The sequence below is a fragment of the Dactylosporangium maewongense genome (genome assembly GCF_039531485.1).
Classification (GTDB): Bacteria; Actinomycetota; Actinomycetes; order Mycobacteriales; family Micromonosporaceae; genus Dactylosporangium; species Dactylosporangium maewongense.
This window is the reverse complement of the sequence record NZ_BAAAQD010000004.1, coordinates 324,677-380,659: the sequence shown is the minus strand read 5'-3', so window position 1 is coordinate 380,659 and position 55,983 is coordinate 324,677. Positions and strand designations below refer to the sequence as shown.

The 55,983-nt window shown below is 72.0% G+C and carries 53 protein-coding genes, 12 tRNA genes and 1 pseudogene (1 of these 66 running past the window's edge); 20 read left to right on the top strand and 46 right to left on the bottom strand.

From position 1 onward, the window contains the following. Both glgB and ABD332_RS13785 read left to right on the top strand, forming a co-directional pair. Positions 1–48, top strand: partial view of a 1,4-alpha-glucan branching protein GlgB gene (gene glgB, locus ABD332_RS13790; RefSeq protein ID WP_344502343.1) — the 3' portion only. 2,085 nt of this gene lie to the left of the window's left edge; only the last 48 of its 2,133 coding nucleotides appear in the window; its start codon lies beyond the left edge, outside the window; its stop codon occupies positions 46–48. A gap of 85 nt (positions 49–133) precedes the next feature. Continuing rightward, positions 134–967 (top strand): hypothetical protein, encoded by an 834-nt coding sequence (locus ABD332_RS13785; RefSeq protein WP_344502231.1) that lies wholly within the window; start codon positions 134–136, stop codon positions 965–967. Here ABD332_RS13785 and ABD332_RS13780 read toward each other — a convergent pair. The 6 genes and pseudogenes from ABD332_RS13780 to ABD332_RS13760 all read right to left on the bottom strand — a co-directional run bounded on the left by ABD332_RS13780 (position 945) and on the right by ABD332_RS13760 (position 7,187). Continuing rightward, positions 945–1,781: a hypothetical protein gene (locus ABD332_RS13780; protein ID WP_344502230.1), complete on the bottom strand. Its 837-nt coding sequence runs from the start codon at positions 1,779–1,781 to the stop codon at positions 945–947. The two genes, ABD332_RS13785 and ABD332_RS13780, sit on opposite strands and share 23 nt — an antisense overlap. 10 nt (positions 1,782–1,791) lie before the next feature. Next, positions 1,792–2,376 (bottom strand): DinB family protein, encoded by a 585-nt coding sequence (locus tag ABD332_RS13775; protein ID WP_344502229.1) that lies wholly within the window; start codon positions 2,374–2,376, stop codon positions 1,792–1,794. A gap of 88 nt (positions 2,377–2,464) precedes the next feature. Continuing rightward, positions 2,465–3,052, bottom strand: coding sequence for a pyridoxamine 5'-phosphate oxidase family protein (locus ABD332_RS13770; protein ID WP_344502228.1), 588 nt, complete (start codon positions 3,050–3,052; stop codon positions 2,465–2,467). 92 nt (positions 3,053–3,144) lie between these two features. Then, positions 3,145–4,149, bottom strand: a complete 1,005-nt coding sequence (locus tag ABD332_RS60060) for a LacI family DNA-binding transcriptional regulator (protein ID WP_425552193.1) — start codon at positions 4,147–4,149, stop codon at positions 3,145–3,147. 321 nt (positions 4,150–4,470) lie between these two features. Continuing rightward, positions 4,471–5,209: pseudogene (locus tag ABD332_RS60055) on the bottom strand (IS701 family transposase); the annotation flags it as partial. Positions 5,210–5,423: 214 nt separating this feature from the next. Beyond that, positions 5,424–7,187 (bottom strand): hypothetical protein, encoded by a 1,764-nt coding sequence (locus ABD332_RS13760; RefSeq protein ID WP_344502226.1) that lies wholly within the window; start codon positions 7,185–7,187, stop codon positions 5,424–5,426. Between the two features lie 185 nt (positions 7,188–7,372). Between ABD332_RS13760 and ABD332_RS13755 the strand changes: the two genes are divergently transcribed. The 4 genes from ABD332_RS13755 (at position 7,373) to ABD332_RS13740 (ending at position 10,435) form a co-directional block, all read left to right on the top strand. After that, positions 7,373–8,422 carry a WD40 repeat domain-containing protein gene (locus tag ABD332_RS13755; protein ID WP_344502225.1) on the top strand — a complete coding sequence of 350 codons (1,050 nt, stop codon included), beginning with the start codon at positions 7,373–7,375 and terminating at the stop codon, positions 8,420–8,422. A gap of 164 nt (positions 8,423–8,586) precedes the next feature. After that, positions 8,587–9,144 (top strand): SET domain-containing protein, encoded by a 558-nt coding sequence (locus ABD332_RS13750; protein WP_344502224.1) that lies wholly within the window; start codon positions 8,587–8,589, stop codon positions 9,142–9,144. Between the two features lie 3 nt (positions 9,145–9,147). Continuing rightward, the gene (locus ABD332_RS13745; RefSeq protein WP_344502223.1) at positions 9,148–9,900 is read left to right on the top strand and encodes a class I SAM-dependent methyltransferase; all 753 of its coding nucleotides are present in this window, start codon (positions 9,148–9,150) and stop codon (positions 9,898–9,900) included. A 19-nt stretch (positions 9,901–9,919) separates the two neighbouring features. Next, positions 9,920–10,435, top strand: a complete 516-nt coding sequence (locus ABD332_RS13740) for an LURP-one-related/scramblase family protein (RefSeq protein WP_344502222.1) — start codon at positions 9,920–9,922, stop codon at positions 10,433–10,435. Between the two features lie 62 nt (positions 10,436–10,497). On the opposite strand, the gene ABD332_RS13735 is transcribed toward ABD332_RS13740, so the two are convergent. The 3 genes from ABD332_RS13735 to ABD332_RS13725 form a co-directional block, all read right to left on the bottom strand. Continuing rightward, positions 10,498–11,412: an NHL repeat-containing protein gene (locus tag ABD332_RS13735; RefSeq protein ID WP_344502221.1), complete on the bottom strand. Its 915-nt coding sequence runs from the start codon at positions 11,410–11,412 to the stop codon at positions 10,498–10,500. A gap of 19 nt (positions 11,413–11,431) precedes the next feature. After that, a complete protein-coding gene (locus ABD332_RS13730; RefSeq protein ID WP_344502220.1) occupies positions 11,432–13,459 on the bottom strand; it encodes a methyl-accepting chemotaxis protein in 2,028 nt (675 codons plus the stop codon). 81 nt (positions 13,460–13,540) lie between these two features. Then, positions 13,541–14,074: a C40 family peptidase gene (locus ABD332_RS13725; protein ID WP_344502218.1), complete on the bottom strand. Its 534-nt coding sequence runs from the start codon at positions 14,072–14,074 to the stop codon at positions 13,541–13,543. A 473-nt stretch (positions 14,075–14,547) separates the two neighbouring features. Here ABD332_RS13725 and ABD332_RS13720 point away from each other — a divergent pair, with 473 nt between their 5' ends. Beyond that, on the top strand, positions 14,548–15,888 hold the full coding sequence (locus tag ABD332_RS13720) for an ABC transporter substrate-binding protein (protein ID WP_344502217.1): 1,341 nt from the start codon (positions 14,548–14,550) through the stop codon (positions 15,886–15,888). Between the two features lie 30 nt (positions 15,889–15,918). Continuing rightward, a complete protein-coding gene (locus ABD332_RS13715; protein WP_344502216.1) occupies positions 15,919–17,274 on the top strand; it encodes a diguanylate cyclase domain-containing protein in 1,356 nt (451 codons plus the stop codon). Here ABD332_RS13715 and ABD332_RS13710 read toward each other — a convergent pair. Further along, positions 17,244–18,266, bottom strand: coding sequence for a nuclear transport factor 2 family protein (locus ABD332_RS13710; RefSeq protein WP_344502215.1), 1,023 nt, complete (start codon positions 18,264–18,266; stop codon positions 17,244–17,246). The two genes, ABD332_RS13715 and ABD332_RS13710, sit on opposite strands and share 31 nt — an antisense overlap. A gap of 107 nt (positions 18,267–18,373) precedes the next feature. Between ABD332_RS13710 and ABD332_RS13705 the strand changes: the two genes are divergently transcribed. Further along, complete coding sequence (locus tag ABD332_RS13705) at positions 18,374–19,381, top strand: serine hydrolase (protein WP_344502214.1); 1,008 nt, start codon at positions 18,374–18,376, stop codon at positions 19,379–19,381. Here the strand turns inward: ABD332_RS13705 and ABD332_RS13700 are convergent. After that, a complete protein-coding gene (locus tag ABD332_RS13700; protein ID WP_344502213.1) occupies positions 19,359–20,162 on the bottom strand; it encodes an alpha/beta fold hydrolase in 804 nt (267 codons plus the stop codon). The two genes, ABD332_RS13705 and ABD332_RS13700, sit on opposite strands and share 23 nt — an antisense overlap. Before the next feature lie 23 nt (positions 20,163–20,185). Here ABD332_RS13700 and ABD332_RS13695 point away from each other — a divergent pair, with 23 nt between their 5' ends. Further along, a complete protein-coding gene (locus ABD332_RS13695; protein ID WP_344502212.1) occupies positions 20,186–21,013 on the top strand; it encodes a transglutaminase-like domain-containing protein in 828 nt (275 codons plus the stop codon). A gap of 43 nt (positions 21,014–21,056) precedes the next feature. Here the strand turns inward: ABD332_RS13695 and ABD332_RS13690 are convergent, their stop codons facing one another. From ABD332_RS13690 to ABD332_RS13605, 18 genes are all read right to left on the bottom strand, one after another. Then, on the bottom strand, positions 21,057–22,547 hold the full coding sequence (locus ABD332_RS13690; protein ID WP_344502210.1) for an LLM class flavin-dependent oxidoreductase: 1,491 nt from the start codon (positions 22,545–22,547) through the stop codon (positions 21,057–21,059). Positions 22,548–22,870: 323 nt separating this feature from the next. Beyond that, positions 22,871–24,487, bottom strand: coding sequence for a M4 family metallopeptidase (locus tag ABD332_RS13685; protein ID WP_344502209.1), 1,617 nt, complete (start codon positions 24,485–24,487; stop codon positions 22,871–22,873). Positions 24,488–24,572: 85 nt separating this feature from the next. Further along, positions 24,573–24,980, bottom strand: a complete 408-nt coding sequence (locus ABD332_RS13680) for a DUF1801 domain-containing protein (RefSeq protein WP_344502208.1) — start codon at positions 24,978–24,980, stop codon at positions 24,573–24,575. A 9-nt stretch (positions 24,981–24,989) separates the two neighbouring features. After that, complete coding sequence (locus ABD332_RS13675; protein ID WP_344502207.1) at positions 24,990–26,201, bottom strand: RNA polymerase sigma factor; 1,212 nt, start codon at positions 26,199–26,201, stop codon at positions 24,990–24,992. Positions 26,202–26,205: 4 nt separating this feature from the next. Beyond that, entirely contained in the window at positions 26,206–26,622 is a 417-nt protein-coding gene (locus ABD332_RS13670) for a YciI family protein (RefSeq protein ID WP_344502206.1), read from the bottom strand. A gap of 134 nt (positions 26,623–26,756) precedes the next feature. Beyond that, positions 26,757–26,832, bottom strand: a tRNA-Cys gene (locus tag ABD332_RS13665). An 11-nt stretch (positions 26,833–26,843) separates the two neighbouring features. After that, positions 26,844–26,917, bottom strand: a tRNA-Arg gene (locus tag ABD332_RS13660). Between the two features lie 12 nt (positions 26,918–26,929). After that, a tRNA-Tyr gene (locus ABD332_RS13655) sits at positions 26,930–27,012 on the bottom strand. A gap of 14 nt (positions 27,013–27,026) precedes the next feature. Continuing rightward, positions 27,027–27,099, bottom strand: a tRNA-Asn gene (locus ABD332_RS13650). Positions 27,100–27,120: 21 nt separating this feature from the next. Further along, a tRNA-Glu gene (locus ABD332_RS13645) sits at positions 27,121–27,196 on the bottom strand. 28 nt (positions 27,197–27,224) lie between these two features. Continuing rightward, positions 27,225–27,301, bottom strand: a tRNA-Met gene (locus ABD332_RS13640). A 1-nt stretch (position 27,302) separates the two neighbouring features. Beyond that, positions 27,303–27,375 (bottom strand) — tRNA-Lys (locus ABD332_RS13635). Between the two features lie 11 nt (positions 27,376–27,386). After that, positions 27,387–27,460: transfer RNA gene (locus ABD332_RS13630), tRNA-Arg, on the bottom strand. Positions 27,461–27,474: 14 nt separating this feature from the next. Next, a tRNA-Leu gene (locus ABD332_RS13625) sits at positions 27,475–27,547 on the bottom strand. A gap of 43 nt (positions 27,548–27,590) precedes the next feature. Further along, positions 27,591–27,663: transfer RNA gene (locus tag ABD332_RS13620), tRNA-Gln, on the bottom strand. A gap of 42 nt (positions 27,664–27,705) precedes the next feature. Further along, positions 27,706–27,778 (bottom strand) — tRNA-Gly (locus ABD332_RS13615). Between the two features lie 133 nt (positions 27,779–27,911). Continuing rightward, positions 27,912–27,985 (bottom strand) — tRNA-Glu (locus ABD332_RS13610). Between the two features lie 365 nt (positions 27,986–28,350). Continuing rightward, positions 28,351–28,920, bottom strand: a complete 570-nt coding sequence (locus ABD332_RS13605) for a histidine phosphatase family protein (RefSeq protein ID WP_344502205.1) — start codon at positions 28,918–28,920, stop codon at positions 28,351–28,353. Between ABD332_RS13605 and ABD332_RS13600 the strand changes: the two genes are divergently transcribed. After that, a complete protein-coding gene (locus ABD332_RS13600; protein ID WP_344502204.1) occupies positions 28,910–29,653 on the top strand; it encodes an HAD family hydrolase in 744 nt (247 codons plus the stop codon). The genes ABD332_RS13605 and ABD332_RS13600 overlap by 11 nt on opposite strands. Here the strand turns inward: ABD332_RS13600 and ABD332_RS13595 are convergent. The 3 genes from ABD332_RS13595 to ABD332_RS13585 are packed head-to-tail and all read right to left on the bottom strand — an operon-like array spanning position 29,650 to position 32,352. Next, entirely contained in the window at positions 29,650–30,090 is a 441-nt protein-coding gene (locus ABD332_RS13595) for an Lrp/AsnC family transcriptional regulator (protein ID WP_344502203.1), read from the bottom strand. The two genes, ABD332_RS13600 and ABD332_RS13595, sit on opposite strands and share 4 nt — an antisense overlap. A 46-nt stretch (positions 30,091–30,136) precedes the next feature. Then, positions 30,137–31,264 (bottom strand): acyl-CoA dehydrogenase family protein, encoded by a 1,128-nt coding sequence (locus ABD332_RS13590; protein WP_344502202.1) that lies wholly within the window; start codon positions 31,262–31,264, stop codon positions 30,137–30,139. After that, positions 31,261–32,352: a M24 family metallopeptidase gene (locus ABD332_RS13585; RefSeq protein WP_344502201.1), complete on the bottom strand. Its 1,092-nt coding sequence runs from the start codon at positions 32,350–32,352 to the stop codon at positions 31,261–31,263. Before ABD332_RS13585 ends, ABD332_RS13590 begins: the two co-directional genes overlap by 4 nt. 166 nt (positions 32,353–32,518) lie before the next feature. On the opposite strand from ABD332_RS13585, the gene ABD332_RS13580 reads away from it, so the two are divergent. Next, positions 32,519–33,469, top strand: coding sequence for an anti-sigma factor RsbA family regulatory protein (locus ABD332_RS13580; protein ID WP_344502199.1), 951 nt, complete (start codon positions 32,519–32,521; stop codon positions 33,467–33,469). Positions 33,470–33,491: 22 nt separating this feature from the next. Next, positions 33,492–34,400, top strand: coding sequence for a 5'-3' exonuclease (locus tag ABD332_RS13575; protein ID WP_344502198.1), 909 nt, complete (start codon positions 33,492–33,494; stop codon positions 34,398–34,400). Between the two features lie 18 nt (positions 34,401–34,418). Here ABD332_RS13575 and ABD332_RS13570 read toward each other — a convergent pair whose 3' ends face one another. From ABD332_RS13570 to ABD332_RS13560, 3 genes are all read right to left on the bottom strand, one after another. Next, on the bottom strand, positions 34,419–36,899 hold the full coding sequence (locus tag ABD332_RS13570) for a glycogen/starch/alpha-glucan phosphorylase (protein ID WP_344502197.1): 2,481 nt from the start codon (positions 36,897–36,899) through the stop codon (positions 34,419–34,421). A 557-nt stretch (positions 36,900–37,456) separates the two neighbouring features. Beyond that, complete coding sequence (locus ABD332_RS13565) at positions 37,457–38,371, bottom strand: MHYT domain-containing protein (protein WP_344502196.1); 915 nt, start codon at positions 38,369–38,371, stop codon at positions 37,457–37,459. A gap of 100 nt (positions 38,372–38,471) precedes the next feature. After that, complete coding sequence (locus tag ABD332_RS13560) at positions 38,472–41,192, bottom strand: DEAD/DEAH box helicase (RefSeq protein WP_344502195.1); 2,721 nt, start codon at positions 41,190–41,192, stop codon at positions 38,472–38,474. A 21-nt stretch (positions 41,193–41,213) separates the two neighbouring features. Between ABD332_RS13560 and ABD332_RS13555 the strand changes: the two genes are divergently transcribed. Next, positions 41,214–41,954, top strand: coding sequence for an HAD family hydrolase (locus tag ABD332_RS13555; protein ID WP_344502194.1), 741 nt, complete (start codon positions 41,214–41,216; stop codon positions 41,952–41,954). A 114-nt stretch (positions 41,955–42,068) separates the two neighbouring features. After that, positions 42,069–42,443: an Hsp20 family protein gene (locus tag ABD332_RS13550; RefSeq protein ID WP_344502193.1), complete on the top strand. Its 375-nt coding sequence runs from the start codon at positions 42,069–42,071 to the stop codon at positions 42,441–42,443. Here the strand turns inward: ABD332_RS13550 and ABD332_RS13545 are convergent. From ABD332_RS13545 to ABD332_RS13520, 6 genes are all read right to left on the bottom strand, one after another. After that, positions 42,440–43,318: a diacylglycerol kinase gene (locus ABD332_RS13545; RefSeq protein ID WP_344502192.1), complete on the bottom strand. Its 879-nt coding sequence runs from the start codon at positions 43,316–43,318 to the stop codon at positions 42,440–42,442. The genes ABD332_RS13550 and ABD332_RS13545 overlap by 4 nt on opposite strands. A 636-nt stretch (positions 43,319–43,954) precedes the next feature. Then, positions 43,955–44,857 carry a twin-arginine translocase subunit TatC gene (gene tatC, locus ABD332_RS13540; protein WP_344502191.1) on the bottom strand — a complete coding sequence of 301 codons (903 nt, stop codon included), beginning with the start codon at positions 44,855–44,857 and terminating at the stop codon, positions 43,955–43,957. Positions 44,858–44,940: 83 nt separating this feature from the next. Then, complete coding sequence (gene tatA / locus ABD332_RS13535) at positions 44,941–45,207, bottom strand: Sec-independent protein translocase subunit TatA (RefSeq protein ID WP_344502190.1); 267 nt, start codon at positions 45,205–45,207, stop codon at positions 44,941–44,943. Between the two features lie 196 nt (positions 45,208–45,403). Next, on the bottom strand, positions 45,404–45,688 hold the full coding sequence (locus ABD332_RS13530; RefSeq protein ID WP_344502189.1) for a hypothetical protein: 285 nt from the start codon (positions 45,686–45,688) through the stop codon (positions 45,404–45,406). A gap of 21 nt (positions 45,689–45,709) precedes the next feature. Next, on the bottom strand, positions 45,710–46,675 hold the full coding sequence (locus tag ABD332_RS13525) for a helix-turn-helix transcriptional regulator (RefSeq protein ID WP_344502188.1): 966 nt from the start codon (positions 46,673–46,675) through the stop codon (positions 45,710–45,712). Next, complete coding sequence (locus ABD332_RS13520; RefSeq protein WP_344502187.1) at positions 46,672–47,667, bottom strand: helix-turn-helix transcriptional regulator; 996 nt, start codon at positions 47,665–47,667, stop codon at positions 46,672–46,674. Before ABD332_RS13520 ends, ABD332_RS13525 begins: the two co-directional genes overlap by 4 nt. Before the next feature lie 105 nt (positions 47,668–47,772). On the opposite strand from ABD332_RS13520, the gene ABD332_RS13515 reads away from it, so the two are divergent. Beyond that, positions 47,773–48,888 carry a DUF3866 family protein gene (locus ABD332_RS13515; RefSeq protein ID WP_344502186.1) on the top strand — a complete coding sequence of 372 codons (1,116 nt, stop codon included), beginning with the start codon at positions 47,773–47,775 and terminating at the stop codon, positions 48,886–48,888. Here the strand turns inward: ABD332_RS13515 and ABD332_RS13510 are convergent. From ABD332_RS13510 to rfbA, 5 genes are all read right to left on the bottom strand, one after another. Then, a complete protein-coding gene (locus ABD332_RS13510) occupies positions 48,856–49,521 on the bottom strand; it encodes a hypothetical protein (RefSeq protein ID WP_344502185.1) in 666 nt (221 codons plus the stop codon). The genes ABD332_RS13515 and ABD332_RS13510 overlap by 33 nt on opposite strands. Next, positions 49,518–49,745, bottom strand: a complete 228-nt coding sequence (locus ABD332_RS13505) for a hypothetical protein (RefSeq protein ID WP_344502184.1) — start codon at positions 49,743–49,745, stop codon at positions 49,518–49,520. The genes ABD332_RS13510 and ABD332_RS13505 overlap by 4 nt, the downstream gene beginning before the upstream one ends. Before the next feature lie 25 nt (positions 49,746–49,770). Then, entirely contained in the window at positions 49,771–51,129 is a 1,359-nt protein-coding gene (gene pafA, locus ABD332_RS13500; protein ID WP_344502183.1) for a Pup--protein ligase, read from the bottom strand. A gap of 35 nt (positions 51,130–51,164) precedes the next feature. Further along, positions 51,165–51,764 carry a dTDP-4-dehydrorhamnose 3,5-epimerase family protein gene (locus tag ABD332_RS13495; RefSeq protein ID WP_344502182.1) on the bottom strand — a complete coding sequence of 200 codons (600 nt, stop codon included), beginning with the start codon at positions 51,762–51,764 and terminating at the stop codon, positions 51,165–51,167. Between the two features lie 64 nt (positions 51,765–51,828). Continuing rightward, positions 51,829–52,698 (bottom strand): glucose-1-phosphate thymidylyltransferase RfbA, encoded by an 870-nt coding sequence (gene rfbA, locus ABD332_RS13490; RefSeq protein WP_344502181.1) that lies wholly within the window; start codon positions 52,696–52,698, stop codon positions 51,829–51,831. A gap of 73 nt (positions 52,699–52,771) precedes the next feature. On the opposite strand from rfbA, the gene rfbB reads away from it, so the two are divergent. The 4 genes from rfbB to ABD332_RS13470 are packed head-to-tail and all read left to right on the top strand — an operon-like array spanning position 52,772 to position 55,725. Beyond that, the gene (gene rfbB, locus ABD332_RS13485) at positions 52,772–53,749 is read left to right on the top strand and encodes a dTDP-glucose 4,6-dehydratase (protein ID WP_344502180.1); all 978 of its coding nucleotides are present in this window, start codon (positions 52,772–52,774) and stop codon (positions 53,747–53,749) included. Further along, positions 53,746–54,630: a dTDP-4-dehydrorhamnose reductase gene (gene rfbD / locus ABD332_RS13480; RefSeq protein WP_344502179.1), complete on the top strand. Its 885-nt coding sequence runs from the start codon at positions 53,746–53,748 to the stop codon at positions 54,628–54,630. The genes rfbB and rfbD overlap by 4 nt, the downstream gene beginning before the upstream one ends. Continuing rightward, positions 54,627–55,037, top strand: a complete 411-nt coding sequence (locus ABD332_RS13475; protein WP_344502178.1) for a DUF2304 domain-containing protein — start codon at positions 54,627–54,629, stop codon at positions 55,035–55,037. Before rfbD ends, ABD332_RS13475 begins: the two co-directional genes overlap by 4 nt. After that, positions 55,024–55,725 carry a glycosyltransferase family 2 protein gene (locus tag ABD332_RS13470; RefSeq protein WP_344502177.1) on the top strand — a complete coding sequence of 234 codons (702 nt, stop codon included), beginning with the start codon at positions 55,024–55,026 and terminating at the stop codon, positions 55,723–55,725. The genes ABD332_RS13475 and ABD332_RS13470 overlap by 14 nt, the downstream gene beginning before the upstream one ends. Positions 55,726–55,983 lie beyond the last annotated feature (258 nt).

The window sequence follows — 55,983 nt, the reverse complement described above, 5'->3', positions numbered from 1 at the left end:
GAGCTCCGCATCCCGCCCCTCGGCGCCCTGTGGCTCAAGCTCGGCTGACCCGCACTCACCCCGTGAGGCCCGCGGCGTCGGACGCCGCGGGCCTCCCGGCGAGATGACGGCGCGGAGGGCAGCGGTCGCCGTGGTGGTGGCGGTCCTTGTGCTGCTCGCCGGCTGTGCGGGGCCGGACTTCCGGCGGGGTGGCCCACCGCCCTTCGTCGTCGGCACGGCCGGTCCCGACCGCGCCGCGCTCGCCCGCTGGTCGGACTTCCCGGCCGGGCGGCATCCGCGGCCGGTCGTGCTGCTCGGCGACCCTGCGTCGGCCGGTGCGGGGTTCACCGACGGCGCCGCGAAGCAGGCCTTCGCGGCGAAGCGGTTCAGTGTGACCGCCGCGCTGCCCGCCGGGCCGGCGACCGCGACCGTCGCGCTGCCGGACGGGCCGGCCGAGCTCGGTGTCATCGGCGCCGCCGCGGCCGTCGCGGCGCTGGCCCGCCCCCTCGCCGGCTCGGCCGACCCCGTGCTCGTGCTGGACCAGGTCCGGTACGCGCCGGCGACGTTCCCCACCGACCGGGGGCCGCTGGCCCTGCCCGCGTGGCAGTTCTCCGGGCCGGGCGTGCTCGGCGCGATCGCGTGGCCCGCCGTCGACCCGGCGGCGCTGTGGCGGCCCGGCGAGAACCCGGACGCCGGCACGACCGCCGTGATCGCCGACGACGACCGTACGCTGACCGTCGCGCTGCTCACACCCGCCGGCGGGGCCTGCCCGGGCAGCCCCGTGGTCACCGTCACCGCCGAGGCGGTGGCCTCCCCGGCGGCGGTCGCCGTCGGGCTGCGCGCCGCGGGCACCGGGTCGACGCGCGACAACTGCGCTTCCGATGACGTGCTCCGCTACGCCCAGCACACGCTCGTCCTGGACGCCCCGCTGGGCGGCCGGGTCGTCCTCGGCCCGGACGGTGCGGTCATCGCCGTGCGGAGGGCGTGACGCCGGGCTGGGCGCTGAAGAGGGCGTCGAAGACCGGTAGTGGGTTCATCGCCGTGTACGACCTGGCCCGGTCCCCCGCGATCAGCGCCGAGCAGGTGGGGTCGACGACGACCGCGAGCGGCTGCTGCTCGCGGAACGTGAAGACCAGGCTGACCTGGACCGGCAGGGTGATCGGCAGGCAGGCCTGGTCGGCGGGGACGGCCGGGAGCGCGTTGAGGATCGCGGCGAGGCGGTCGACGTCGGTGGTGAGGACCTTCGGCGGGGTCAGGCCGGTGACCGCGGGGGCCGTGCTGGCCAGCGGCGTCTCGCAGCGGGTCACGGTGGTCGCGCCGAACGGCACGAGCGGGCCGCCGGCGTCGGTCGGCGGGCCGCCGGCGAAGCGGATGCGGACCTCGGCGCAGTTCACGGCGCCCCAGGCGGCACCGGAGGCGAACGGCGACGCCCCGGGCGACGGCGGCTCCATCGACGGCGACGGCGACGGCGACGCGGGCCCGGTCACGGCGCCGGCGAACGGCCCCGTCGCCAGCCCGGACGGCGACACCGAACCGCCCGGCGACCCGTCCAACGGGCCAGGCGGCGACCCGTACACCTGACCCGGCAACGACCCGTCCAGCGGACCTTGCGGCGACCCGTCGGGCGGGCCGGATCCGGGGCCGGACGGTCCTGGCGGCGGTGGGGCCGGCGCGACCTGGGCGACGAGGGACGGGCCGGCCGGCTCGCCACGACCCGAGCCTGCCAGCATCGCGGCCCCGCTCGCGGCGACGGCGGCGACCACTGCCCCGGCCACCGCCGGGGCGCGTCGGAGGACGGCCATGAACCCCAGGCTAGACGGGCTGCGCGGTCCCGGTGGCGGGTTGCCAGGGCTGCACCCAGGGCGTCGCCGGCCAGCCCTCCGCGGCGGCCATCAGCGGCCAGCAGGTGGCGCCGTCGACGGCCTCGCGGACGATGTCGGCGTGGCCGGCGTGGCGGGCGGTCTCCTCGATGAGGTGCAGCAGCACCCAGCGGACCGACCAGGCGTCCACGTCGTCCGGGAACCACGGCACGCCCTTCGGCACCGGCACCGGCTGCCCCATGTCGGCGATCCCGGCGACCGCCGCGTCGGTCTCCTCGCCGGCCTTCACGTAGTCGGCCAGGACGTCCGCGAGGGTCTCGTCGGCGCGCAGCACGAACCCGTCCTCGTAGTCGACGGCGGGCGAGGGCCGCTGCAGCATCGTCGCGACCCAGCTGCGCTCCATCTGGGCCAGGTGCTTGACGAGCCCGCCGACGCTCAGCGTGCTCGCGGCCGGCGCGAGCCGGGCCTGCTCGTCGGTGAGCCCGAACGCGGCGATGCGCACGCCCTGGCGCTGCTGGTCGAGGAAGGCGAGCAGACCTGAACGCTCGTCGGCGACCGGAGGCACGTTATCCGGCATGACAGGACCCCTTGTTTCGCTTGTTTCGCTTGTTTCGCTTGTCAGGGTCCATCCTGCCCACCATTGCGGACAGGTTCCGTCCTTTACCTCAAACGGGGGTCGGCGGCAGTGGCAGCGGCAGGCCCGGCAGCCCGTCGATGCTGACCCCCACGTGCTCCTTGCTCTCGAAGTACGCGCCGAGCGAGGCGTCGTCCTCCCGCGCGAAGCGCTTGCCGTGCAGGTCGCGGTCGGCGTCGTACGTCATGAACGGCACCGCGTAGCCGCACGTGTCGCGGATCAGCTCGGCGTGCACGACGATGATCGCGCGCAGGCCGTGCTGGGTCGTGTCGATGCCGGGGAAGTGTGCCACGAGCCCGGACCAGCGCGGGTCGTCGCGGAACACCGGCTCGCCCCGGCCGTGCACGCGCACGATGTTGGGCGGGCCGTCGAAGGCGCACCACATGAGCGTGATCCGCCCGTTCTCCCGCAGGTGGGCGACGGTCTCGGCGTTGCTGCCGGCGAAGTCGAGGTAGGCGACGGTCAGCTCGTCGATGACGGCGAACGAGCCGGTGAGCCCCTTCGGGGACAGGTTGATGGTGCCGTCGCCGGACAGCGGCGCGGTCGCGGTGAAGAAGATGTGCTGCGCCTCGATGAAGGCCCGCAGCCGGCCGTCGATCCGTTCGTAGACCTTGCCCATACCCGCCATCGTCCGCCGCCCGCGACGCCCCGTCAGCCCCCTGTCCCGTATACCGAGCGTGACGGTCCTTACAGCGGCACCATCGCCGACTCTTACAGCGGCACCATCGCCGGCGCGGCGGTGCTCTCCCGGACCACGAGCCGCGTGGCCAGCTCGATCCGGGTCGACTCGAGGCGCTCACCGGCGATGATGCGCAGCAGGGTCCGGGCCGCGGCGACACCCATCTCGTGCAGCGGCTGGCGGACCGTGGTCAGCGGCGGCGCGGTCCACTCGGCGAAGTTGAGGTCGTCGAAGCCGACCACGCTCACGTCGTGCGGCACGCCGAGCCCGGCCTGCCGCAGCGCCTCGTAGACGCCGGTGGCCTGCTGGTCGCTGCCGGCGAACACGGCGGTCGGCGGGTCCGGCAGCGCCAGGAAGCCGGCCATCGCCCGCAGCCCGCCGTCGTGGTGAAAGTTTCCGTACCGCACCAGGTGCCGGTCCGCGGCGATCCCGGCCGACTCGAGCGCGGCACGGTAGCCGGCGATGCGGGCGCGGGTGCACTGCAGCTGCTCCGGCCCGCCGATCGCGGCGATCCGCCGGTGCCCGAGCCCGACGAGGTGCTCGGTCGCGGCGTACCCACCGGCGAAGTTGGTCGCGCCGATCGAGGCCACGTCCGGCGGCGGCTGGCTCACCCCGTCCACGACGACGAACGGCATGCTCCGGCGCGCCAGCTCGGCCCGCTGGTGCTCGCTGAGCTCGGACAGCACGAGGATCGCGCCCTGCGACCCGCGGGCCAGCAGCGACTCCAGCCACCGTCTGGTCAGGCTCTCCCGGTTGTGTACCGCGGAGACCACCAGCCCGAGGCCCGCTGCCTCCACGACCTCCTCGACCCCGGTCAGGATCGACAGCCCCCAGACGCTGTCGAGCTCGTTGATGACCAGGTCGACCAGGTCACTGCGGCGCCCGGGCCGGCGCGACGCGTGCGGCCGCTGGTAGCCACGATCGGCGAGCAGCTGCTCGATGTGCTTGCGGGTCGTGTTCGAGACGTCGGTGTGCCCGTTGAGGACCTTGGACACGGTAGAGATCGCCACGTTGGCCTCCCGCGCGATCTCCGCCATCGTCGGCCGTTTCGTCACCATGCCGCAACCTTTCGAACGGCAACACAGTGATGGGGACCGTACACCCCAGGAAGCAGTACCGAAATACCCCCGAAACTTTCGGCGCCCAGCGAGCGCCCACTCACCACCGGAACCGGACCGCCGCTTGACGCGCTGACGGCGGGGAGTTACGGTCAGTGCAGTACCGACAAGAAATTTTTCCGGTGATGCTACGGTGGGTTGGTACTGCAACGGCGGGTCAGCCGGGTGTACAGGCGACGGATTTCGTTGCTGCTCAACGGGATCAGCATGTCCGGTCCCGGCTCGGTCCCCCCGCGTCTGCTCGGCGGCGCGGGTGATGACCAGGAACGCGGCGGCGGCCGTGGCCAGGGTGACATGGGCGTACCAGGCGTCGTAGCGGCGGACCTGGTCCTGATCCAGGCCGGTCTCGTTCTTCGCGGTCTGGAACGACTCCTCCACCGCCCATCTGGCGCCGGCGGTGGCGACCAGGACCCGCAGCCGGGTGCCGCGCGGCCCGAAACACCGGTAGAAGGCCACCTCGCCGGTGCTGATGTTGCGTCGGGCGAGGACCCAGCCACGGCGGCCGTGCGGGAACTGCTGCCGGATCGGTGTGGCCACCCAGTCGTAGACCCGGGGGCCGTGCGCGCCGTCACCACAGGACATCCGTGTCCACGCTCCCGGCCGCACCCTGGCGATGAGCTCGTCCACGCGGGTGGTGGCATGCAGCCCGGAGGGCACTTCGTCGTCGCAGCGGGTCGCCATCACGTAGGCGATTTCCTGCTGCTCACACCACGTGCGCAGGCCCGGGTTCTGCCCGTAGACCTCATCAGCGGTGAACCACGCGAACGGCACCCCCGCACCGGCAGCTCGTTCCAGCATCGTCTGCGCCTGCTGCGGCTTGGTCGCGATCCCCACGTCGTCGGGCACCTTCGCCTTCCGGCACCCGATCTGACAATTGTCGACCTTGCCGCTGGTGCCGGTGTACTGCCGCTGCACCCCCCGCCGACGCTGTGCCCTTCTTCACGAAGCCGGTCTCGTCGGCGATCAGCACCCCACCCGGGTCTGCCATCAGACCGCCCACGAGATCCACCATCAGCCCGGCAGACCGGCATCAGCCATCAGTCCAGGAATTGCACATGGTGTAACGCGACCACTGAGCTCGGGCACGTGGACGGCCGGTATCCGCCAGCAGACCGCCCACGGAACCGGCCATCGGTCCAGCCGGCCAGTCATGGACGGCCGCCCATGGGGTCGGCCGTCCATGGGGTTGGTCATCAGTCCAACAGGCCGGCGCCGGGGATCTTCGGGGACAGGGGCGGGCAGTGCGTGTGGGTGGCGGCGGCCAGGCCGCCGCACTGCGCGGGCAGTCCGGCGAGCAGGTTGTGGTCGTAGACGAGCAGCGCCCACCGGCCGAAGTCGTGACGCTCGACGGGCACGCCGAACTGCGCGACCGCGGCGTCGACCGTGCCGTACCGGGCGTGCTTCAGGTCGATGACGAGGAACCGGGCGTCGTGCTTGGTGGCGTCGTACCAGTCGGCGTCGGACTCCCAGCGGTACGAGCGGATGTCGGGGCCGATCACCGGCGCGACCTGCGCCCGTCCGTTGCTGGCGAGGGTGATGACGTTGGAGCCCCAGTAGCTGCCGAGCCCGTACCGCAGGTCGTGCGCGACGAGGTACTCCGCGACCTCGTGCGCCTCCGGCGGCTGCGGCTTCGCGCCGGCTGACTGGGTCGCGAACGCGACGACGAGGATCACGCCGGCGACGGCCCCGATCCGCCGTACGGCGGGGGCGGCCGTGAGGAGCCGGTCGCCCCACACCCTGGCGGCGAGGACCGCGCCGAAGGGCAGCACGGCGACGATCTGCCGGGCGCTGCCGATGTCGCCGGCCTGCGTGGAGGCGATGAACGCGGACAGGTTGACCAGGGTCGCGGCCGTCAGGACCTGCGCGATCCGGTCACCGCCCCCCGGAGAACTGCCGTCCGGCGAAGCGCCGTCCGGGGACGTGCGGAAGAACCGGACCACCGTCGCGCCGAGCGCGGCCACGACGAGCAGCAGCAGCGCCAGGTTGACGAGCCCGGCGGCGAGCGCGAGCGGCCCGTCCAGCGTCGGCAGGTACGCGCCGTAGTTGTGTGCGGTCGCGTTCACCGCCGTCACCACGTGGTCGCCGAGCTCCGCGGCGGGGCTGAAGCGCGCCACCGGTGAGTGCACCGAGAAGCCGCCGGCCCACCAGACCAGGGCGAGCAGCGCGTGCGCGAGCACGACCGACCCGGCGGCGGCGGCGAGCAGGTGCGCGTCGGTGCCGCGCCAGGTCCGCCCGCGGATCAGCCGCGCCGCGCTCACCAGCGCGAGCGGCACCGCGCCGATGAACATGGCCAGCGGGTCGGCGACCTGCGCGAGCGCGAGCACGACCAGCACCCCGACGGGCCACCAGCGGCGCAGTGGCGTCGCCGACCTGCGGTCCACGAGCAGCCAGGCGAGCAGCAGCGGCACGGCGGTGCCGGTGTGATCCGGCGCGTACAGCACGACCGCCCACCCGCCGTGCGGCTGGGGCACGAGCAGGGTCGCGACGACCACCGCGACCCTCGCCCACGCCGCGCGCCCGGTCGCGTCGCCTTTGGCGGCGAGCGAGGCGAACACGATCAGCAGCAGGTAGGTGGTCGCCGACGCCACGTGCACGACGCGCTGGTCGAGACCGAAGAAGACCTCGATCAGCGCGTACTGCAGCAGCTCCGTGCTGTAGAACGACACGTCACTGAGCGTCCAGCCGCGCAGCAGCACGTCACCGTGCAGCATGTCCCAGGCCTGCAGCGCGTTGGCGGCGGCGTCACTGTTGGTGGGGGTGGCCCGCGCCATGCGCAGGTAGCCGAGGAGCAGGACCGCCAGGCCGGCGACGACCGCCCCGACCGTGACGAGCCGGGTCTTCCGGCTTGTCGTCGCCGCCGGTGTACGAACACCGTCGGGCTGGACACGTTGACGCGGGATTGTGGGCAGGGTCGCCCGCTGGGCGGGCCCCGTCACCCCGCCGAGAGTTGGGCTCACACAACCTCCGACGCATTCCCCCCGCCGCGCGGTTGGCGGCACCCAGTGAACGTGATCTACCTGTGATCACGCCCGGGCTATTCTCCTGCACCCGCGCAACGGTCCGGTGTCTGCTGTCCGGGATGTGTCCGAGACCTCTTCCCGGCCATTGACGATCACCTTCGTAACTATCAGCATCACTGTGTATGTGTGGGGTGATATTCGGGGTGATCCTGCCGGTCGGCGCCGTGTGGTGGATGACGCAGCTGGACTCCACCGCCGGCCGGGTGGGCGTGTTCCTGCTCGGGTTCGTCGGCTACCCGAAGCTCGTCAAGGACTCCTACCGCGGCATGGGCCGCCTGCCGGACGTGTCCGTGGACCCGCGGCAGGACGGGCTGGCCGCGGTGGCCTTCTCGCCCGACGGCACGCTGGTCGCCACCGGCGGCGCCGACTGTACGGTGCGGATCGCGGACGCGCGGACCGGCGAGGACACCGGGGCAGACCGGTCGGCGCCGGGCGGCTGGGTCATGGCGGTCGCGTTCACCCCCGACGGCCGGAGCATCGTCACCGGCAGCGCCGACGGCCTCGCCCAACGCTGGGACGCCGCCACCGGCGCGGAGCTGGCCACCATGTCCGGCCACACGGCGCCGCTGAAGTCCGCCGCGGTCTCGCCGGACGGCCGGCTCGTCGCCACCGGCAGCATCGACCTGACCGTGCGGCTGTGGGACGCTGCCACCGGCGAACCCCTCGCGGTGCTGACCGGGCACTCGGGCCACGTCGAGAAGGTGCTGTTCTCCCCCGACGGGCGCACCCTCGCCAGCGCCGGCTTCGACGGCTCCGTGCTGCTGTGGGACGTGCCGTCACGCACCCGCCGCGCCACCCTGCGCGGGCACCGCGCCCAGGTCATGGCGCTCGCCTACTCCCCCGACGGCACCACCCTCGCCGCCGGCGGCCTCGGCGGCGTGGTCCGCCTGTGGGACGTCGCCACCGGCACCCTGACCGGCTCCCGCAACCCGGGCGGCCGCCGCCGGGTCCTGTCCCTCGCCTGGGGCCGCGACGTGCTCGCCATCGGCTGCGCGAGCGGCATCATCAAGCTGCGCCCCGCGCCAGGCACTCCCGACCCCCGCTTCCTGAACACCGGCACCCGCCTCGTCAACGCCCTAGCCTTCCACCCCGACGGCACCACCCTCGCCGCCGCCGACGGCAACGGCCACCTCCACCTGTGGCACAACGTCACCACCACCCCGGCGCCGTGACCCCTCGGGCCGTCCCGCCACCGCCCCGCCCGGGGCGGACGAACACCACCGCGTCCGCAGGAGACGTCCACAGCAGACGTCCACAGGACAACACCGCACACATGCTGCGCCGACCCATCCACACGCGCCGCGGCACCCTGGCTCAATTGGGGCAGGATTGCGGCATGGTGGACGCTCCCCAACCCGACTGCTGGCTGCACCCCGACGTCGAGGTGGGTGTGTCGGGGATCGCCGGCGACGGGCTCTTCGCCCGGGCCAGGATCCCCGCGGGCACCGCGGTGTCGCGGCTCGGCGGGCGGCTGGTGACCTGGGCCGAGCTCAGCGACATGCTCGCCGAAGCGGCCCGGCGGCCCGGCAGCCCATACATCGACACGATCACGGTGAGCGGGACGCTGCACCTCGTGGTGCCGCCCGGCAGGCCGAACGGCAAGGGCAACCACAGCTGCGACCCGAACCTGTGGTGGGTCGACGCCTACACGCTCGCCGCCCGGCGCGACATCGACGCCGGGGAGGAGCTCACCAACGACTACGCGACGAGCACCACCGCCCCCGGCTTCACCATGCCGTGCGGCTGCGGCTCCACCCTGTGCCGCGGCACGGTGACCGGCGACGACTGGCGGCTGCCCGACCTCCATCACCGTTACGGCGAGCACTGGGTGCCCGCCGTGAGAGACCTGTCTTCGCATGCCAAAGTCCTACCACCGGGGTCTGACAAAATCTGAGGCATGCAGGGACGGGGAAACCGGTTCGGTGAGGTCGCGGCGGTGTACGACGACGCCCGGCCGGGCTACCCGCCGGAGGTCGGCCCGGCGATGGCGTCCTATATGGAGCGTCCACTGGAGACGGTCGCGGAGATCGGCGCCGGCACCGGGCACGGCACGGCGGTGCTGCTCGGGCTGGGGGCACCGGTCACGTGCGTCGAGCCGGACGCGAGGATGGCGGCGGTCCTCCAGGCCCGGTTTCCCGCGGTGACGGTGGTGGCGGCGCCGTTCGAGCGGTGGGTGCCACCGCCGGGCGGGGTGTCGCTGCTCGGCTGCGCGATGGCGTGGCACTGGCTCGACCCGCAAACACGCGCCAAGCGCGCGTTCGACGCGATCACGCCCGGCGGGACCCTTGCCGTGTTCGGGCACCGGTACGCGTACGCCGACCCGGCGCACGCGGCCTCGATCGACGCCGCGTTCCGGTCGGTGCCCGACGATGGCGTGCGGCCACGGCCCGACACCTGGGCGCGGGACGACATCGCGGCGGCGGGCCTGTTCACCGGCGTGGAGCTGGTGCGGATGGGCCGCGACCTGCCGATGAGCACGGCGGAGTACCTGCGGCTGGTCCGCACGTTCGGCCCGTTCCGGGCCAGGACACCGCAGGAGCAGGAGACGCTCCTCGCCGCGCTGGCGCGGACGCTGGACGGCCTCGGCGGCGGCACGACCCTCGACCTGCGCACGACCGTGGCGCTCGCCCGCCGGGCAGGGAACGCCTGACCGGAGGAGAATCGGGATCATGTATGTCATCAAGGAACGGTTCTTCGACATCGGTGACGACTTCGACATCACCGACGACTCGGGCCGCAAGGTGCTGCACGTCGACGGCAAGGTGCTGAGCCTGCGTGACAAGCTGGTCATCGAGGACCTCCACGGCGCCGAGGTCGCGTCGGTCCACCGGCAGCTGATCGCGCTGCGGCCCACGTACCAGATCAGGATCGCCGGCGAGGACGCCGCGGAGGTCCGCAAGAAGCTGTTCACGCCGTTCCGCGAGAAGTTCACCATCGACGTGCCGGGCGATGGCGACCTGACGATGAGCGGTGACCTGTTCGACCACGAGTACACGGTGGAGCGCGACGGCCGCGAGGTCGCCTCGGTGTCGAAGCGCTGGCTGAGCATCCGCGACAGCTACGCGGTGCGCATCGCCGACTCGGAGAACCACGTCCTGATCCTCGCCGCGGTCCTCGCGCTCGAGCTCGCCACGCAGCGCGAGAAGGACGAGGAGCGCAAGAAGAAGGAACAGCAGGACGACTGACGTGCCGCCGCCACCGGGTGTCCGGTGGCGGCAGCACACATCAAAGGCCGCACACATCAAGGTCAGAGGCGGACGGCGACGACCGTGTACGGGGTGGTCGGCGTCGGCGGCGTCGTGAAGCGGGCGTTCGGCAGGTACAGCCGGTTGCCGAACCTCGCGACCGTCGTCGGCACGTCGAAGCGGGCGTCGGTCACCGACGCGATGACGGTGCCGGCGCGGCCGTCCTTCGACAGTTTCACCGAGGTGAGCAGGTTGAGGCGGTTCTGCACGACGTACAGGGTGCGGCCGATCGTGAGCAGGCCGTCGCCGTTGACGAGGGCCAGGTCGCCGATGCGGGCGGTGACGCCGGACGCGGGGTCGATGCGGAACAGGTAGCCGGTGCTGGACTGCACGGCGATCAGGGCGCGCCCGTCCGGGGTCTGCGTGATGCCGTTGAGGTTGAGGCCGTTCGGGTCGAGGACGAAGTCGCCGGTGAGCGGTAGCGTCTCGAAGGTGGCGGGCAGGGAGCCGTCGCGCCCGAGCGGCAGCCGGTAGACGACGGCCTTGTTGGAGTCGGTGAAGTACGCGGCCCGCGGGGTGAGCACGACGTCGTTGACGAACGTGGGCGCGGTCGCGAACTGGTAGGAGCGCAGGACGGCGCCGGTGCGCAGGTCGATGACGCGGGCGTTGCCGGCGTTGCCGCCGGCGACGAAGAGACGGCCGCGCTGGTCGGTCTTCATGCCCAGCGACGGGGTGCCGACGGCGGGGCTGATCACGGTGCCCTTGCCGGTGACGAGGTTGGCGCGGTAGATGCGGCCGTCCGCGCGGGAGCCGAGGTACGCGAAGGGCCCGGGACCGGTCGCGATGCCCTCGGGCTGGAACCCTTCGGGGAGATCCAGCACAGCGGGCGAAACGGGCGAGGCCGACGCCGGCGCGGACATCAGTACAGACGCCAACACCACGGTCAGGATGGCTGTGACGCGCAGGAATTTCGACATGTCGTGGTGTACCCCGAATTCAGCTGGTCGCGTTCATGTGCCGGCGGATCCGTTCGACGGTGTCCGTGGGCGGGGCGAGGAACTGCAGGCCGAGCTCGGTGTGGGGGCCGCGGGCGATGCAGTGCACGACCTGGCAGTGCAGGCGGGTGGGTGTGCCGTCGAGCATGAGCTCGACGTCGAGGGTGCCGCCGGTGCGCAGGTCGAGGGTGCCGTCGGCCTGGCAGCGCAGGCCGCCGTGGCTGAGGTCCTGCAGCTGGGCGGAGACGACGTCGCGCCCGCCGGCGAGGCCGAGGCGGACGGGGCCGGTGGCGGCGATGCGTTCGGCGTGGCGGCGTTCCAGCTTCTCCGCGAGCGCCGACATCTGCTCGATGCGCTCCATCGTGCCGTTGACCTGGCGGTCCAGGACCTCGACGACGCTGTGCTGGTCGACGGCGACGTGCCGCAGGACGCCGGTCGCGTCGCCGATGCCGCCGACGCCGGCGACCATCGCGGCGATCGTGTTCGTCATGTCGGCGGCGCTGCGCTCCAGCGTGGTGAGGGTGGCGGCGATCTGTTCGGTGGACTGGGCCGTCGTGCCGGCGAGGTCCTTCACCTCGTCGGCGACGACGGTGAAGCCGCGGCCCGCCTCCCCGGCGCGGGCGGCCTCGATGGTGGCGTTGAGGGCGAGCAGCCGGGTCTGCGCCGCGATGCCGGCGATGAGCTGGGTGGTGCCGTCGACCTGGCGGAGGCTCTCGCCGAGCGCGGCGACGACCTGTTCGGCGCGGCGTGCCCGCTCGACGACGGACGCGGTGGCGTGGTCGGCCTCGGTGACCCGCTCGTCGATGGTGCGGGCGGCGTCGCGGACGGCGTCGACCTGCGCGCGGACGTCGCGCAGCTCGCGGGAGATCTCGCCGACGGACTCGTCGACGACGCCCTGGGCGCGTTCGCGGAGCTGCCGCTGTGCCTCCCGCTGCTGTTCGAACGACGCGTGCAGCTGTTCCTCCCGGACGTGCTGGGCCTGGCGCAGCTCCGCGTCCTGCTCGGCGAGGCGGCCGCGGGCCTTGCGCAGGGCCCGGCCGAGGTCGCCGAGCTCGTCGCGCCCGTCGGGCAGTTCCCGCTCGGCGAGGTCTCCGTCGGCGGTGGCGACGACGCCGTCGCAGGCGAGGTTCACGTCGTGGCGGGTGCGCCACCAGACGGCCGCGGCGAGCCACAGCGCGATGACGAGGCCGGCGGTGGTGGCGGTGAGGTTGATCAGCCGGTCCTGGCGCAGGTGGTCGAGCCGGGTGCCGAGCAGCCGGTTCAGGGCGGCGATGGCCGGTTCGACGGCGGCGACGACGGCCGCTGCGCCGTCGAACGCGGTCGGGCCCGGCTCGGTGAGCTTGGCGGTGAGGGTGGCGCCGAGCGCCTCGACGGCGTCCGCGGCGGCGCCGAGCGTGGTGAGCCGCTGTGCGAGCGACGCGTCGCCGGTGTCGCGGGTCGCGGTCTGCACCGCCTCGCGGATCTCGCCGGCGGTGCCGTCGAGGGTGCCGGCCAGGACGGCCTGGGCCGCGACGCGGTCGTTGTGGGGTGCGGAGGTGTCCTGGGCCGCCGCGCCGGTGGCCGCCAGGATCGCCTCGGGCAGCAGCCCGATCAGGATGCCCGCGACGTGGGCCGTGTCGAGGTCCGGGTCGAGGGTGAGGTTGGACGTGTTGCCGGCCTCGGTGATGAGCGCGGCGATGGCCTCGGCCGCCGGCAGCTTCCCCTGGGCGGCGGTGACGGCGTTCATCTCGTCCGACAGGCCCAGGCGCGGGTGGCCGGCGACCTCGGTGCGCAGCCGGCCCAGGTCCGGGGTGCGGCCGGCGGCGAGGTCGGCCATCGCGTCCAGCGCCGGATGGACCACCTCGGCGCCGTCGACCTCGGCGCCGGTGAGGTCGATCTGGTGGTTGACGGATCCGGTGTACGCCCAGGTGGCGCCCAGGCCGGGGATCAGCAGCACCACGCAGAGCACCGCGAGGCGGGTGCTGGTGCGGACCCGGTCCGCGAGCCAGAGTGCCGGCGCGAGCAGGACCGGCCGTCCAGAAGCGGTCACACCGGGTGCATCGGCGGTGCGGGACGGTTGTTGAGCGTTTCGGGCCCCGCCGGTACATCGGCACCGGCGGGGCCTGAGACGTCAGAGGAAGCGGTACGCGGTGCCGCCCCGCACCGGCGCGACGCGCACACCGGTGCTGGGGTTGGCGGCCTCGACGACCTTGCCGCCGCCGATGTAGATGGCGACGTGCCCGGAGGTGTGGATGACGTCGCCCGGCATCCACTGCCCGGACGGCACGCGCCGTCCGCGGGCGGCGATCTGCTCGCTCTGGTGCGGCAGCTTGATCCCGACCCGGGCGTAGGCGGCCGACACCAGGCCGCTGCAGTCATACGTGTTCGGCCCGGAGGTGGCGTACACGTAGCGCTTGCCGACCTGGGCGAGGGCGAAGGACACCACGGTCCCGGCGGCGCCGGAGGGCGGCTTCACGGTGGACCCGCCCGATCCTGAGCCGGTCGACTTCTTCGGTGCCGCCGTCTTCGGCGCCGGCTTGGCGACGTTGACCGAGGGCTGCGCCGGGGGCGCGGGGCGGGTGTCGGCGTCGTTGGCGCCGGGAGCGGTGCGGGTCTGCAGCCGCAGCGTCCGGTAGGCCTTGTCGGCCCGCTCGTAGGCGGCCAACTGGAGCTCCTGGTCGGCGAGGGTGCCGGCCGAGTCGACGCTCAGTTCGTTCGGTGGTGCTGGTTGGGCCGCGGCGGCCGAGGGGCCGAGCCAGACGGCGGTGAGGGCGAGTGCGGCGGTGCCGGCCGCGATGCGGTGCAGGGGCTGGCGTGCGTTCAGGATGACTCCACTGTCGGCCCGGTGCTCTCATGCGTGTCTCGGGATGCCTGCCGCTGCGGAAGCCGGACGGACCCGAAGTACCGGGCGAAACGGACGATGTGGTTACCGGCCGTCATGAGGGCCGTCGGCGACGCTAACCGCAGCATCCGCCCGACGTTGGCGGGCGTGAAATCATTCACAGCCACGATTGCCCGCCTGCACCCTGGAATGACCGTATTTGTCCGTACCGAACGGCCGACCGGCCCGGAGCCGACCGGCCGACCCTGTACGGCGACCGGACCCACCTGACCGAATCAACCGCATATGCTGCATTCATGGGGATTTTTCGGACGCTGCGGAGGGGTGTCGCGATGGCGGTCGTGCTCGCCGCGGCCGCCTGCGGCGGTGGTGGCGACGACGGACCGGCCACCTCCGCCAGCTGCGCGCCCTACGCGGACTACCAGGGCCACCGCGGCACCACCGTCAGCGTCTCCTCGTCGATCCGGGACGTGGAGGCCGACAAGCTCGCCAAGGCCTGGGAGGCGTTCCAGGCGTGCACCGGCATCTCCATCAACTACACGGGCTCCGCGGACTTCGAGACCGCGCTGCCCACCCGGGTCAAGGCCGGCGACGCGCCCGACCTGGCCCTCTTCCCGCAGCCGGGCCTGCTGACGAGCATGGTCCGCGCCGGCGCCCTCAAGCCCGCCGGCACCGAGGTCGTCGCCAACGTCGACCGCTGGTTCTCCGCGGACTGGAAGCGCTACGGCAGCGTCGACGGCGTCCTGTACGGCGCCCCCGTCGACGCCAACGTGAAGTCCTTCGTCTGGTACTCGCCGAAGTACTTCGCCGCGAAGGGCTACACGGTGCCGAAGACGTGGGCCGAGATGCTCACGCTCAGCGACCGCATCGCCGCCGACGGCGTGAAGCCGTGGTGCGCCGGCATCGAGTCCGGCGCCGCGACCGGCTGGCCGGTCACCGACTGGCTCGAGGACACGCTGCTGCGCACCGCCGGACCCGACGTCTACGACCGGTGGGTCGAGCACCGGATCCCGTTCGACGACCCCGCCGTCGTCGCCGCGCTCGACCGCGTCGGCGGGATCCTGCGCAACCCCGCCTACGTCAACGGCGGCTACGGCGGCGTCGACAGCGTCGCCACCACCGCGTTCCAGGAGGGCGGCCTGCCGATCCTGCAGCAGGAGTGCGCCATGCACCGGCAGGCGTCGTTCTACAGCACCTGGTGGCCCTCGACCGCGAAGATCACCGAGGACGGCGACATCTTCGCGTTCTACCTGCCGCCGGTCGACCCCGCGGCGGGATCGGGGGCCGGCCGCCCCGTCCTCGGCGCCGGGGTGTTCGCCGGCGCCTTCACCGACCGCCCGGAGGTCCAGGCGCTCGCCGCCTACCTGGCCACCCCCGAGTTCGCCGACCGCCGGGCCGTCAGCGGCGACATCGTCAGCGCCAACAAGGGCCTCGACCGGTCGCTGCTCACCTCGCCGGTGGCGAAGCTGTCCGCGGACCTGCTCGCCGACCCCGCCGTCACGTTCCGCTTCGACGGCTCCGACCTGATGCCCGCGACCGTCGGCGCCGGCTCGTTCTGGACCGAGATGACCGCGTGGGTGAAGGGCACCCCCACGGCAACCGCGTTGCACCGGGTCGACGCCACCTGGCCCGCTTAGCTTCCGCCGCCCCGCGCCGATGTCAGCGGCGTGTACGACCGGATGCGGCGCTGGACGGCTGACCGCCGGATCGCCACGAAGATCATGAGTGTGTCGCTCGTCGTCACCGCGATCTTCACCGCGTCCGGCGTCGTCGGCCTGCTCAACCTGCGCCGGCTCGTCGCCGAGCAGGACCACGAGTACAAGGTCAACGTCGTCGCCCTGGCGCGGATGACCGCGGTCCGCTCCGCCGTCGGCTCCCAGCAGGAGTCCGTGCTGTCGTACATCCTGTCGGAGCCCGGCTTCTACCGGGACAGCTACGCGGAGATCATCGCCGAGACCGACAAGGCCATCGACACCGACGTGCGGGCGCTGACCGTCATCGGGCTGTCCGCCGCCGAACACGAGAGCCTGCGCTCCTTCGCCGCGACGATCACGATGTGGCGCACCGCCCGCGACGCGGCGCTCGACGCGGCCCGCGACGGCGACCAGCGCAAGGCGGCCTCCGTCGTGCTGGTGCGCTCCGAGGCGATCGCCCGCGCCGTCAAGGACCGGGCCAGCAGCTTCCTCGACCAGCTCGTCGACGCCGTCGACGACGGTGCCCGCAGGACCAGGGCCAACAGCGTGCGCACCGCCCAGCTGATGGGCCTGCTGCTCGCCATCGGCGCGCTCGCCGCGGTGCTGCTGTCGGTGCTCGCCGCCCGCACCATCTCCAGACCGCTGCGGGAGGTCGTCGACGTCCTCGCCAGGGTCGCCCGCGGCGATCTCAGCCGCCGGGTCGAGCTGGACCGCGCCGACGAGGTCGGCCAGATGGGGCGCTCGCTCAACGAGACGCTCGGCGTGCTGCGCGGCGTGTTCGAGGAGGTGCACCACCGGGCCTCCCACGACGGGCTGACCGGCCTGGCCAACCGGGCGCTGCTGCGCGAGCGGCTCGGCGCGGCCCGCGGCAACGCCCGCAGCGGACTGCCCGTCGCGATGCTGCTCGTCGACCTCGACGGCTTCAAGCAGGTCAACGACGTGCACGGGCACGCCGCCGGGGACCACCTGCTCACCGTCGTCGCCGAGCGGCTGCTCGCCGGGGTCCGCGCCTGCGACACCGTGGCCCGGCTCGGCGGGGACGAGTTCGCGGTCCTGCTCGACGGCATGGACGCCCGCGAGGACGTGGACGCCGTCGCCGGCCGCCTGCTCGCCGCGCTGCAGGTCCCGACCGAGCACAACGGCGCCACGCTCACCCCGCGGGCCAGCGTCGGCGTGTCACTGTGGGACGGCGAGGTCCCGATCGACGAGCTCATGCACGACGCCGACGTCGCCATGTACGCGGCGAAGACCGGCGGCAAGGGCCGCGTCGCCCACGCCCCGTGCCCGCAGCGCGCCGCCTACCGGAACGCGTCCGCCGGGTCCGCGTAGGCCATCATCAGCACGACCTTGCCGTCCTCGACGGTGAACACGTCCGCGACCGTCGCCGACGCCTGCGTGCCGTCGCGGAGCGTGCCCCACACCCGGTGCACGATCACGATCTGGTCGCCGCGGCGGTGCGCGACCGGCTCGGAGTGCAGCTCGCCCCAGCCGTCGTAGGAGTCGCGCAGGTACGCCGCGACCGCCGCCGGCCCACGGTGGTGCCCGCCGCCGGGGAACTCGTCCGGCTCGACCCAGTCCACGTCCGGCGCCAGGTCCCGCACCGCGCCGTCGATGTCACCCCGCGCGAACGCGGCGTAGGCGCGCAGCACCAGCACCAGATCGCTGTCCAGCTCCTCCTCGGTGGGTGACCCACCGCCCGCACCGCGCTCCGGTGCCGGCGGGTCCTGTTCGGCCTCCTTCGCCGTGTACGACCCGCCACCCTCGCCGCGCTCCTCCACAGTGGATGACCCGCCACCCTCGCCGAGCTCCTCCACCATGTCCGGACCGCCGCTCGCGCCGAGCTCCTCCGCCGTGTACGACCCGCCGCCCGCGGTGTGCTCCGGGGCCGGCAGGTCCGGCACCCGGGAGAACAGCCTGCCGCGCCCGTGCAGGCCGGCCCGCGCGGTCACCGGCAGCGCCACCAGGCGCACCCCCTCCGGGACGGCGAGCCGGCCGGTGCCCCACCGCACCCAGATCGCGACCCGCCCGGCGGCGGCCTCGGCGGCGAGCTTGTCGACGGTGCGCTGCCGGTCGCCGTGGTCGACCTCGACCACCACGGGCGGGCCGCCGGGCCGCGCGCAGGCGACATCCAGGACGGAGCGCTGCCGCTCGTACGGTGGCGGCAACGGCAACACGCTCGCGGCGCGGCGATACGTCCGCCAGCCCTGCCCCTCGGCCCACGCCACGACCGCCTCGACGAGCAGCCCGGTGACCTCGTCGGCGCCCCGGTCGGCGAACGTGACGGCCTCAAGTGCCTCGGTGAGGGACGCCGCTATGTCCATGATGAAACGCTACAAGGACGACGCCGCAGGGCGGTCAAAGGTTGAAAGCGCAGCAGATGGGATTTGTCATGTTGAATCGGTCATGGCGCGTGGTTAGCGTCCAGACCATGACGAACAAGCTCACCCGCCGCGCCGCCATCGCGCTCGGCGCCGGGGCCGCGGCCGTCCCGCTCGTCGGCTCACCCGCTTCGGCGGAGGCGGCGACGACGGCGACAGGGTCACCCTCCGAGCGCATCCGTCGCGTGTACGAGCGGCAGAAGGCCAAGGCCGGCGGCACCTGGCACGCCCACATCGCCCTGGTCGACGCGGCCGGGGTGCCGCAGCCGGTCGTCCAGGACGACGCCGACCACGTCACCAAGGGTTACAGCGTGCAGAAGCTCGCCGTCGCCACCGCCGTCATGGACAAGATCGACCGTGGGGAGCTGCGGCTGGACCAGAAGCTCGACCTGCAGGCCGACATCATCCTCGGCGGCACCGGCATCTACTTCCTGCACACGGTGTGGGGCGACGACATCACGGTCGCCAACTTCCTCACCGCGATGCTGCTCGTCTCCGACAACACCGCGGTGCGCATGTGCGGCCGGGTCGTGCCGGCCCTGGAGATCAACGAGATCCTCGCCGCGAAGGGTTTCACCCACACCAGGGTCGAGCCGGTCGCGAACCCGAACCGGTTCTTCCTCGGCGACACCACGCCCCGCGAGATCCACGACCTGCTGTGGCGCCTGGCGACGAAGACGCTGCTGAAGCCCGCCTCCTGCGACTTCCTGCTGGGCATCCTGCGCTGGATCAACGGCTACCACGACGGGATCCGGCGCAACATGTCCTCGGCGGAGCGCAGCCGGGTCGCGTCCAAGTACGGCCAGGACTTCAACACCCTCGGCGCGTCCCGGCACGAGGCCGGGATCATGTTCGGCGCCGACGGCGCGCCCGCCCTCGTCTACGGGCTGTTCGCCGAGGGCCTCGGCGACCTCGACAACTACGGCGCGACGCACCCCGCCGTCGAGGCGCACGCGGTGCTCGGCCGGGCCATGTTCGACGTGGTCGAGCGGGTCACGGTGCCGGCGATCGCGGCGAAGCAACCGCTGAAGCCCTTCACCGCGGTGGACGGGGGCTGACCCGCTCCAGCACCGCCTCCAGCAGGGGCCCGGGTGCCTCGTCGGGGATCCAGTGGCTGACGCCACGCAGGGTCACGAAGCGGAAGTCTCCGGTCACGAAGGCCGCGCACCGGCGGGCGGCGTGACCGGAGATCGCCACGTCGCCGTCGCTCCAGACGAACGTCGTCGGCACCGTGACCGGTCCCAGTCCCTTGAGGTCGTGGCCGGAGATCGCCCTATACCAGTTGAGCGCACCCGTCAGGTTGTCCGGCTCCGTGGTGGGGTGACCGCCGGCGATCCTGCGCAGCAGCGCGCCACCGCGGGCCGACAGCAGCCGCTCCGGCAGCCACGGCGTGCGGAAGAACAGCATGTACGCCGACTTGAGCGTCTGCGCGACGTCGCGCTTGACCGAGGTCGCGTACGCCACGGGGTGCGGCACGGACACGGCGGTCAGCGTCCGGACCCGGTCCGGGTGCCGGGCCGCGACCTGCCACGCGACCACCGCGCCCCAGTCGTGCCCGACGACGTGCGCGTCGGGCAGCCCGAGCGCGTCGAGCACGGCGACGACGTCGGCGACGCACTCGGCCATCCGGTAGGCCCGCTTGCCGTCCGGCCGGGCGTCCGGGGAGTAGCCGCGCTGGTCGAGGGCGAAGGTGCGCAGGCCGGCGTCGTGCAGCCCGCCGACGATGCCGTCCCACTCCCGGCTGTCCTGTGGAAACCCGTGCAGCAGCAGGACCGGCGGGCCGTCCGCGGGACCCTTTGCGTGCACCTCGAAGGTCAACCCGCGAACGTCGATGCGCATCGGGTGACGGTACATTGAGGCGCATGGTCGATCGGTACCGGTCGCAGTCCGCCTTCAGTGACCCGGGTCCGTACTCCGCGCTGCTCAACCATCTGCCGACGGACATCCCCGGCCTGGTCAGCGTCGTGCGCAACGTCGTCGTGCACTACTTCGCGCAGGGCCTGTCGTTCTCCGGCGTTCGACTTGCCGAGGTCGACTCGCGGTGGGTGTCGCGGATGCTCGCCGCGGACCGGTCCCGGCACACCCGCCCGCTCGGCGCGCCCCGCGAGCCGAAGACCCGCGTCGTCGGCTGCGCCCGCGACTTCACCCTGCTCACCGTCGCCGCGCTGCGCCACCGCGGGGTAGCCGCCCGCAGCCGGATCGGTTTCGCCGGCTACTTCGGCGACGCGTTCCACTACGACCACGTGGTCGCCGAGTACTGGAACGGCGAGCGCTGGGTCCGCGTCGACGCCCAGCTCGACCCCGCCTCGACCGACGTCGACACCTTCGACGTGCGGGAGTTCATCACCGCGGCCGAGGCGTGGACCGCGCACCGCCGCGAGGAGATCGACGCCGACAACTTCGGTGCGGACCCGGTCGGCCCGTACCGCGGCCACCGCTTCCTGCTCGACCAGGTCCGCCACGAGCTCGCCCACCGCCAGCGCGACGAGCTGCTGCTGTGGGACGAGTGGGGTGAGGTCGACGAGGAGCTCGCCGACTGGGTCGCCGAGCGGCTGCTCGCCGCCGACGCGGGCGCCGTGGAGGCGGAGCGGGAGCTCGCCGACCGGTACGCCGCCGACCCCGCCCTGCACCCGGGCGGCCGCGTCCACTGCGTCTCCCCGAGCGGCCTGGACGCCTGGGTCGACCTCTGACGTCCCGCGGGCGGGCCCCCCGCGGGCGTTGTCAAAAGATGCGTCAGAAGAGGCCGAGACGGCCGATCGGGTCGACCAGCTCGCGCTCCTCATAGGCGAGGTGCGACAGCAGCGTGTCGCCGAGCAGGTCGACGGCCTTGCGGACGTCGGCGATGCCGTCGGGCCGCGACACCATGGCGACGAGGGCGGCGTCGACCCGCTCGAGCACGTCGGCGATCACGTGGTGCTCGGCCTCCAGCCGGTCGACGACCGGGACGAGGCGCGGGTCGGCGGCGCGCAGGCGCGGGAAGAGGTTCACGTCCTCGATGGTGTGGTGGGTGGTGACGACCCGGCAGTAGCTCTCGCAGTACGTGCCGAGGGTCCAGGCGTTCTGCCGCATCGTCATCGTGTTGATCATCGACCGGGCCCGGCCGACGTCCATGCCGCCCGCGGCGACCTGCTCGACCAGGTCCCGCAGCTGCTCCAGCTCCTGGCGGAGGTGGTCGTGCACGTCGACCAGGTGCTGCCCGGACGCCCGCTGCGCGGCGGTGAGCGGCGTCCCGGGCACGGGCCCCACCGGCCGCTGCGACTCGTCCCACAGCGCGACCGCCCCCGACACCTCGCCCGCCGCCGCCACGGACACCACCTCCGGCGCGGCGGCCGGCGCGGGCGCGTCGGTGGCGCCACGGGCCGCGGCCACGAGACGGCGGGTCTCCGGCACCACGTCCTCGGCGAACGTGCGGAGCACACCGTCCCCGCCCGCCTGCACCATCAGGACGAAGGTGCTCATCCCCTCCCCCAGCGCCAGGTCGGCCAGCTGCGCCGCCCACGTCCTCGGGTGCCCGGCGAGGGGCGCCTGGCCGGGGGCCACGTTGTACAGGCGGCGGATGTCGCCCGGGGAGCGGCCGGCCGCGGTGGCGGCGTCGTCGATGCGCCGGTTCGCCTCGGCCAGCTGCGGTGGCGGCACGTACGGGGCGCTCGGCAGCCACCCGTCGGCGAGCCGGCCGACGAGGCGCAGCATGCGTGGCTTGACACCGCCGATCCAGATGCCGATCGGGTGGGCGGCCGGCGGGCCGGGGTGGGCGCCGCGCAGGCGGTAGTGGGTGCCGTCGACGCGGGCGCTGCGCTCGGTGCTCCACAGCGCCCGGATGACGTCGACGGCCTCCTCCAGGGCCTCGAGCGACGCGCCGGGGGTCAGCACCTCGCCGCCCATGCCGGCGATCGCGTCCCAGAAGGCGCCGGCGCCGAGGCCGAGCTCGACCCGGCCGCCGGTGAGGACGTCGAGGCTGGCGGCGGCCCGGGCGAGGACGGCCGGCGGGCGCAGCGGCAGGTTGGCGACGTTGGGGAAGACGGTGAGCGTGCTGGTCTGCGCCGCGACGACGGACAGCAGCGTCCACGCGTCCAGGAACCGCGCCTGGTACGGATGGTCCTGCACACTGGTCAGGTCGAGGCCGAGCTCCTCCGTGAGCCGGGCGAGCCGGAGCGTCTCCGTGGCGGTCGCCGCCTCGGCAGGCAGGAACGTCCCGAAGCGCAGCTCGTGCCCGTAGTCGGTCATGCAGATATTCTGCCACACAGACGATTAGGCGTTCGCTTCGTGTGACCGGACGCACCCGGCCGGCGCCGCGAAGTGCGTCCCGCCCCCGGTCTCACCCTTTCACAGGCAGATGGCGGAGCGTCGGCGACCGACTCGGGCGGCGCTCCCGGCAACCTCCGCGAGCGATCCTCCAGCCGGCCCCGGCACCAGCGGCACGAACCGGGAACGGCGGTAGATCGCCGGCGCAAGGGAGTCATCGACAGGCGCGAGCCCCGTGACGGGACAGGGCCCGGCCATCCGCATGGCCGGGCCCTGTCTCGACGTCGGACTTGAAACGCTGCCCGCTACGGGCAGGCGGCGTCGTTACCGGCGACGTTGACCGCGGTCCAGGCGGCCTTGACCGCCTTGTACTCGGTGGAGCAGTTGCCGTACAGGTCGGCGGCGGCGCGCAGCGAGTAGGCGCGGGCCGTGTTGCCCGGGTTGGCGGTGTTGACGTAGGACGTGTTGGACGTGAAGTACAGGTTCACGGCGCGGAACCAGATCAGCTCGGCCTTCGACCGGCCGATGCCGGTGACGGCGGGGGCGGAGCCGCAGACCGGGGAGGTGCCGTAGGCGGTGCTGCCGGTGCCGTTGGCGAGGTTGAAGAAGAAGTGGTTCGCCGGGCCCGACGAGTAGTGCACGTCGACGTTCTTGGTGCTGGTGGACCAGCAGCTGTGCGACGAGCCGTCCAGCGACGGGTTGTACATGTACCGCAGCGGCGTCCCGTTGCCCCGGATGTTGATCTTCTCGCCGATCTGGTAGTCGCCCGGGTCGCTGGCGGTGTTGGCGTAGAACTCGACCATCGAGCCGAAGATGTCGCTGGTGGCCTCGTTGAGACCGCCGGATTCGCCGGAGTAGGTGAGGCCGCCGGAGACGATGTTGGCGGTGACGCCGTGGCTCATCTCGTGGCCGGCGACGTCGAGGGAGACCAGCGGCCGCGCGTTGCCGGAGCCGTCGCCATAGGTCATCTGCGAGCCGTTCCAGAACGCGTTGACATACGCGTTGCCGTAGTGCACCCGCGACGGCACGCCGGCGCCGTTACCGAAGATGCCGTTGCGGCCGTGCACGTTCTTGAAGTAGTCGAACGTCTTCGCGGCGCCGAAGTAGGCGTCCGCGCCGGCGGACTGCCGGTTGCTGTTGGCGTTGGTGCCCCACGTGTTGTCGGCATCGGTGAAGACGGTGCACGTGCCGGAGGTGGTGTTGTTCATGTCGCAGGCGGTGTTGTTGCCGTGCGAGGGGTCGCTCATCCGGTACGTGCTGCCGCTCAGCGTCGTGTCGATGCTGACGTTGCCGGAGTAGATGGTCTTGCCGGTGCCGGCCACGGTCTCGATCTCGTCCCACGTGCCGAGGACCTCGTTGCTGGTCGCGTCGGTGACGACGTGCAGCACGGACGGGGTCTGCCCGTCCGGCGCCCAGCCCTCCACGACGCTCTCCCACGCGAGCCGCCCCGTGCCGCTGGAGGCGTCGACCATGAGCTGCGGCGCGCGGGTGGCGGTCACGCTGCCGGCGAACGCGGCCTTGGCGGTGCGCTGCGCGGCGACCGCCGCGACGGACGGGGTGACGGAGATCCGCAGCGGCGCGTCGAGGCTGTTGGACGTGCCCGCGTAGGCGCCCTTGGCGTCGGTGTGCACGACGACGTCGCCGCCGTAGACGCGCAGCCCGTGATACGTGCGGGTGTAACGCACGTGGGCGGCGCCGCCGGCCTCCACCTCGGCGCGGTAGACCTTGAACGCGTCACCGGACGCGACCTTCGCGTCGGCACCGTGCAGCCGCAGCGCCCGGTCGACGGTGGCCGAGCCGGCCGAGCCGCCGGACACCTCGACGGCCGGTCCGCCGGAGCCGACGGGTCCCGCGAACGCGGCGGTGGCCGTCGCGGGCACGACAAGCACGGCGCCGATCAGCGCCGCGAAGCTTCTTCTCACTGGCCCTCCCTGAGTGGGTCCATCCGTGACGGGTGACGTCACGCATCGACGTATATCAGGGTATGAATGTCTCGTGAACCCCTTGCTACAAGGTCATGTGGAACGAACGACCCACGATCTCGCGTAAGACGGCGTCGTCGACGGCATCGACACGCTTGATGTAGAGGCAGCCCTTGCCGGTCGTGTGCGGCCCGAGCCGGCCCAGCAGGTCCTGATACGCGTCGACCCCGCCGGTCAGATACAGCACCGTTTGCGCCTTGCGCGGCGAGAAGCTCACCGCCGGAATGTCGCCCTCCCGGCCCGAGTCATAGCGGTAGTGCCGCGAGCCGAAGCCGACGATCGCCTTGCCCCACAGCACCGCCGGCGCACCCGTCACCGCGCCCATCAGCGCGACGAGCTGCCGCGCCTCCCCGCGCCGCCGCTCGTCGGCCACCCCCTCGACGAACTCGCCGACATCACCGTCGCCCGCCACCGTCTGGTTCGTGTCTGCCATGCGCACACGCTACGACCCGGGTACGACATTTCCGCCGGCGTTGAGCCGCGCGGCACGCATCGTCAGGTACCGCCGCTCCGGGATGCTCGCCGTGGCCGACCCCGCCGCCCGGTAGTGCCCGGCCGCCGCCGCGGCGTCACCGGCCAGCTCGTGCAGGTGGCCGCGGACCGCGTCGAGCCGGTGGCTGCCCGGCAGGCGTCCGTCCAGGGCCGCCAGCAGCCGCAGCCCCTCCGCCGGGCCGTCCACCATCGCGGCCGCGACCGCCCGGTTCAGCGCGACGACCGGATTCGCGGTCATGCGCTCCAGCAGCCCGTACAGGGCGAGGATCTGCGGCCAGTCGGTGTCCTGCGTGCTCGCCGCCCGGTCGTGCAGGGCGGCGATCGCGGCCTGCAGCTGAAACGGCCCGACCGCGCCGGCGCGGAACGCCGCGTCGAGCACGGCGGTGCCCTCCACGATCAGCGGCCGCAGCCACCGCCGCCGGTCCTGCTCGGCGAGCGGCACCAGGTCGCCGGCGGCGTCGACGCGGGCGGGCCGCCGGGCGTCGGTGAGCAGCATCAGCGCCAGCAACCCCGCGACCTCACCGTCGTCGGACAGCAGCGCGCGCAGCATCCGGGCGAGCCGGATCGCCTCGGCGGACAGGTCGACGCGGACGAGCTCGCCGCCACCGCCGGCGTACCCCTCGTTGAAGATCAGATAGAGCACGTGCAGCACCGACCGCAGCCTGGACGCCCACTCCGGCCGCTCCGGCATCCGGAACGGCGCGTCGAGGGAGCGGACCTTCTGCTTCGCGCGGCTGATCCGCTGGCCCATCGTCGCCTCCGGCACCAGGAACGCCCGGGCGATCTCACCCGTGGTCAGCCCGCCGACGGCCCGCAGCGTCAGCGCGATCGCCGACGCCTCGGTGAGCGCCGGATGGCAGCACAGGAACAGCACGGTCAGGGTGTTGTCCCGCTCGTACACCACCGGCGGCGGCTCGACGGCGAGCACCTCGCGCCGCCGTCTGGCCTGGTCGGCCCGCAGCTGGTCGAGCAGCTTCCGCGAACCGGTCTGGATCAGCCAGCCCCGCGGGTTGTCGGGGATCTCGTCCCAGTGTGTGGCGGCGGCGAGCAGCGCCTCCTGTGTGGCGTCCTCCGCGGCGCAGAAGTCGCCGAACCGGCGGGCGAGCGCGCCGAGGACCTGCGGCGCCAGCTCGCGCAGCAGGTCCTCGACGGAGTCCTTCACCGGCTCAGACCTCGGACGTCAGCAGCTCGAAGTCGGCCGCGTCCATCACCCTGCGGACCGTGATCGGCTGCCGCTGCGGCACCCCACCCGGCCCCGGCACGCACGAGATCTTCGCGGCGATCTCGATCGCCCGGGCCTCCGAGTCGACGTCGACCAGCTGATACCCGGCGAGCAGCTCCTTCGACTCGGCGAACGGCCCGTCGGTGACGACCGGCGCCGCGACGCCGTCGGACGTGACCACCTTCGCGTGCTCCGGCCCGGTCAGCGCCTGCTGGTCGACGAGCTCACCGCTGTCGAGCAGCTCCTGCCGCAACGCCCCGTAGTAGTCCATGTGCGCCGCGATGTCCTGCGGCGTCCACTCGTCCATCGGCGTGTCCACGTCGCCGCCGTTGTAGTCAACGATCAGCAGGTACTTCGCCATCCCCGGCTCCTCACGTCGCGCCGCGCCGTCCGGCGGCGGTCACCATGGGAACGGAGCCACCCCGGCGGTTTCGACATGCGCGGCGCAACGATCTTCGCACTCGCACAGTGGATGACGACGTCATGATGTGACGATGGAGACCGAAGCCGGATTCGAACCGGCGTGCACCGCTTTGCAGGCGGCCCCCTGACCTGACTCGGGCATACGGTCGTGCTGCTGCGTGCCCTCGGCTGGACTCGAACCAGCGACCTTCAGGTTCGGAACCTGGCGCTCTGCTCCACTGAGCTACGAAGGCGTGTGTACTGCGTGCGGGTGGAGGGATTCGAACCCCCTGAGCCAAAGGCACCTGGGTTACAGCCAAGCCCGACTCTCCAACGTCGGCGCACCCGCATGATCTGGTGTTGCTCCGGCGCCCGGACTCGAACCGGGACCTGAACGGTTAACAGCCGTTTGCCCTGCCGATTGGGCGACGCCGGACCGGACTGACACGAACTGACGTAGCGCGGACGGGCCTCGAACCCGCACAGTGTCCCGGGTGAAAGCCGGGCGACTCTCCCAATTCGTCCACCGCGCCATGCTTCATACACGGTCGTACACGTGAGATGCGGGGGTGGGATTCGAACCCACGATGCTCCGGCTTATGAGACCGGCGAGGACGACCGAACTCCTCCACCCCGCAGTGCGCCGCCAGGGACTCGAACCCCGAACTTGCTGGTTAAGAGCCAGCCGCTCTACCCATTGAGCTAGCGGCGCGCTGTACTGCGTGTCCTCGGCTGGATTCGAACCAGCGACCCCCAGGTCCGCAACCTGGCGCTCTACTCCCCTGAGCTACGAAGACGTGACTTTCCAAAGTGCCCTCGGCGCGATTCGAACGCGCACCTACGACGACCTCAACGCCGTGCCTCTACCTTTGGACCACGAGGGCCGGACTTTTCTTGACGGCGCCCCGGACAGCCCCGGGGCGTGCGCTGCAGGCGGAGGATTCGAACCCCCAATGTCCGGTTCAGAGCCGGATGTGTTGCCGGGTTACACCAGCCTGCAAGGGGCCGGCGGGGTGATGGCCCGCCGGCCGGGGAACAACGGAGCGGCAACCGGGACTTGAACCCGGGACCTTCGCCATGGCAAGGCGACGCTCTGACCACTGAGCTACAACCGCACGTGCTGGTGCCCCGGGAGGCGAGCGTCCCCCTCGCGTTCCCTTCCCCGGGCACCCAGAACAGCTCACGGGCACCGACCCCGTTTCTCCGCTGTGGAAGAGCGGCGTGTCCGCCGAGTTCACCAGAGCTGCGTCGCCCGTCCGGGGGTTGAACCCGGTCTTCCGGATTGAGAGTCCAGTGGTCTACCTTCCTCAGCCTCACGGGCGCTATTTCGCACATTCATATAGACGTGCGTCATCCACTGTGGAGTTGTCAAAGAACGCCATTCATCGACCGGTGAGCGGGCAAAGAAAAACCGCCCGGTCCCGGGTGCGGGAAGGGCGGCGGGGTGCTGTGCCAGCGGGATGCTAGCCGCTCCACCTGCCCTGGTGCTGCTGAAGTCGCTCACAGAGATAACCGCGGAGATTGCCTCCGAACACGGCTTCCCCGCAACCGCGCGGCAGCTGCCGTCGCGTCGCGTCACTGGGGAGCCGCTTCATGGCCCATCTCCTGTCTCTCGTGTTTCATCCGGTGTTGATGAATACGATAGGGCGCGCCGACGACGGCGACAACCCTATTTATCGGCGGTCTTTCAAATGGTCGTGTTCCAGGTGCGGATCGACGGCAGGTCGTGCTCGTGGCCGAGGGTCGAAAGGGTCGCGGTGTCGAGGCTGAGGCGCGCGCCGAACGCGACGGACTCGCCGATCCACCGCGACGCCAGGGCGCGCGAGGCGTGGCCGTGGCTGACGACGGCGACGTCACCGACGACGAGCATCGGGCGGACCCGCGCCAGGAACCGGTCGAGCCGGATGGTGACCTGCTCCGGGGTCTCGCCGCCGGGGCAGCCGTCGGTCCACAGGTCCCAGTCCGGCCGCTCGGCCCGGATCTCGGGGGTGGTCAGCCCCTCGTACGTGCCGTAGTCCCACTCGGCGACGTCGGCGTCGACCTCGGTGACCGTGAGGCCGGCGAGCTCCGCCGTGCGCAGCGCGCGGCGGCGGGGGCTGCTGACGACGGCGACGAAGCCCGCCGTCATGAACGCCCGGCTGAGTGCCCGGCCCTGCCGCTCACCCGCCGGGGTGAGGTCGAGATCGGTCCTCGAGGTGTGGCGCCCGGCGGCGCTCCACTCGGTCTGTCCGTGCCGCACCACGACGATGTCGCCCATCCGCCTCATTCTGCCTCGCTTCGCTACAGTGCGTCTCGTGGACGAGGTTCTGGTGCTCTGGGATGTTGACCATACACTCGTCGACGTCGATGGACTCGGTCGCGAGGCCTACGATCTGGCATTTTTTCGCCGGTACGGTCGGCCGGTGACCGCCCAGCCGCCGATGGCGGGCCGCACCGACCGGGCGATCGCGCACGACGTGCTGCGGCTCAACGGCGCGCCGACGTCCGAGGAGCACCTGGAGGGGCTGCGGGTCGCGGCGGAGACGGCGTTCGACGAGCTGGCGCATCTCCTGCCGGTGCGGGGCCGGGCGCTGCCCGGTGCCCTGGCCGCCGTCATGTCGGCGAGCGGGGTGCAATCGGTGCTGACGGGCAACCTGCGGCGGATCGCGGAGGTGAAGCTCGGCCCGTTCGGCCTGGTGGAGCACCTGGATCTGGACGCGGGCGCGTACGGCTGGAGCCACACCGTCAGGGCCAACCTCGTCGGCATCGCCAGGGCGGCGGCGCGGGACCGGTACGAGCGCTCCTTCGACGGCCTGCGGACGGTCCTCGTCGGCGACACACCCCTGGACGTCGAGGCGGCCCTCGCCACGGGCGCGGGCGTGGTGGCGGTGGCGACAGGCCGCTACACGGTCGAGGAGCTGGCGGCGGCGGGCGCGCACGTGGTCCTGCCCGACCTGTCCGACACCGGCGGCGTCGGGGACGCGATCAGCCGGGCCCGCACCGGCCACTAGATCTTCGGCGACCGGCTCTCGTACGGCGTGGACAGCACGACCGTCGTGCGGGTGATGACGTTGGCGGCGGTGCGGATCTCCTGCAGCAGGCGCTCCAGCGCGAGCGGGCTCTCGACCCGGACGAGCAGCATGTAGAAGTCCTCGCCGGCGACGGAGTAGCACGACTCGATCTCCGGCAGCTTCGCCAACCGGTCGGGGGCGTCGTCGGGCTGCGACGGGTCGATGGGGCGGATCGCGACGAACGCCGTCAGCGGCAGTCCGATCGCGTCGTGGTCGAGCCGTGCCGTGTAGCCCTTGATGACGCCGCGCTGCTCCAGGCGGCGCACCCGCTGGTGCACCGCCGACACCGACAGCCCCACCTTCTCGGCGAGGTCGGTGTAGGACAGGCGGCCGTCGGCGGCCAGGGCCGCCACGATCGCGCGATCGGTCTCTTCCACGGCACGAACCCTAACTGGTGCCCGCCCCGGCGCGCAGGCACGATTCTCAGAGCGACCGGGCGATGACGAGGCGTTGGATCTGGTTGGTCCCCTCGAATATCTGCAGCACCTTGGCCTCCCGCATGTACCGCTCGACGGGGTGGTCCTGCACGTAGCCGGCCCCGCCGAGCACCTGGACGGCGTCGGTGGTGACGCGCATCGCAGTGTCGGTGCAGAACAGCTTCGCCATCGCGGCCTCCGCGCTGTGCGGGCGGCCGGCGTCGCGCAGTCTCGCCGCGGACAGGTACAGCGCCCGCGCCGCGGTGATCTGGGTGGCCATGTCGGCGAGCATGAACCCGACGCCCTGGAACTCCATGATCGGGCGGCCGAACTGCGCGCGGTCCTTGGCGTAGGCGACCGCGTAGTCGAGGGCGGCCTGGGCGACGCCGACGGCGCAGGCGGCGATGCCGAGCCGGCCGCCGTCCAGGGCGCTCAGCGCGATCTTGAACCCGCCTCCGGCCTCGCCGAGGAGCCGGTCGGCGGGCACGTGCGCGCCGTCGAGCACGATCTGCGCGACCGTGGAGGAGCGCAGGCCCATGGTCCGCTCGGGTGCCTGCGGCAGCAGCCCGGGGGTGCCGGCGTCGAGCAGCAGGCAGGAGATGCCTTCGGGGGTGCGGCAGAAGACGTCGTAGAAGTCGGCCTTGCCGCCGTGGGTGATCCAGGCCTTCGTACCGTTGAGCGTGTACCCGTCGCCGTCGGGGTCGGCCCGGGTGGTGAGCGACGCCGCGTCGGATCCGCTCTGCGGCTCCGACAGGCAGTAGGCGCCGAGCAGCTCACCGCCGAGCATGTCGGGCAGGTGCCGTTTGCGCTGCGTCTCGGTGCCGTACGCGGCGGTCGGGTAGCAGGCGAGGCTGTGCACGGAGACGCCCTCGGCGACCGCCAGCCAGCGGGCCGCGATCTCTTCGAGGACCTGCAGGTACACCTCGTAGGGCTGGCCGCCGCCACCGTACTCGGCGTCGAACGGCAGCCCGAGCAGCCCGGCCCGGCCGAGCAGGCGGAACAGCTCGCGGGGGAACTGGCCGCGGGCCTCGAAGTCGTCGACGCGCGGCGCCAGCTCCCCGTCAGCGATCTCCCGCACGAGCCCGATGAGGTCCGCGGCCTCCTCGGTCGGCAGGATCCGCTCCACGGTGCTCACAGGATCACCAGCTCGGTCGGGATCGTGTTGAGCCGGTCGACGCCGCTGCTCGTACACACGACGATGTCCTCGATGCGGGCACCGTGCCGGCCGGAGAGGTAGATACCGGGCTCGATCGAGAACGCCATGCCCTCTTCGAGCGGGGTGTCGTTGCCGGCCACGATGTAGGGCTCCTCGTGCCCGTCCAGGCCGATGCCGTGGCCGGTGCGGTGCAGGAACGCCGGTCCGTAGCCGGCGGCCGCGATGAGGTCGCGGGCGACGGCGTCCACGGACTCGGCGGTGACCCCGGGCCGCACGGCGGCGACCGCGGCGCGCTGCGCCTCGAACAGCACCTGGTAGTACGCGGCGAACTCGGCGGGCGGCTCGCCGATGCAGTACGTGCGGGTCGAGTCGGAGCAGTAGCCGTCGGGCATGCGGCCGCCGATGTCGACGACGACGGGCTCACCCGCGGCGATCACCCGGTCGGAGGTGCCGTGGTGCGGGCTGGCGCCGTTGGGTCCGGCGGCGACGATCGTGAACTCGACGGTCGCGTGCCCGGCGGCGCGGATCGCGGCGGCGATGTCGGCGGCGACCTCGTTCTCGGTGCGGCCGGCCCGCAGCCACTGCCCCATCTGGGTGTGGACGGCGTCGATCGCCTGCCCGGCCCGGCGCAGCGCCTCGACCTCGCCGGGCGACTTGCGCACCCGCAGGGCGGCCAGGACGGCGCCGGCGAGGCGCTGCTCGGCGGACGGCAGCGCGGCGCGCAGGGCGAGGACCTGCTCGGCCCACATCCGGTTGCCGAGCCCGACCGCGTCGGCCTTGCCGATGGCGGCGCTCACCAGTTCGTACGGGTCCGAACCGTCCACGTGGTCGACGATCCATACACCGTGGGGATCGACTGCCTCGGCGGCCGGGCGCTCCAGGCGGGGCACGATCAGGGTCGGCTCGCCGTCGGCGGGCAGCACGAGCAGGGTGAGCCGCTCCAGCGCGTGCGCGTCGTAACCTGTGAGATACTGCAGGTCAGCGCTTGGTGGGATGAGGAGCGCGTCGAGTCCGGCCGCGGTGGCGGCGGACTGCGCGGCACGGAGTCGCTGTTCCTTCTGGGACACGTGTGCAAGCTTAACGTTCGTTTGGTTTCCGGGCGACAACCCGGAGTCGACACCAACGGATAGGTGTCGGTCGGGGACCTATGGCGTAGTCTGCAGTCGGAGCTTGAGTAAGGGCAGAGATCGTACGGACCGAGCGGTTCCCCGATCGAGACGAGCAGCGCATCGCATGAGCGCACGCAACGCGGCCATCGCTGGCGACCGGCGCAACGAGCCGTTCGTCCATGATGCGTTGGCGTACCGCGACGCCGCCACGTTCCTCGACGGCACGATGAACTTCATCTACGAGGGTGTCTCCCTCGGCGAGCCGGTCGCCGTCGCCGCGCCGCCGGCCAATGTGCAGCTGATCCGCGAGCGGCTCGGCGCGTTCGCCGAGGTCGTCGCGTTTACCGACATGCACGAGGCGGGCCGCAACCCGGGCCGGATCATCCCGTGGGTGCTGTCGAAGTTCATGGACGAGCACCCGGGCAAGCGGGTCCGCGTGATCGGCGAGCCGATCTGGTCCGGCCGCTCCGACGACGAGTACCCGGCCTGCGTCCAGCACGAGGCGATGATCAACGTGGCGTTCCAGGGCCGCGAGGCGTCGATCCTCTGCCCCTACGACACCAGCCGCCTCGACCCGTACATGGTCAAGGACGCCTACGCGACGCACCCGACGATGATCGAGGACGGCGCGCGGTCCGCCAGCGACGCGTACGACCCCTACGGCATCACCGAGGCCTACAACGTGCCGCTGTCGGAGCCCCCGTTCGGCGCCACGACGCTGCGCTTCGAGGTCGGCGGGCTGGTCAAGGTCCGCCGCGCCGTCGCCGAGATCGGCCTGGACGCGGAGCTGCCGCCGGACCGCATCGGCGACCTGCAGAGCGCGGTCAACGAGCTGGCCACCAACAGCATCATGCACGCCGGCGGCTCCGGCACCCTGCGCACCTGGCGCGACGAGGAGCGGGTGGTCTGCGAGGTCCGCGACTTCGGCCGCCTCACCGACGTGATGGCCGGCCGGCTGCGCCCCACCGGCGGCCGCGGCGGGCGCGGCCTCGTCATGGTCCACTACCTGGTCGACCTGGTCCAGCGACACACCAGCCAGACCGGCACCACCACCCGGGTGCACGTGCTTCGCTAGGCTGACTGGGTAGGCTGCTGCAGTGGCCCGACCTCTGCTGCTCGTCGACTCCGCCAGCCTCTACTTCCGCGCGTTCTTCGGTGTGCCCGAGAAGGCGGCCGTCGCCCCCGACGGCACCCCGGTCAACGCCGTCCGCGGTTTCCTGGACATGCTCTCGACCCTGGTCCGCGGCCGGCAGCCGGACCGGCTCGTCTGCGCCCTCGACGAGAGCTGGCGGCCGGCGTGGCGGGTGGCGCTGCTGCCGTCCTACAAGGCGCACCGGCTCACCCCCGCCGGCGGCGAGGAGGTCCCCGACGCCCTGTCGACGCAGGTGCCGATCATCCTGGAGTTCCTGGCGGCGCTCGGCATCACCGCCGTCGGCGCCCACGACTACGAGGCCGACGACGTCATCGGCACCCTCGCCACCCGCGAGCCCGGCCCGGTCGAGGTGGCCACCGGCGACCGCGACCTCTTCCAGCTCATCGACGACACCCGCGAGGTGACCGTCCTGTACTGCGGCCGCGGCGTCGCGAAGCTGGAGGTCCTCGACAACGCCGCCCTGCACGCCAAGTACGGGGTGCCCGCCGCCGGCTACGCCGACTTCGCCGCCCTGCGCGGCGACCCGTCCGACGGCCTGCCGGGCGTCGCGGGCGTCGGCGAGAAGACGGCCGCGCGCCTCGTCGACCGGTACGGTGACCTCGACGGCATCCTCGCCGCGCTCGACGACCCGGCCTCCGGCTTCGCCCCGGGGCTGCGCACGAAGATCGCCGCCGGCCGCGAGTACCTCACCGCCGCCCGCGACGTGGTGGCGGTCGCCCGCACCATCCCGCTCGGCGACGTCGACACCAAGCTGCCGTCCGCCCCCGCCGACCCCGACGCGCTGCTCGCCCTCGCCGAGCGCTGGGGCCTCGCCGGCGCCACCAAGCGCATCGTCGACGCCCTGGCGAGCTAGCTGCGGCCTAGCTGCGGTCTAGGCCTCCCCGACGCGGACCGGGTCCACCTTCCAGATCTGCTCGCAGTACTCCCGGACGGTCCGGTCGGAGGAGAAGAAGCCGCACCGGGCCGTGTTGAGGATCGACATCCGCGTCCACCGGTCCGGATCCGTCCACGCCTCCGCGACCGTGTCCTGACAGTCCACATAGGACCGATAGTCGGCGAGCGCCATGTACTCGTCGCGCCCCAGCATCGCGTCGACGACCGGAGCGAACACGTCGCGGTCGCCCTTCGCGAACGTGCCGGAGGCGATCGTGTCGACGGCGAGCCGCAGCTCGAAGTCCGCCTCGTAGAACGACCGCGGCGAGTACCCGGACCGGCGCAGCGCCGTCGCCGCCGGGGTGTCCATCCCGAACAGGAAGAAGTTGTCCGCGCCGACCCGGTCCCGGATCTCGATGTTCGCGCCGTCGAGGGTGCCGATGGTGAGCGCGCCGTTCAGGGCGAGCTTCATGTTGCCGGTGCCGGACGCCTCCTTGCCGGCCAGGGAGATCTGCTCGGACAGGTCGGCGGCCGGGATGATGAACTGCGCCTTCGTCACGTTGTAGTCCGCCGGGAACACCACCCGCAGATACCGGCTGACGACCGGGTCGGTGTTCACCACGCCGGCGACCGCGTTGACGAGCTCGATGAGCAGCTTCATCGCGTGGTAGCCCGGCGCCGCCTTCCCGCCGAAGAGCACCGTGCGCGGCACGTACGTCGCCTGCGGGTCGGCCCGGATCCGGTTCATCATCGTGATCACGTGCAGGAGCTTCAGCTGCTGCCGCTTGTACTCGTGGAACCGCTTGATCATCACGTCGCACAGCGCGTCGGGGTCGATGAGGACGCCCGTGGACCGCTCGACCGCGGCGGCGAGCCCGGCCTTGTTGTGCCGCTTCACGTCCCGCCACGCGGCGCGGAACGCGGGGTCGTCGGCGTGCGGGCCGAGCCCGTGCAGCCGCTCCAGGTCCGTCAGCCACCCCTCGTCGCCGAGCATCTCGGTGATCAGCTCCGACAGCGCCGGGTTGGCCATGCGCAGGAACCGCCGCGGCGTGACCCCGTTCGTCACGTTGTGGAACCGCTCCGGCCACAGCTGCGCGAAGTCGTGCAGCGTCGTGCCGGCCAGCAGCTTCGTGTGCAGCTCGGCGACCCCGTTGACGGCGGTGCTGCCGACGACCGCGAGGTGCGCCATCCGCACCCGCCGCTCGTCGCCCTCCTGGATGATCGACATGCGGCGCACGACGTCCTCGTCGCCCGGGTACGCCTGCCGCACCTCCTCCAGGAAGAAGTGGTTGATCGCGTAGACGATCTCCATGTGCCGCGGCAGGAGCCGCTCCAGCAGCTGCACCGGCCACGTCTCGAGCGCTTCTGGCAGCAGCGTGTGGCACGTGTAGTTGAACGTCCGGCGGGTGATCCCCCACGCCTCGTCCCAGCCGAGCCCGTGCTCGTCGACCAGCAGCCGCATCAGCTCGGTCACCGCCATCACCGGATGCGTGTCGTTGAGCTGGATCACGACCTTGTCGGCGAACCCCTCCCATCCGCTGTTGCGCAGCCGGTACCGCCGGATGATGTCCCTCAGCGAGCACGCCACCAGGAAGTACTGCTGCTTGAGCCGCAGCTCCCGCCCAGGCTCCGTGCTGTCGTCGGGGTACAGCACCTTGCTGATGTTCTCGGCCCGCACGATGTCGTCGACGGCCTCGACGTACTGCCCGACCCCGAACCTCGCCAGGTCGAACGACTCGCGGCTCGCCCTGGCCTGCCACAGCCGGATGATGTTGACGGTCTGCGTCCCGTACCCCGGCACGAGCATGTGGCTCGGCTCGCCCCTGACCGTCTCCCCCGGCGTCCACTTCCGCCGCAGGTTCTCCGGGTCCTTCGGGTCGGCCACGGTCGTGCCGTAGAACCCGACCAGCTGCCGGTCGTCGGGTGCGGGGAACTCCCACGGGTTGCCGTAGAACGTCCAGTCGTCGGGCCGCTCGACCTGCTTGCCGTCGCGGAACGTCTGCTTGAAGATGCCGAACTCGTACCGGATCCCATACCCGACCGCCGGGATGTCCAGCGTCGCCATGGAGTCCATCAGGCACGCGGCCAGCCGCCCCAGCCCGCCGTTGCCGAGCCCGGGCTCGACGTCGTACACCTCGAGCGCCTCCGGCGACACCCCGAGGTCCTCGGCGATCGGCCTGACCCACCGCTCCGTGTCCGTGTACAGCAGGTTCTGCCTGAGCTGCCGCCCCAGCAGGTACTCCGCCGACAGGTAGTACACGAACCGCGGATTGGCCGCGTAATGCGCCGCCGCCGTCCTCGCATACCTGTCCACCAGCCTGTCCCGCACGGTCACGGCCAGCGTGTGGTAGCCGTCAGGCCCGCTCGCCGACTCGATCGTCGTCCCACGCTGGTAGTACAGGTTGGAGATCAGGTCCCGCTCGAACTCCTCGAGCGAGTCGCCAACAGTGCGCCTGGGTCGGGGCCGCGCCTCGGTCACCCGCCAAGTATCCGCCAGCCGCTCATCCCCGACCCACCGTCTCCCCAACTTTTTCTCCCCGTCCCCTCCCACCCCTCACCCGGCGCCCCGGAACCCCTCACGCCACCCCAGCCACACACGTCCTTCCGGATCACGCACACAACCCTGGTACCACCCAGTCCACCCCATGATCCGGAAGACTTCTGGTCGCCATAGCCACACAAACTCTTCCGGATCATGAGAATCACCCCACCCACGCGGACAGCAACTACCAGACCGCGCGGATCTCTCACCATGATCGAAGGACAGCTCTGGTCGCCCGGACGACCGCCACGCGACTTCGATCACCAAGGGAGGTGACAGCGGCGGTCACGCCAGCTCGCGTACGGCCAGAAGGGCGAGCGCAGACCTGACCGGCCGCCAGCCGCGGAAGGGCGGAGGCCGACGTCCAGATCGGGTCGGTGGTCATGGCAACGGGGCGATCGGCGGGACGGGAACGACGCTGCCGCCCGGACGGGGCGAGAAACGACCCGTCGAGCGGCAGCGGAAGGAAGAAGCGGCGGAAGGGAGCGGAGCGGTCAGCGGCCGCGTTGGCGGCGGGCGTCGGCGATGCCGTTGGCGGCGCGGGCGGAGAAGGCCTGGCCGGTGCCGGGGGCCGTCGGGCCCGCGGCGGAGCCGCCGCCGAAGACGGGGCCGGCCGTGGCGGAGCGGAGGGCGTCGCCGGCGGCGATCTTGTCGCGGACGGCGGCGGCCTCGGCCTGCTCGCGCTCCGAGGGGACGGCCATGACGGCGCTGGCGAGGGCGATGACCACGACCAGGACGAAGAGGACGATCGGGGCGAGGAACCAGTTGACGTCGACGCCGGGGACCGTGGCCAGGTTGTCAGTGGTGAGGTTGACGTGCATGGCCGCCATGCCGGTGTAGTGCATGCCGCAGACGGCGACGCCCATGACGGCCGCCGCGGCGATCGTCGCGGGGATGCCGCGGACCACGATGGTGAACCAGAGGGCGACGGTGGCGGCGACGACCGCGATCGCGTAGGACGCCAGGTACAGGTTGCTCTTGTAGTCGAAGGAGCCGTTGATCCGCATCGCGGCCATGCCGGTGTAGTGCATGAAGGCGACGGACACGCCGGTGATCGGGCCGCCGACGAGCACCTTCCACATGGCGGGCTTGCCGAGGCCGACGATGAAGAGCCCGAGGCCGACGGTGATGACGGCGATGAAGAAGCTCGCGACGGTGATCGGGACGTCGTAGCGCAGCGGGGAGCCGCTGACGCTGAAGCCGATCATCGCCATGAAGTGCATGACCCAGATGCCGGTGCCGCCGATGGCCCAGGCCGCGAGCACCAGCAGCCACGCCCGGCGGCGGGTGTCGGTGGCCGCCCGGGCTCTGGCGGTGCTCACCAGGCCGAGGAGGGAACCCAGGAACGACATCGCGTACGCGAAGATCGGGGTGATCAGCCCGTACGTGAAATGATGCAGCTCTCCCACGATGCTTCCTTCCGCGCCGGGACTGGCCCCCCGGCGAAAAGCATCATTGCGGATCCGAACGATTTTTTCTAATCCGCTCCGATGAAAACTCGGTGGGTGACTACGCGATGACGCTGTATGCGAGAACTCCTCGCGTCATGGCGGCCATCGCCTGCCTGGCGGTGCGCCGCACGGCGTCCGAGGCGCCCGGCGCTTCGGCGAGCTGGCCGAGCAGGTCGAGCACCTGGCGGGACCAGCGCACGAAGTCGCCCGCCGGCATGTCGCCCTCCAGTCCGTGCACGCTGCCGAGCACCTTCGTGAGGCTCTCGCCGCGGGCCCACCGGTACACCGGCCAGACGAAGCCGAGATCCAGCTCCCGGGTGAGCTGAAGACCCCGCGAGTCCTCGTCCTCGCGCAGCTCCGACCACAGCTTCAGGGTGGCGTCGATGGCCTCGGAGACGTCGCCGCGCGGGATGGAGGCGCGGTCGTCGGACTCGCGGCGGGCCTCGTACACCAGGACGCTGGCGGCGGCGGCGAGGTCGGCGGCGCCGAGCCTGTCCCAGACGCCGGTGCGCAGGCACTCGGCGACGAGCAGGTCGGTCTCGGACCAGATCCGGGCGAGCATCCGGCCGGCGTCGGTGACGGTGCCGGCGGCGGAGAGGTATTCGCGGTCGGTGAGCAGGCCACAGACACGGTCGAACGTGCGGGCGAGGGAGCCGGTGCGGTTGGCGACCTTGCCGCGCAGCGCCTCGGTGTCGCGCTCCAGGCGCCAGCGCCGCTCGGCCCAGCGGGCGTGCTCCTCCCGCTCCGGGCACTGGTGGCACGGGTGCCGGCGCATCGAGGCGCGCAGCTGGTCGAGCTCGTGGTCGTCGACGGCGGACGGGTTGCGGGACCGCCGCCCGCGGGGAGCCGGCTCCAGCGAGAGGCGGCGCAGCTGCGCGGCGAGGTCCCGGCGGTCCTGGGCCGAGCGGTAGTTGAACTGCTTCGGGACCCTGACCCGGCCGAGGGACTCGACGGCCGAAGTGAAGTCGGCGCCGGAGATCCGGCCGGCCCAGCGGTCCTCGGTGAGCACGAGCGGCCGGGGCTCGCCGAAACCACGCCCGCCGACGCCCGGGTCGATGATGATCGCGAGGCCCGCGCGGCGGCCGGTGGGCACCCGGACGACGTCGCCGGGGCGCAGCCGCTCCAGGGACTCCAGGGCGGCGGCGCGGCGCTGCTGGGCGCCCTGACGGGCGATCGCCCGCTCCCGGTCGGCGATCGCGACCCGGTAGCCGAAGTACTCGTCGAAGTCGCCGAGGTGGCAGGCGGTCTCCGCGCCGTACGTGGCGATCGAGTCGACGTTGCGCTGCACCTGCCGGGCCAGCCCGACCACCGAGCGGTCCGCCTGGAACTGGGCGAACGAGCTCTCGAGCAGCTCGCGGGCGGCGGCGATGCCGACGCTGCCGACGAGGTTCACGGCCATGTTGTACGACGGCCGGAAGCTGGACTTCAGCGGATACGTCCGGGTGGACGCCAGCCCCGCCACGTGCCGCGGGTCGAGCTCCGGCGCCCACACGACGACGGCGTGGCCCTCCACGTCGATCCCGCGGCGCCCGGCGCGGCCGGTCAGCTGCGTGTACTCCCCCGGCGTCAGGTCGACGTGCGCCTCGCCGTTGTACTTGACCAGCCGCTCCAGGACCACGCACCGGGCGGGCATGTTGATGCCCAGCGCCAGGGTCTCCGTGGCGAAGACGGCCTTGACGAGGCCGCGGACGAACAGCTCCTCGACGACCTCCTTGAACGCGGGCAGCATCCCGGCGTGGTGCGCGGCGAGGCCCCGCTCGAGGCCGTCGAGCCACTCCCAGTACCCGAGGACCTGCAGGTCCTCGCTCGGGATGTGCTTGGTGCGCGACTCGACGATGGTCCGGATCTCGACCCGCTCGTCGGGCGCGGTGAGCCGCAGCCCGGCGGCGAGGCACTGCTGGACGGCGGCGTCGCAGCCGGCGCGGCTGAAGATGAACAGGATCGCCGGCAGCAGGCCCTCACGGTCCAGGCGCTCGACGATCTCGGGCCGGTAGGGGCCCTTGCGCCGGCCGCCCCGCTGGCCCGCCGTCATCTCGACCCGGCGGAGCATCTCCCGGTGGTACCGCAGCAGCTCCGGATGCACGTCGTGCTTCTGCGCGGCCTCGGCGTCGTGGAAGAGGTCGAACATCCGCCGCTCGATGAGCATGTGCTGCCACAGCGGCACGGGCCGGTGCTCGCTCACCACGACCGTGGTCTCGCCCCGCACGGTGACGAGCCAGTCGGCGAACTCCTCCGCGTTGGACACGGTCGCCGACAGCGAGACGAGGGTCACCGAGTCGGGCAGGTGGATGATCACCTCTTCCCACACGGCGCCGCGGAACCGGTCGGCGAGGTAGTGCACCTCGTCCATGACGACGTAGGAGAGGCCTTCGAGGGTCGCCGAGCCCGCGTACAGCATGTTGCGCAGGACCTCGGTGGTCATCACGACGACCGGGGCGTCACCGTTGATCGCGTTGTCGCCGGTGAGCAGGCCGACGCGCTCGGCGCCGTACCGCTGCACGAGGTCGTTGTACTTCTGGTTCGACAGCGCCTTGATCGGCGTCGTGTAGAAGCACTTGCGCCCCTGCCGCAGCGCCAGGTGGACGGCGAACTCCCCGACGACGGTCTTGCCGGCACCGGTCGGCGCGCACACCAGCACGCCCGTGCCGCGCTCCAGCGCGTCACAGGCCTCGGCCTGGAAGTCGTCGAGGGTGAAGTCCAGCTCATCGACGAACTCGGTCAGGGCAGGACGCTGAGCCCGCCTTTGCGCCGCTTCGTACCGCTCGGCGGGGGTGTTCATGACCCCAAGGCTAGGCGAAAGATGCCCGGATCCGCTCATGGGTATCGTGCTGGCGTGCCGGAAAGCGCTGAACCACCAAGTACATGGCGGCCCGTCGAGGCCGTGCTCCTGGACTTCCACGGGACGATCGCGCAGGTGGAGGACCCCGTCAGGTGGGTGACGGCGGCGGCTTCGAGCCTCGGCACCACCCTGGACCGTGGGAAGGCCACGGTCCTCGCCGACCGGCTGATGACGGCCGGGCGGGCCGGCGGGCCGAAGCCGCACCGCGTGCCGGCGCACCTCGCCGAGGTGTGGGCCGACCGGGACCTGTCCGTCGCCGCGCACCGGGCCGCATACGAAGGGCTGGCCGCGACCGTCGACGCCGACCTCGCCCAGGCCCTCTACGACCGGCTGCTCATCGCCGACGGCTGGCAGCTGTACGCCGACACCGTCCCGACCCTCCAGGCGCTGCGGGCGCGTGGCGTGCCGGTCGCGGTCGTCTCCAACATCGGTTTCGACCTGCGCGACCTGGCCGGCCAGCTGGGCTTCGCCGACCTGGTCGACGAGTTCGTCCTCTCGTACGAGGTGGGCCGCTGCAAACCGGACCCCGCCATCTTCTGGAAGGCCTGCGCGGCGCTGCGCACCGACCCGGAGCGGACCCTGATGGTGGGCGACTCGCCCGCCGACGCCGGCGCCGCCGCGGCGGGCTGCAGCGTCCTCGTCATCCCGGAGAGTGACCCGGGCAAAGTTCACGGCCTGGGCGCGGTGCTGCGCCTGCTTTAAACCTTGCGGCCGTTGGGCACCATTGTCGCAAGACCGCCTGTGCGCTTGTCGGCTCCCGGCCAGGCGGCCACAGTGCAGGGGATACGTCGACTACCTTCCTTCCGGAGGATCATCATGCCGTTAGGCCGTTGGAACCCGTCAGAAGCTCTTGCCCGCATCGAGTCCGAGGTCGACCACGCCGCTTCGCGCGCCCACTCCGCCTCCGTCTCCACCACGACCGAGGGCGACGACCTCGTCATCACCGTCGACGGCGTCGACCCGAGCAACGTCGACGTCCAGGTCTCCGGCGGCCGCCTCACCATCAAGGGCGGCGGCGGCACGAGCACCTCGTCGCACCACGAGGAGGGCGGCGCGACGTTCTCGTCGAGCTCGTCCAGCTCCAGCTCGTTCAGCCGCAGCTTCTCGCTGCCCGACGGCGTGACCGAGTCGGACGTCTCCACCACCCCGTCCGCGAACGGCGTCACCGTCCGCATCCACAACGCCGCCTAGACGATCAGCCGCAAGGCACCGGGCACGCACTCGACCGTGACGGGGAGTGGGCAGATCCGCTCCCCGTCGGCGTACGCCGTGACCCCCTCGGCGGCCAGCTCGATCCTGCGCGCCCGGAACGTCCTGACCCGCGGGTCGTGCACGTGCGTCCCCTTGAACACCTTGGGCCGCAGGCGCATCAGCGTCGCCCTGCCGAGCGGCTCGGCGACGACCACGTCCAGCAGCCCGTCGGTGGGGTCGGCTCCGGGCACGATCCGGAAGCCACCGCCGTAACTCTCGGTGTTGCCGATCGCGACCAGCACCGAGTCGAAGACGCTCTCCTCGTCGTCGATCCGCATGGTGTACGACCTGCTGCGCAACGCCAGCAACTCCTCGACGATCGCCAGGTTGTACCGCTGGGGACCACGCGGCCAGCGCATGCGGTTGGCCCGCTCGTTGACGAACGCGTCGAACCCGGCCGCCATGACCGCCCCGAACCACGCCGTGGTCCCGTCGGCCCCCTCGACCCGCGCGAGGTCCACGCTCCTCGTGGTCGTGCCGGCCGCGATCGCCTCGGCCGCCCGCAGCGTGTCCCCCGGCAGCCCGAGCCGGACCGCGAAGTCGTTGCCGGTCCCGGCGGGCACGATCCCGAACGGCGCCCCCGTCGCGGCCACCGCCTGCAGCCCGAGGTGCACCGTGCCGTCCCCGCCCATCGCGACCACGGCCCGGCCGCTCAGGACGGCCGCCTTGCCCTGCTCCACCATGCCGTCCCGACTGGTCGCGGTGACCACGTCGACCGCGTGCCCACCGGCCTTGAGCCGCGCCACGACCTCAGGCAGCAGTCCGGCCCGCCGCCCTTTACCGGCGGTCGGATTGGCGAGCAACGCGATGTCCATCGCACGGATGCTAGGCGGTGACTCCCCCACCGCTGACGCGGCGGGGCCCGGCGGGGATTCTCACCCGCACCCCAATGCGCCGCTCCGCGGCGCACTGCCCGCGCTGAGGCGCGTGGCAGGGCAAGCGGCGCGTGCGCGCCGCATCCGGTGGTCGCTCACCGTCCGGGCCGGACGGTGAGCGCGGCGACTGGCCACTCGCGTCGTCTCCTCAGCAGGTTTCCAACTCGGCAGTGGACAGCCAGAAACGGCCGCGCCTGCACTCCAGGCACGCATGCCGCAAGTCGACCCCGGCGGCCTCAGGCAGCAGTCCGGCCCGCCGCCCTTCACCGGCGGTCGGATTGGCGAGCGGCCCGATGTCCACGCGAGGATGCCAGGGCCTTCCCCGCCCACCGGGACCACACCGGGGCTGCGCCCGCGGCGTGCGCGCCGTGCCGGAGCCCATGGCCGGCCGAACCAGGCACCGGCCGAACCAATGGGCACACCGGACCGGAGGCCGGCCGAAGCACACGCCGACCGGAGCTGGGGCCGGCGCTTCTCGTGATCCGGAAGACTTCGTGCACCGGGTCCCCGGCGCGGACAGCACGACGCCCGCCGGCTGATGCGCGGCGGGCGTCGGGGCTGAGCGGGTGGGGTGGGTCAGGTGATGTCGTCGTACCGGCTGTCGAGGGACCTCGGACGCTCGACCGGCGTCGGGCCGTCCACCGGGGTGGGTGCCTCGATCGGGTCGTAGCCGCCGACTGAGGTGGCCGCGGCGACCGGCTCCGGCGCGAGGTCGTCGATCGAGGAGATCTCGTCGTCGTCGACGTCGGCGTAGATGGACTGGTTGCGGCCCTTGCGCTTGTCGTTGATCAAGGCGACGCCGACCGCGCCGAAGTACAGCAACGACATGGCCAGTGCCAGGCCCGACATGGTGAACGGGTCGGGGGTCGGCGTGGCGACGGCGGCGAAGGCGAAGAAGATGAACACCACGGCGCGCCACCAGCCCAGCAGCTTGCGGCCACTGAGGATGCCGGCGAAGTTGAGCATCATCGCGATCAGCGGGAACTCGAACGCGACGCCGAAGACCAGCATGCCGGTGGTGATGAAGTCGACATAGCGGGTGATGTCCAGCGAGGTGTGGACGATGTCCTCGCTCGGCAGCAGGTACTCCAGGCCGTGGCCGAGAGCGAACCAGGCGAGGAACGCGCCGAGCGCGAAGAGCGGGGTCGCGATCGAGATGAAGATGTACGCGTACTTGCGCTCGTGGCGGTGCAGGCCCGGCGCGATGAACGCCCACAGCTGATACATCCACCAGGGAGCGGTGATGAGCAGGCCGAGCCAGAGGCCGACCTTCAACTGCAGGAGGAAGAAGTCGGCCACGCCCAGCTGGACGAAGTCACACCCCCGGCCGCGGGAGGTCATGACGTCGCAGACCGGCTGCTTGACCAGCTTGATCGCGTTGCCGGACTGCCAGAAGCCGATGGCGAAGCCGAAGACCAGGCCGAGACAGGCTTTGAACAGGCGGTTGCGCAGCTCCCGCAGGTGCTCCATGAGGGTCATGGAGCCGTCTGCGGCGCGTTCGAACTGCGACGGTGCCCTTTCCTGGCGCCGCCTGGCGAGGATGCTCACGACGCTCGAGTGCCTCAGCGCTCGGGGACGCGGTTGACGGGGTCGACGGTCGGCGCGGGCGACGGCCGGTTGTCGTCGATCGTGCCCTGCAGCGGCGCGCGACCCGACTGGGCCTCGGCCTTGGCGTCGACGTTGTCCTCGGCGAGACCCTTGGTCTCAGCCTTGATGATCCTCAGCGATCGACCCAGCGACCGCGCCGCGTCAGGCAGACGCTTGGCGCCGAACAGAAGGATCAGCACCACCACCAACACGATGATGTGCCACGGCTTGAGTGCACCCATGTGAAGCCACCTCACTGTCTTTATGCTGCCCGACCCATCGTACTGGTCACTTCGGGTGACGGGCAGAGGCCGGGTTGCGGGAAGGGGTCCGGCCGCTGAAGTCCTGACGAGTGTTGACGCTGAACTGCCCGATCGTCAACCATCCGTCCGGACAAAGGTGCTATTTGCCCAGTTGATCCGCAAGGTTTCTTAACTGTTAGCGAGCGGCGGGGCGCTGGTCAGCGTCTTCGAGCTCGCCGCGGCGCGCCTGGATGACCAACGCCTGCTCCTGCATGGCGGCCAGGCGGGGCTGCATCGCCTCGGCGGTCTGCTGCAGGCGGGCCAGGTGGGGCTGGAGTCGCTTCTCGCCGTCGAGGAGCCGGCGCTGCAGGGACTGCGCGGTGTTACCGAACTGACGCAAGCGACCCGCCGTCGACATCACCACTGCGATGAGGACGATCAGCGCTACCAGGACGATGCCACCCGAGATCCACCAGAGCACCCACCGACCTTAAACCACCAGCTACGGCAGTGCCGGGATGGGCGCGTCGTAGGCGGCGAGCGCGGCGCGCGCCGTGGCGGCCACCGACGCGACCAGCTCCGGCGGCGACACGACCGACACCTCGGCGCCCAGCCCGAGCACCATCCGCCGGGCCCAGTCCAGGTCGGAGGCGCGCAGCGAGACCGTCCAGTGCTCCCCCGGACCCCGCACGACCTCCTCGCACGGGTACTGCTCGGTGATCCACCGCGCGCCCCGGCCCACCCGCAGCGTGATGAGCGGCAGGTCGGACGTGGGCCGGAAGAGGGTGCCGGTGCGCGTGTCGGTCGGCTGCGCCTGCACCGGCACGCGGGCGGGCTCGTCCAGCTCGGCGGAGGCGTCGATCCGGTCGACCCGGAAGAGCCGCACCGCCTGGGCGCGGCGGCACCACGCCTCCAGGTAGGCCCAGCGGCCGACGACGAGGACCCGCATCGGGTCGACGACGCGCTCGGTCGTCTCGTCGCGGGTCGCGGTGTAGTACGTGATCCGCAGCGCGTGCCGGCGGTCGACGGCGCCGCGCAGCTCCTCGAGGCGGTCGGCGTTGCCGGGGAGACGGACTGCCACGGCCGCGTCGGCGAGGTCGCCGGCCGCGTGCTCGATCTTCGCCAGGGCCCGGTGGACGCCGTCCCGCTCGCCGACGCCGGGGGTCTCGGCGAGCATGCGGAGCGCGACGATGAGCGCGAGGGCCTCGTCCGGCGTGAGGCGCAGCGGGCGGTCGATGCCGGCGTCGTACATGACGGTGACGCCGTCGCCGATGAACGCCATGTCGATCAGGTCACCGGGACCGTAGCCCGGCAGGCCGCACAGCCACAGCAGCTCGAGGTCCTCGCGCAGCTGGCGCTCGGTGATGTCGTGGTCGGCGGCCGCCTCGGCGAGGGTGATCCCCGGCCGGGCCTGCAGGTAGGGCACCAGGTTGAGCAGCCGGCCGAGCCGGTCGACGGACGTGGTCATACCGCAACCTCCGCGCGGGCCTCGGAAGGTGCGCCAGCGACGATCTCCTTGAGGCGCTTGACGACCTCGTCGCGCAGCGGCGGCGGGTCGAGCACCACGACGTCGGCGCCATACCCGACCAGCCAGCCGGCGAAGAAGTCGATGTCGGCGTAGCGCAGCGTGAGCCGGTCGCCCTCGGGTGTGGCCACGCACGACTCCGCCCAGCGGCGCACGCCCGCCGCGCGGCCGGGCCGCACGAGGACCGTCGCCGGGCTGGTGCGCTCGACCGGGCCGCTCGTCTTCGCGACGTAGGCGATCAGGTCGACCTTCGGCGGCTCGTAGGCGCCGCGCCGGCCCACCCTCCGGACGCCGGAGACGATCCGGGACAGCCGGAAGCACCGCTCAGCCCCGCGCTCCAGGTCGTGGCCGACGACATACCACCGGCCGCGCCAGCAGACGACGCCCCACGGCTGCAGCTTGCGGGCGCGGGCGGTGTCGCGCTCGGGCACGTGGTAGTCGAACGTGACCGCCTGCCGGTCGCGGACGGCGGCGGTGAGCGGCTCGAAGGCCGGGTCGACGGTGACGACCGCCTCGACGCCGAGGGTGGCGTGCGGGTCGACGTCGATGCCGCCGGCGCGCAGCTTCGCGAGGCCGGATGACGCGGCGGCGGCGAGGCCGGTCTGCTGCCACAGCCGCGCGGCGATGCCGACGGCCGCCGCCTCGTCGGGCTCCAGGGGGATGTCGGGCAGCGCATACTCGCGACGGGCGATGCGGTAGCCGGGCTCGTTGTCCCACACGGAGGGCGTGCCGATCTCCAGGGGCACGCCGAGCTCGCGCAGCTCGGCCTTGTCCCGCTCGAACTTGCGCTGGAACGCCTCGTGGTCGCGCTCGTCCTCCGGGTCGTGCTCGTAACCGGGCACGATGGAGGCGATCTGACCGGCGGTCAGGAAGCGGCGTGTCGAGAGCAGGCAGATCACCAGATTGACCAGGCGCTCGGTTCGGGTCCGCGACACGCCAGCGAACCTACCAGCCCGAACGCCCGTGCGGCGTCGCCCGTGCGGTGACGGTTCGTTACGTCACGACGCGGTCACGGCGCGCAGACACGGTAGGTTGTCCCGATGATCCGCTGGCGCTGGGGGACGGTCGTCGCGCCCCGTACATCGTGGCACGGCAGCGTCGAGGTGGAGGTGGCCCTCGAGGCGCGCCGGCCGGACGACCCGGAGCGGGTCCGGGCGCTCGCCTACCCGGCCCTGGTGGGCACGCCGCAGGTCGGTGACCGGGTGCTGCTGAACGTCAACGCGCTCGCCCTGAGTCTCGGCACCGGCGGGTACGCCCTGGTCGTCGCGATCCCGGACCGCCTGCCCGACGACGTGGACGCCCCCGGCCACGTGGTCAAGGCGCGCTACACGCCGCTGCAGGCGGTCGTCCTGGCCGCCGACGAGGAGGCCTCGCCGCTTCGCGACGCGCTGGCCAACAATTCCGACATTTCCGGAATGCCGGTGGTGATCGCAGACCTGCACTCCGCGCTCCCCGCCATCCTCGCCGGCGTCCACGCCGACCGGCCTTCGGCGAAGGTCGCGTACGTGATGACCGACGGCGGCGCGCTGCCCGCCTGGTTCTCCCGCACCGTCGACGCCCTGCGCCCGCTGCTCGCCGGCACGGTCACCACCGGCCAGGCGTTCGGCGGCGACCTGGAGTCGACCAACGTGCACAGCGGCCTGCTCGCCGCCCGCCACGGTCTCGGCGCCGACCTGGCCATCGTCACGCAGGGCCCCGGCAACCTGGGCACCGGCACGTCGTGGGGCTTCTCCGGGGTCGCCGCGGGCGAGGCCGTCAACGCGGTCGCGGCGCTGAGCGGCCGGCCGGTCGCCGCGCCCCGCATCTCCGGCGCGGACCCCCGACCCCGGCACCGCGGGGTGTCGCACCACAGCCTGACCGCGTTCGGGCGGGTCGCGCTCGCGCCGGCCGACCTCGTCGTGCCGTCGGACCTGGAGGCCGACCTCGCGCTGGTCGTACACGAGCAGCTGCGGCCGCTGTGTCCGCCGCACCGCATCGTCACGCCCGTGGCCGAGGACCTGGAGCCCGCCCTGCTGGCGCTGCCGGTGCGGCTGTCGACGATGGGTCGCCGGTACGAGGAGGACCGCGCCTACTTCCTCGCCGCGGCGGCGGCCGGACGGGCGGCGGCAGCCCAGAGCCTGCCGTCAGGCCTTGGCGAGGGCGGCGTTGGCGACTGACTGCAGCTGGCTCAGGTGGTTGGCCTCCGGGGCCGCGGCGACCACCAGGTAGACCGCGACGATCGCCTTGCCGCGGCGGGCGAGCAGCGTCTTGGACCTGTCGCTGAGTGCGGCCTCGCCGACACCGCCGACGGCCTCGAGGGACTTGATCGTCGTCCAGAGCTTCTGCGACTGGGCAGCGTCGGGGAACGTGAGCGCGACGATCGTGACCTGGTCGCCGCCACCGTTGCCGAAGGGGCACATCCGGGCCTGGGCGTTGAGGCCGAGGCTCTGCACGGCCTGGCCGTACTGCGCGACGGCGGCGGCGCCGTCACCGGCGCTCGCCTGCACGGACAGCCCGGTCGACTTCTGCACCTGGGCGGGGGTGATCAGGCCCTGGCAGCCGTCGGAGACGACCACCGGGGGCAGCGACGGGGACGGCAGCGGCAGCGCGGACGCCTCGCCGCCGGACGTCGGGACGGCGGGCAGCGGAGTGCGGCGCTCGCCGTCGTCCGTGCAGCCGGCCAGCAGAATGCAGATCGCCCCGGCCGCGAGCAGCCGCTTCACGGCGCCGCCTCCGCTGCGCTCCGGCGCCACCGCGACCGAACCCTGCAACCCCGGCTCGCGGCCCGAGACGCTCCGCTGGCCGCTCACGAGTACACCACCAGGGCGGCCATGACGGCGATGATGAGCACCAGGGTGAGCGCCAGGACCCAGGTCGGGATGGCCGGGCCGTCGGTCCGGTTGCGCTCGATCTCCTCGCGGATGCGCTGCAGCCGGCGACCGTGACGGTTGGACCGCGGCTTGTCCGGGTTTTCGCTCGCCTTCGGCTTCGGGTCCTCGGAAGGGGCGGGCTGACCGGCGGGGTTGTCATCCATAGCGCCGGCCAGCCTAACCCAACGTTCACATACTGGCGATCAGTCGGTCGACGCGCTCGTCGTAGGCCCGGAACGGGTCCTTGCACAGCACGGTGCGCTGCGCCTGGTCGTTGAGCTTCAGGTGGACCCAGTCGACGGTGAAGTCGCGGCGGCGCTCCTGCGCGTGCCGGATGAACTCACCCCGCAGGCGGGCCCGCGTGGTCTGCGGCGGGGTCTCCTTCGCCTCGAAGATGTCCAGGTCGCTGGAGACGCGGTCGACCTTCCCGCGGCGCTCGAGCAGGCCGTAGAGGCCCCGTCCGCGGCGCAGGTCGTGATACGCCAGATCCATCTGCGCGACCCGCGGGTGCGACAGCGGCAGGTCGTGCTTGGTCTGGTAGCGCTCGATCAGGCCGAGCTTGGTCACCCAGTCGATCTCGCGCTCGACACTCTTGAGGTTGCCGGTCTCGACCGCGTTGAGCACCCGCCCCCACAGCTCCATGACCCGCTTGGTCGGCGCGTCGGCGCCGCGCCGGTCGAGGAACTCGGTGGCCTTGTCGAAGTACTCCTGCTGGATCTCCAGCGCGCTGACCTCCTTGCCGCTGGCGAGGCGGACCCGGCGGCGGCCGGTGATGTCGTGGGACACCTCCCGGATGGCGCGGATCGGGTTCTCCAGCGAGAGGTCGCGCATGGCGACGCCGGCCTCGATCATCCGCAGCACGATGTCGGCGGTGCCGACCTTGAGCAGCGTGGTGACCTCGTTCATGTTCGAGTCGCCGACGATGACGTGCAGCCGCCGGTAGCGCTCGGCGTCGGCGTGCGGCTCGTCGCGGGTGTTGATGATCGGGCGGGACCGGGTGGTCGCCGAGGAGACGCCCTCCCAGATGTGCTCGGCGCGCTGCGACAGGCAGTACACGGCGCCGCGCGGGGTCTGCAGCACCTTGCCGGCGCCGCAGATGAGCTGGCGGGTGACCAGGAACGGGATCAGGATGTCGGCGAGACGTCCGAACTCGCCGTGCCGGCTGACCAGGTAGTTCTCGTGGCAGCCATACGAGTTGCCGGCGGAGTCGGTGTTGTTCTTGAACAGGTAGATCTCGCCCGCGATCCCCTCGTCGTGCAGCCGACGCTCGGCGTCGACCAGCAGGCCTTCGAGGATCCGCTCGCCGGCCCGGTCGTGGGTGACCAGGTCGGGCACCGAGTCGCACTCGGGCGTCGCGTATTCCGGGTGGGAGCCGACATCCAGGTAGAGGCGCGCGCCGTTGCGCAGGAACACGTTGCTGGAACGGCCCCACGACACGACGCGCCGGAACAGATAGCGGGCGACCTCGTCAGGCGACAGGCGGCGCTGTCCCCGATAGGTGCACGTGACCCCGTATTCGGTCTCAAGGCCGAAAATTCGCCGGTCCATGTAGGAACATTAGCCGCCTGAGCGCCGTTGTGACCCTATTGCGCCCGCAGACTTTGTGTATACGCCTCGCAGGTGACGAAGTCCGGCAGCCGTCCCTCGGCCCGCATCTGCGCGAACGACGGCGCCACGGCGTCCCTGGCGGACAGCTGCGGCTCGTCGACGGGCCAGACGATGCCGAGATCCGGGTCGAGCGGGTGGATGCCGTGCTCCCCCGTCGGGTTGTAGGTCTCCGAGCACAGGTAGGTGATCGTCGCGTCGTCGGTGAGCGCGCAGAACCCGTGCCCCAGACCCTCGCTCAGGTAGAGCGCGCGGCGGTCGACGTCGTCGAGCTGCACGCCCTCCCACCGGCCGAATGTCGGGGATCCGACCCGGATGTCGACGACGACGTCCAGCACGGCGCCCCTGGTGCAGGTGACGTACTTGGCCTGTCCGGGCGGCACGTCGGCGAAGTGGATACCGCGCACGACCCCCCGCCCGGAGACCGACACGTTGCCCTGCGCCAGCCGCAACGGGTGGCCGACCTCGGCACTGAGCTGCTCGAACCGGTAGAACTCCAGGAACAACCCACGGGGATCGCCGTGCAGCACCGGGGTGATCTCCCAGGCACCGGCGATCGAAAGCTGACGGAACTTCACGTGTGCGGCCCCACCCGTCGCAGTGTCGTTGGCTGGCTCGGTCGGCTCATTGTGCGGGCGGCGGTCAGGCTTCCCAATCGAGCAAATGGATCAGGTAATCGCCGTAGCCACTCTTGCGCAACGGCTCCGCCAATGCCCGCAGCTGTGCGTCATCGATGAAGCCCGCTCGCCAGACGACCTCTTCGACGCAGCCGATTTTCAGGCCCTGCCGCTCCTCGATCACCCGGACGAACTCGGCGGCCTGGACCATCGTGTTGAACGTACCCGTATCCAGCCACGCCGTGCCGCGATCCAGGATTGCCACGTGCAATTCGTCGCGTTCGAGGTACGCGGCGTTGACCGCGGTGATCTCCAGCTCGCCGCGGTCGCTGGGCTTGAGCTCCCGGGCGATCTGCACCACCCGGTTGTCGTAAAAGTACAGACCAGGCACCGCGTACCGCGACTTCGGGCGTGCTGGCTTCTCCTCGATCGACAGCACCTTGCCGTCGGCGTCGAACTCCACGACGCCGTAGTCCTGCGGGTTGGCCACCGGGTAGGCGAACACCCGCCCGCCCTTGAGCTCGGCGTTGTCGGCGAGGCGCTGGCCCAGCAGCGCGCCGTGGAAGATGTTGTCGCCGAGCACCAGCGCGACGGTGTCGTCGCCGATGAAGTCGGCGCCGATGATGAACGCCTGGGCGAGCCCCTCGGGGCGCGGTTGCGCCGCGTAACTGATCTCGAGGCCCCACTGGGTGCCGTCGCCGAGCAGTCGCTGGAACTGATCCTGGTCTTCGGGGGTGGTGATGACGAGGATCTCGCGGACCCCGGCCATCACCAACGTGGTCAGCGGGTAGTAGATCATCGGTTTGTCGAAGACGGGCATGAGCTGCTTCGACACCGCTTTTGTCAGCGGCCAGAGGCGGGAGCCGGTGCCACCGGCGAGGATAATGCCACGCACCCGGCCACCTTACGGGTAGTCGACACCCTCGGTCGACTCAGCGTCCAGGTGGGTGCACTAGACTCCCGATCCCGTGAGAATCCTCGTCACCGGCGGTGCCGGGTTCATCGGCTCCCACTACGTCCGCACCCTCCTCGGAGGCGGTTACCCGGCCTATGCCGGCGCGGCCGTGACCGTGCTCGACAAGCTCACCTATTCCGGCAATCGGGACAATCTGGCATCCGTGGCCGGTTCGTTCGACTTTGTCGAGGGTGACATCTGCGACGCCGACCTGGTGGAGCAGCTCATGCCCGGCCACGACGCCGTCGTGCACTTCGCCGCGGAGTCGCACGTCGACCGGTCGATCCTCGGCGCCGGGCCGTTCGTGACCACCAACGTCATCGGCACCCAGGTCCTGCTCGACGCGGCGCGCCGCGCGGGTGTCGGCCGCTTCCTGCACGTCTCGACCGACGAGGTGTACGGGTCGATCGACGAGGGCTCGTGGACGGAGGAGTGGCCGCTGCAGCCGAACTCGCCGTACTCGGCCTCGAAGGCGGGCTCGGACCTGCTGGTGCTCGCCTACCACCGCACCCACGGGATGGAGGTCGTGGTCACCCGCTGCTCCAACAACTACGGCCATTACCAGTTCCCCGAAAAGGTCATCCCTCTTTTCGTCACCAACCTCATCGACGGCCGGCAGGTCCCGCTGTACGGTGACGGCGGCAACATCCGCGACTGGCTGCACGTCTCCGACCACTGCGCCGGCATCCAGCTCGCGCTGGAGAAGGGCCGCGCCGGCGAGGTGTACAACATCGGCGGCGGGCGCGAACTGACCAACAAGGAGCTGACCGAGGTGCTCCTCGAGGCGACCGGCCGCGACTGGTCCGCGGTGCGTCCCGTCGAGGACCGCAAGGGCCACGACCGGCGCTACTCGCTGAGCCACGAGAAGATCAGCAACGAGCTGGGCTACGAGCCGGCCGTCACGTTCGAGGACGGCATCGCGGCGACGGTGGCCTGGTACAAGGAGAACCGCTCCTGGTGGGAGCCCCTGAAGACGCGCGCGGCGCTGTGACCCGTTACCTGGTCACCGGCGCCGGCGGGATGCTCGGCCAGGACCTCCTGGCGGCGCTGGACGGCCGGGCGGTGACCGCGTTGAAGCGCGCCGACCTGGACATCACCGACCCGCACGCGGTCCACGCCCTGGTCGACGGCCACGACGTGGTGTTCAACGCGGCGGCGTGGACCGACGTGGACGGCGCGGAGAGCGCCTACGAGTCCGCGCTCGCCGTCAACGGCACGGGCGTGACGGTGCTCGCTCAGGCGTGCCGCGCCTACGGTGCGCGGCTCGTGCACGTCTCGACCGACTACGTGTTCAACGGCGCCGGGACGTCGCCGTACGCCGAGGACGCGCCGACCGAGCCGCTGAACGCCTACGGGCACAGCAAGCTCTTCGGCGAGACCAGCGTGCTGACCACGCTGCCCGACTCCGGGTACGTGGTGCGCACCGCCTGGCTCTACGGCGCGCAGGGCCGCAACTTCGTCAAGACGATGCTGCGCCTCGCCGCCACCCGCGACTTCCTGGACGTGGTCGACGACCAGGTCGGCCAGCCGACCTGGTCGCGGGACCTGGCGGTCCGGCTCGTCGAGCTCGCCGACTCCGCCGCCCCCGCCGGGATCTACCACGGCACGGCCTCGGGGCAGACCACGTGGCACGGGCTGGCGCAGGCGGTGTTCGAGCTGTGCGGGCTCGACCCCGCGCGGGTCCGGCGGACGACCAGCGCGGCCTACGTGACGCCGGCCGCGCGGCCCTCGTACAGCGTCCTCGGCCACGACCGGTGGGCCGTCGCGGGGATGGCGCCGATGCGGGACTGGCATAGCATGCTGGCCGAGGCGCTGCGCGAGCCCGCGTTCGCGGCGGGCGTGGGTGCCGTCGGCAGTGGGGGTGCGGCGTGAAGCTCATCATCGTCACGGGCGTGACCGCCCTGGCGGTCCTCGCCTTCATGGTCGAGCTGCTGCGGCGGCGCCAGCTGCAGGAGAAGTACGCGATCCTCTGGCTGGCCGTCAGCATCGTGATCCTGCCGATGGCGTTCTTCCCGCCCATCATCAACAACGTGGCCGAGGCGCTCGGCATCAAGTCCGGGGTGAGCCTCGTGCTCTTCCTCGGCATCGTGTTCCTGCTCATGGTCACGGTGCACCTCAGCTGGGAGGTGAGCCGCCTGGAGGAGGAGACCCGGACCCTGGCCGAGGACCTGGCCCTGCTGCGCAGCGAGCTCGGCCGCCCCCGCGAATCGTCCGCCGTGCCGGCCCCCCTGTCCCCGTCCTCGGACCTTCCCGCTGGGGCCTCTGATGATCAACGGTAAGAAGGTCCTGATCATCGTCCCGGCCTGGAACGAGGCCGGCTCCATCGCCGACGTCGTCGCCGAGGTCCGCGGCGAGCTGCCCGGCGTCGACATCATCGTGGTCGACGACGGCTCCTCCGACGACACCGCCGTGCGGGCCGCCTCGGCCGGCGCGATCGTGGCCCGGCTGCCGTTCAACCTGGGCGTCGGCGGGGCGATGCGCACCGGCTACCGGTATGCCCGCGACCACGGCTACGACGTCGCCATCCAGGTCGACGCCGACGGGCAGCACGACCCGCGGTACATCCCGAAGCTCGTCGACGCGCTCGACGAGCACGACCTGGTCATCGGCGCCCGGTTCGCGGGCGAGGGCGGCTACAGCGTCACCGGCCCGCGCAAGTGGGCGATGCGGATGCTCTCGGCGGTGCTGTCCCGGCTGGCCCGCACGAAGCTCAGCGACACCACGTCCGGGCACCGGGCCTGCAACCGCAAGCTGATCGAGTTCTTCGCCCACTGGTACCCGGCGGAGTACCTGGGCGACACGATCGAGGTCCTCGTCCGGGTCGCCCGCTCCGGCTACCGGATCACCCAGATCCCGGTGGCGATGCGCCCCCGGATGGCGGGCACCCCGAGCGCCTCGCCGATGAAGTCCACGATCTACCTGGGCCGCGCGGGCATCGTGCTGCTCCTGGCCCTGATCCGCACCTGACGTCGCCGCGTCCCGGCCGCCTGGCTCTGCAGTCTCTTCAGGCGGCCGGCTCGCCCGCTGCCGGGTTTCCCCGCCGCAGGCCTGCTGCCGTTCCTGCCGCAGGGTGCATTGCCGCCTGGTGTACCGCGGCCGGCTCCATCACTGTCGGCCGTGCTGCCGGCGGGTGTACCGCCACCGGGTTCTCCGCGGCTGCCGAGGTTCCGCGGCCGGCGGGGTTCCGCCGCAGGCGGGGTTCCGCAGCCGGCGGTTGCCGCCGCA

Coding starts and splice junctions, on each gene's coding strand:
- ABD332_RS13780 (WP_344502230.1), bottom strand. CDS start 1,781: ATGGCCGTCCTCCGACGCGCCCCGGCGGTGGCCGGGGCAGTGGTCGCC.
- ABD332_RS13775 (WP_344502229.1), bottom strand. CDS start 2,376: ATGCCGGATAACGTGCCTCCGGTCGCCGACGAGCGTTCAGGTCTGCTC.
- ABD332_RS13770 (WP_344502228.1), bottom strand. CDS start 3,052: ATGGGCAAGGTCTACGAACGGATCGACGGCCGGCTGCGGGCCTTCATC.
- ABD332_RS60060 (WP_425552193.1), bottom strand. CDS start 4,149: ATGGCGGAGATCGCGCGGGAGGCCAACGTGGCGATCTCTACCGTGTCC.
- ABD332_RS13755 (WP_344502225.1), top strand. CDS start 7,373: ATGTGTGGGGTGATATTCGGGGTGATCCTGCCGGTCGGCGCCGTGTGG.
- ABD332_RS13750 (WP_344502224.1), top strand. CDS start 8,587: ATGGTGGACGCTCCCCAACCCGACTGCTGGCTGCACCCCGACGTCGAG.
- ABD332_RS13745 (WP_344502223.1), top strand. CDS start 9,148: ATGCAGGGACGGGGAAACCGGTTCGGTGAGGTCGCGGCGGTGTACGAC.
- ABD332_RS13740 (WP_344502222.1), top strand. CDS start 9,920: ATGTATGTCATCAAGGAACGGTTCTTCGACATCGGTGACGACTTCGAC.
- ABD332_RS13735 (WP_344502221.1), bottom strand. CDS start 11,412: ATGTCGAAATTCCTGCGCGTCACAGCCATCCTGACCGTGGTGTTGGCG.
- ABD332_RS13720 (WP_344502217.1), top strand. CDS start 14,548: ATGGGGATTTTTCGGACGCTGCGGAGGGGTGTCGCGATGGCGGTCGTG.
- ABD332_RS13710 (WP_344502215.1), bottom strand. CDS start 18,266: ATGGACATAGCGGCGTCCCTCACCGAGGCACTTGAGGCCGTCACGTTC.
- ABD332_RS13705 (WP_344502214.1), top strand. CDS start 18,374: ATGACGAACAAGCTCACCCGCCGCGCCGCCATCGCGCTCGGCGCCGGG.
- ABD332_RS13700 (WP_344502213.1), bottom strand. CDS start 20,162: ATGCGCATCGACGTTCGCGGGTTGACCTTCGAGGTGCACGCAAAGGGT.
- ABD332_RS13695 (WP_344502212.1), top strand. CDS start 20,186: ATGGTCGATCGGTACCGGTCGCAGTCCGCCTTCAGTGACCCGGGTCCG.
- ABD332_RS13690 (WP_344502210.1), bottom strand. CDS start 22,547: ATGACCGACTACGGGCACGAGCTGCGCTTCGGGACGTTCCTGCCTGCC.
- ABD332_RS13680 (WP_344502208.1), bottom strand. CDS start 24,980: ATGGCAGACACGAACCAGACGGTGGCGGGCGACGGTGATGTCGGCGAG.
- ABD332_RS13670 (WP_344502206.1), bottom strand. CDS start 26,622: ATGGCGAAGTACCTGCTGATCGTTGACTACAACGGCGGCGACGTGGAC.
- ABD332_RS13600 (WP_344502204.1), top strand. CDS start 28,910: ATGTCGCCCATCCGCCTCATTCTGCCTCGCTTCGCTACAGTGCGTCTC.
- ABD332_RS13605 (WP_344502205.1), bottom strand. CDS start 28,920: ATGGGCGACATCGTCGTGGTGCGGCACGGACAGACCGAGTGGAGCGCC.
- ABD332_RS13580 (WP_344502199.1), top strand. CDS start 32,519: ATGAGCGCACGCAACGCGGCCATCGCTGGCGACCGGCGCAACGAGCCG.
- ABD332_RS13560 (WP_344502195.1), bottom strand. CDS start 41,192: ATGAACACCCCCGCCGAGCGGTACGAAGCGGCGCAAAGGCGGGCTCAG.
- ABD332_RS13555 (WP_344502194.1), top strand. CDS start 41,214: ATGCCCGGATCCGCTCATGGGTATCGTGCTGGCGTGCCGGAAAGCGCT.
- ABD332_RS13550 (WP_344502193.1), top strand. CDS start 42,069: ATGCCGTTAGGCCGTTGGAACCCGTCAGAAGCTCTTGCCCGCATCGAG.
- ABD332_RS13545 (WP_344502192.1), bottom strand. CDS start 43,318: ATGGACATCGCGTTGCTCGCCAATCCGACCGCCGGTAAAGGGCGGCGG.
- tatC (WP_344502191.1), bottom strand. CDS start 44,857: ATGACCCTCATGGAGCACCTGCGGGAGCTGCGCAACCGCCTGTTCAAA.
- tatA (WP_344502190.1), bottom strand. CDS start 45,207: ATGGGTGCACTCAAGCCGTGGCACATCATCGTGTTGGTGGTGGTGCTG.
- ABD332_RS13525 (WP_344502188.1), bottom strand. CDS start 46,675: ATGACCACGTCCGTCGACCGGCTCGGCCGGCTGCTCAACCTGGTGCCC.
- ABD332_RS13515 (WP_344502186.1), top strand. CDS start 47,773: ATGATCCGCTGGCGCTGGGGGACGGTCGTCGCGCCCCGTACATCGTGG.
- ABD332_RS13505 (WP_344502184.1), bottom strand. CDS start 49,745: ATGGATGACAACCCCGCCGGTCAGCCCGCCCCTTCCGAGGACCCGAAG.
- pafA (WP_344502183.1), bottom strand. CDS start 51,129: ATGGACCGGCGAATTTTCGGCCTTGAGACCGAATACGGGGTCACGTGC.
- ABD332_RS13470 (WP_344502177.1), top strand. CDS start 55,024: ATGATCAACGGTAAGAAGGTCCTGATCATCGTCCCGGCCTGGAACGAG.